The organism is Martinezella sp. CNPSo 3957, from assembly GCF_057784395.1.
Window position 1 is genome coordinate 113,740 of sequence record NZ_JBXSOU010000010.1, and the last position, 57,149, is coordinate 170,888.

A 57,149-nucleotide genomic window follows, 5' to 3' on the forward strand; every position below is an offset into this window, starting at 1 on the left:
CCTGATGATCCTGGTCATTCCGATCGCCTATCTGTGGTTCGGACTGCTGCCGCTGTATTTCACGGATATTGCTGACTATGTCTCATACCAGGTGCCGTTACTGACGGCCTATTTTCTTTTGATGCTTTGGATCACGCCAACACGATATTTGCCGATAATCTCAAGTGCCGTCGGAACCTTCGCCACGTTCCGAATGCTGCCGACCGTTGTGTCGAGCCTGATTAGACCATTCGGCAAGCCATTCAGGGTGACGCCGAAAGGCAGTAGTAACCAGGCCAATCAATTCGACAAATATACGTTCGCCTGGATCGCGACCTTGATCACGATCCAGGCAATTGGACTTATGATCGACATTGTCCCCGAGACCACACAGATTGATGCGCAATTTTCGCCAATCGCCGCTTTCTGGGCCGGCATCAACATTGTCGTCTTGGTCATCGCCTCCCTTATTTGTTTCGAGAAACCGCAACGATTGTTTCACGCGTTCAAATTGGACGAACCGGCTTCCGTAGATAACATCCCTGGTCGGTTAGTCAGTTTGGCGCTCGATAAGGCCGTTATCGCGGTTGCGGCGGATTCACGCTTCGAGTCAAAATCCGTCTTGCTGCACCTTCGGGGCTTTGCACCCTTTGAAGCTGAACTGAAGCAAGTCACTCAGCGGCGCAGGAGCGTGAGCCGAGGCGGCGATCGCCAAGCCTATTATCTCCACCTTCATTTCGACCTCGATGGCGCTATCCGAGACCAGATGATCGTAAAGCTCTATACGGGAGACTATTCGCGAGACATTCCTGAGCTCGACAAGGTCGCCGTATCAGTCAATCTTCTGCTGCGTTCCTTCGGCCGGACGCGTGCATTCTAGCCAAAACGCCGGACCGTCTGCTGCGTGGTTCGTTAAAGCGATCTTACTTTACACAGGATCGCCAAAGGTCGATCAGGTCCTCTCGGGCCTCATTGGGTTCGTTCTTGCGATTGTTGGAAAGATCAGATTGAGACTGGAAGTACAATCCCTGACCCGGCACAAGATCGAAGCGGCGGGCGGCGCTTGATCAAAGGACTTAGACGGCCACCGGGACAATCCTCGTCCGCTCGATGCGGCTGATCGCCCAACCGGTCGTCGGTCGCAAAATCATTTCGGGAATTCGATGCTGATGCCTGGTTGAAGCGACCGTTCCATTACGACCCGTTCGTTGATATGTGTCAGAAATCGGTCACCCGGCGAGTCACCGCCGGGTAGAAAAAGGTGAAAGCAGGGCTGAACTCAACAACCTGTTGGCAGCAGTGATAAGCTTCCCGCTGCCGCAGACTAAGTCATTCCACCGGCTTGATCGAAGCGACGATTGCCTTAACTTCAGCATCGTGCTTGTCTTCTTCCCCCTTGTCTCCCCAGTACGTCACCACGAGAGCGTTTTCGGCGCTCACCTGGACGATGAGCAAGCCGACGCTAATTGGACCGTTTTCATCTTTACCATCCCACTCAAGAGTGGCCATCTGCATACCGTTGACCTCGGTAGCGGGCGTCTCCTTTTGAGTTGAGGGGTCGATCGTCACTTTATTTTTTGCGAGAAAATCGACCGCGCCGGTAACAACTTTCTCCATGGATTTGTCGCTGGCGACCTCGGCTGAAAGATAGACGGCGGAATCGTCTGAGGTTCCCTGGACGCCGCCGTCGGTTTCCTCCGGCTTCCAGCTATCTGGAATGGTGATACTTGCGACGGGCTTGTCACCAGGAAATGTCAAGGTCGCGGCGTGTGCCGTAAGAGGAAACGTTAATGCAAGCAAAGCCGATACGATAATTTTCTTCATGATAGAATCCTTAGAGCTTAAAGCCGATATGCAGGACGGCATGAAGCTTCTAAAGAAAATATATTAAGATCGTGACCACACAGCGAACAAAGGAGCAATATTAAATAAAACAAGAACAACCTGCATATGCTGTTGTTACTGACACGCCGGTCAAACAATCAACTTTCAATGGCGCGCCACATCTTCATACTCGGAAACTGAGCAAAGATAGGTAGTTTGCATTTCGCGTCCTTATTGGGGAACCGGTTAGTCCGATCCAGTGCGGGAGGCATCCTCCTGCTGCCTGACTGTCGAGTTTCACGACGCTTTAACCCGAATTTTCATTTGACGTTGATCCATTCATCCGTAGGGAACCCGTTGATAAAACCGGTATATCGATATCGAAACAGGGTCACGACGAAATGCAAAACTGGATGAAATCGCGACGCAAATGAACACCGATGGGCACCAATCGGCGCCGACGCACGCGTAGCTGCAGTTTCGCGGCTCGCAAGCTCGACGAATGCGATTTCAGACAACGCTCATAGGAGACATTACAGGCCGTATATGAAGTTGTGCGCAAGCACGCGGTAGTTCAAGGCCGTTCTGTCCGCGCGTCATAGAGTGGCGTGTATTCAATACAACGCCGTCAATTTTCATGCATGCGACGTCTGAAAATGAGCAAACCTTGCCGCCCTCGTTTAGGGCGGCCTATCAACAGCCTCGAAAAAGTAGTTCCTTCGATGTCAGGTCGCGAGGGATTGATAATAGTTGATAAACGGCCTATCTTGCTCTGCATCACATCAGATGGAGGACCGCATGATTAGTGCCGATCTGGGAAAGCAGCTCGAAAGCTATATTCAGCAACTTGTGGAGACAGGTCGCTATGGGTCGAAAAGCGAAGTCCTGCGGGAAGGTGTGCGACTGGTCCAGGACCGCGAGACCCGGCTTGCCGCGCTGGATGCCTCAATCATGCGCGGCATTGCCGATGGGGATGCTGGCCGAATGAAGCCGGCCAGCGATGTCTTCGATCGGCTTGAGGCCAAATACGGCGCGATGGCTGACAAGGCCGAAAAATCGGCATGATCCTCGAGTTTTCCTATGAGGCGGAAAACGACCTTGAGCAGATCGCCGATTATATCGCGAGGGACAATCCCCAGCGCGCGCTGTCATTCATCCGAGAGCTGCGCAGCAAGTGCGAGGATCTTGTCGATAATGCGAAGGGCTATTCCCTCGTTCCCCGCTACGAGCACCACGGTATCCGCCGGCGCGTCTATGGCAACTATCTGATCTTTTATCGCGTCGAATCCACGAAGGTCGTCATCGTCCATCTTCTGCATGGCGCCACCGATTATGGTACCATGCTGTTCGGTGAATAGCTGCGCCGGTCGATCCGAGAGGCACGCCCTCTCAAAGTGATTTTAGCTCGACTTCGCGAACGCGTCGGGCGGGCCCGAGGGGGATTGGGCGTGGGCTTCTTCGGGACATTTGAGAGGCCGCATCACGGTTTCTAACGGCCGCCGGATTGTCGTCAATAGGTTGCGGGCCATCGCCCCCGCTGTTTATCGCTTGCCAGAGCGAACGATGTAACAATGCATGTGCTCTTTAAGAGTGATACGGTGATAGTCGTCTTAGACCTCGTACCCCGGTGATCGATGACAATATTTACCGTCCGACACATCACGTCCTATCGTTATAAGCGGCCGGTTGAGTTCGGAGAGCACAGACTTTTGTTCAGACCGAGAGACAGCTTCGACCAGACGCTGCTGAGCTCCCAGCTCCTCGTCGACCCGGAACCGGACTATCTTCGTTGGATCCATGATGTGTTCGGAAACTGCGTCGCAGTGATCGGCTTTGCTCAACCCTCACGTGAGCTCCGCTTCAAAACCGTCATTCGCCTTGACCATACACCCTATGTCGCAGTTGATCTGCAAATCGATAAGGCAGCTTTGACTTACCCCTTTTCATATGATCCAGACGAAGCGCTCGATCTGGAACGAACCGTCCAGCGGCATTACGCTGATCCAGATGATCAGGTCGGTAAATGGGCGCGCCAATTCGTGCGGATCGGGCACCCCACTGAAACCGGTCACCTGCTGATGACGATGTGCTATGCCATCCATGAAAGTTTCATCTATGCTCGACGACAAGAGCATGGAACGCAAGCGCCGACCGAGACGCTGCAGCTTCGAAAAGGGACCTGCCGCGACTTCGCGCTACTTATGATGGAGGCCGCACGATCACTTGGGTTCGCGGCTAGGTTCGTCACCGGCTATATCTACGTTCCAGACCGAGACGGATCCACCACCCTCGGTGGCGGTTCCACCCATGCGTGGTGCCAGATCTATTTGCCTGGCGCCGGTTGGGCGGAGTTCGACCCAACCAACGGTATCGTTGGCAACCGTGATCTTATCCGTGTTGGGGTGGCGCGGGATCCGAGGCAGGCAGTTCCTTTGTGGGGAAGTTACGACGGAACAGCCGCTGACTACGAGGGCATGTTCGTCCAAGTCAACGTCACAACGGATGATCGCATCGTATCTGTGCTCAACTGATCGGAACGCATTGCCTATCCCGGCGTTTGCCGTCCAAAGCTGGTCTCATGGCAATTCGCCGGCGCAAAGGAATTTTACCATGAAGATACGTGCTGGCTTTCATCTTGGATACGAATGCGAACAACCAACCCCGATGTTGCTTGTTCTCAATATTCATCCGTCCCGCCGCGCGGATCTTTTGACTGAGCAGACCTTGAGTTTCGACCGACCGATCGAGGCATGGGGCTATATCGACGGCTTCGGCAATGCCTGCAGTCGAATCGTCGCGCCAGCAGGGCTAACGACAATTTCGACCGAGTTCGAAATTTATGACAGCGGTCTGCCGGATCCCATTCCGCAAGACGCTTTTCAGCATGAGATCAAGGATTTGCCCGACGACGTGCTCGTCTATCTACTCGGTAGCCGCTATTGCGATACAGATCATATGGCTGACTTCGCCTGGAAACGATTTTCCTCCCCTCCCCTTGGCTGGCCACGGGTAAAGGCAATACTCGACTTCGCGCACAACCACATCAAGTTTGATTATAAAAAGGCGGATCCGCTTCGGACGGCGTTTGGTGGATACACAGACCGCGTGGGCGTATGCCGTGACTTCGCGCACCTCGCCATAACACTCTGTCGCTGCATGAACATACCAGCCCGTTACTGCACCGGCTATCTTGGGGATATCGGCGTGCCAAAGGACCCAAATCCGATGGATTTCAGTGCCTGGTTTGAAGTTTATCTGGGAGGACATTGGCATACAGTCGATGCTCGGCATAACACGCCGCGCATTGGCCGAATTCTGATGGCGACCGGTCGTGACGCAACCGACGTGGCACTCACCACCGCGTTCGGATCAGCGAAATTGTCCCGTTTCGAAGTCATAACCGAGGAGGCTCTCTAAAAGTGAGCAAACATAATGTCAGATCCTGGTTGACCGATATGGACGGCGTGCTCGTGCATGAAAACAAGGCGATTCCGGGCGCGGTCGAACCCATTCAGCACTGGCGAGCGAGCGATACACCATTCCTGGTCCTCACCGATAATTCGATCTATACGCCTCGCGATCTCAGTGCCCGGCTGCACAACAGTGGATTGGACGTGCCGGAGGAACGCATCTGGACCTCAGCGCTGGCAACAGCTGCTTTTCTCAAAGACCAGACCCCTGCCGGAAAAGCATTTGTCATTGGAGAAGCCGGGCTGACCACCGCCATCCATGAGGCGGGCTTCGTCATGACCGACATCGATCCTGATTATGGGGGCAGAACAAGATTAATGCGAAATCGTACGCTAACCCAATTCGAGCAGATTTTCCGTACGGTCTGTGCTGAAACATAAAGCTTTAGGGCGGAATCCTACTTTGGGCGCGGTTTAGCGAACGAATGTCGATCTCCAGGATCATTTTTCCGCCTAAACGTACGATTTCGCATTAATCTTGTTCTGACCCCCTCGCGGGCGACGCTAAAGCATACGCTCTTTGAGCGCACTGAGCAGGTGTTCGGCCAGAGGACCCGCCGACGCCGGATTCTGTCCGGTGATGAGCCGTCCGTCCACAACAACATTGGCCTGCCAGTTAGGCGCCGAGGAGTAGCTTGCCCCTTCAGCAATTAGCGCATCCTCAAGCTCATAAGGTACGTCTTCACGGGCGTAGTCATACTCCTCACTCTTTGAAAAGGAGGTCACACGCTTGCCTTCCAGGAATGGCTTGCCGTCTCCGACGTCCACCCCGAGCAGGGCGCAAGGTCCGTGACAAACTGCAGACACGAGCTTGTCGGTGGTCCAGGCCCGGACAATTGCCCTCTGTGCCTCGACGTTGCGGGCGATATCGACCATTGGACCAAGCCCTCCAGGGATCAGCACAGCGTCATAGTCTGCGGCATCGACCTGCGACAATTTGCGACTGCGGTTCAAGCGGCGGAACGCCTTACTTTCGAAAAAGGCCTTTTGCGCAGCATCACTTTCGTCATAGGCGTCATAAGGGGTCCAGCCGCCAGAGGGTGAGGCGAATTCGACAGCAATGCCGGCCCTGTCGAGTACCTCGAATGGATGAGCGACTTCGGCAAAGAAGAACCCGGTTCCGCGGTTCTTCGGACCGATAACGGCAGCATTCGTCACGATAAATAGCACATGTTGGGTCATTTGGTCGTCCTTTCTTTAAGTGGGGGGTGACAATCAGCTCAATCACGCCTTACCCCAAGAGCCGCAGCAGGCGGCCAGTGGCCAAGGACGCGAAATCGACGTGATATTCATATGCGTTTCGAAGCGGCAGTTATTCTCATATCCTGCTCTCCAACGAACAGATCTTGCGATAGGGCAGCCTCCTTACTGAAAGAGACGAGGCTCGGCGTCCCAACTCCTCTTGAAGAGGTCGGATACCACTGTTCCGCCATGTCCGCGGACAGGTAAGCCTAACCACACGCCCTGAGCCCCTCTCACGCTGGGCGTATTCGGATGTTCGCCAGGACCGCGCCGGACAATACCGCGCTCTTCGCAGGCTTAAGAGCAATACATTCTTGGTGCATGAGAATGGATGCTGCCCAACCATTGACGAGATTGCTTCAAAGCCGGCAATGCGGGCGATACCACAGCTCTTGGAACGCGGCTGGTTCAGTGACATAGTTGCACTCTGGGAACACTGACGGCGACAGCTCCACGTCTGGGATGCGGCTATTCGAACGGAACAGGAAACCGATGATCGGCTCGGGAGATCGAAAATTTATCGGTAGCGAGCACCTCGGCAGCATCGCCGAATGGCCTGATCTACTCATAGAGCGACGCAGGATCCAGGCCGGACCGCAAGCAGACTTTACCGCCGAGAGTGTGGAGGTGGTGATCATGCTGGCCGGGCGAGCAGGTTCACAGCGCAAAGGTAATGGTGAGACGCAAAGCGGAGCTGCCCTGCCGGGGATGGTCTGGATCTCGCCCATGGGAATCTATGAGCGCGACATCGAGCTGACCGGTCCGGCCGAATGTCTTCATATCTACCTGCCTCCGACCCTCGTGGAGGCGAGCGCGCTGCAGGACTACGATCTGGACCCAAGCCTGGTCGAGCTCGCCTACGCCGGCTTTGTTGCTGACCCGACGCTGCATCAGATCGCAACCGCCATGACCGGCTGCATAGGGCGGCAGTTCGACATCACGGACCGGTTGTTCATCGACGGGATGCGCACCTCATTAGCGGCCTGCCTGATGGGCAACTACACCGTTGACCGTTGGAAGAGACCAAAGATCGCCCAGACCTTGGATGCGAGGCGTCTGAAAAGGGTTCTCGACTACGTTGAGGCCCATCTCATAGACGAGATGACGCTTGAGCAGCTTGCTGCCGAGGCCTGCCTCAGTCCCTATCATTTCGCACGTCTGTTCAAGCAGGCGACCGGGCTTTCCCCCCACCGTTACGTCACCGACCGAAGGGTGCAAGTGGCACAACAAAAGCTGGCCGGCGCCACCTTGTCGCTGGTTGAGATTTCCCTCGATGTCGGGTTCGGTTCGCAAGCCAACTTCACGCGCGTGTTCAAGCGGTCGACTGGCTTGACGCCAGGACACTACCGCGCCCTCTGCCAGGGCAGGAGCGACGCGCTCTGATCTCACCATTCCTTGCGACGCTCAAGGTGCCGCTCCGCTCAAGCGCACGGTCTGATACATGCGTCCCAACATCTGGCGCGGCGATCAATCCGCTATGTCACGCAACGGATCAGATTAGCAAGATCGGTTCGTTGAACCGCAGCATATGAAAATACCGTCAGCCAGTTTGAACCGTATTCCTACGCCATCCGTCGAGAAAGGGAAGGAATCAAACCATGACACAACAATCACGCATTATCGCGGTTCTGACGGCCCTGCCTCACAGAGAAGCCGATCTTGCGGATCTGCTCAGGACAATGCGTCTGGCCAGCCGAGCCGAACCTGGCAATCTTCGTTACGATCTCTGGCAAGACCGCGGCGGCTCCGCTCGCTTCGTGCTAGACGAACTGTATGCTGACGATGCGGCGCTAAATGCGCATCGTGACAGCCCACATTTCCAGAACTATCGATCGCTGATCGGCACTCTCGCCGAACGCATGGTCATCGTCATCGACCCAGTTCAGGTCGGCTAACAAACCGTTCGCATAGTCATTAGCGGCCGCGCCATATCAGCCATTTCGGTCAAGATCGTTTGCAGAAGGTCTTTCCCATCGCGCGCACGTCGGCGCAACTATTGAGGAGAAGTACCGTGCGCATGGGAATTGAAGACAAAATCGTTTTCATGACTGGGGGTAGTAGCGGCTTCGGGTTCGCAAATATCCTTCACGTCGAAACTCAGCCTCCCCTCAACAAGACGCCATTGAATTCAACGCAACCAAAGGAACCATCAAATGTCCAAGATCTTCCAGGCAATCGCCGCCGCAACCATGCTGACTTCCTCCGCTATCCCTTTCAGCTCGGCGTCTGCCGCAGACGCTGCAGTCCGCAACGTCGTCCTTGTCCACGGCGCATTCGCCGATGGATCAGGATGGAAGGCGGTCGCCGATATCCTGTCTAAGGATGGCTTCAAGGTCAGCATCGTTCAGGAGCCGGAGACGTCGCTTCAGGACGATGCCCAAGCGACCGAGCGAATCCTTGATCAGCAGGACGGCCCGGTTGTTCTCGTCGGTCACAGCTACGGCGGCCAAGTCATCACGGAAGCAGGCGCCGATCCCAAGGTGAAATCGCTGGTCTACGCCGCCGCCTTTGTCCCAGAGGTCGGAGACAGCTTGTTGTCTCTCGCTAAAACGATGCCACTGCCAAGCGAAGATATCAAGGCGACCAAGGATGAATATCTCTATCTCGATCCTTCAAAGTTCGCTGCCGATTTTTCGGCCGATCTGCCGAAGTCAACATCCGACCTGATGGCCGTTTCGCAGGTCTTCGCTTCTGAAAAGGCTTTCTCGGCGCCCGTCACCAAGGCTCCGTGGCACGAAAAACCAACCTTCGCGATCGTCGCCACGCAGGATAAGGCAATCAACCCCGACCTGGAGCGTTGGATGTACAAGCGAGCTGGGGCTCAAACCATTGAACTCAGGTCGAGCCATGCCGTCTACATGTCGAAACCCAAGGAAGTTGCGGACGTAATCGAAAAGGCCGCCAAGGCCGGGAAGTGACAACACCGGGAGGTCTTCGGGCCTCCCTCCCTCTTTCATCACTCTGCCATCTCAATTACGTCAGGATATCTTCATGCCCACGCTACAAGAAACGCTCAACCTCCGCGATGGGATCGAGAGCCGACCTTCATCGACGCTGAGAAGGATGTCTACTCTTGGCGCGCGGGAGACATGACGCCGGCGAGGAGCCAGTCCGCTTCAGGTGCGCCCTTATGACCTCTACGACCGCAATGGGGCGCGAAGCAGTCGTCCCGCACTGCAACGCCACTTTTAAAGATCACGACCCATAGTCAACAAAATCAGATCTGTTGATGTGAAGGGATCAGAACCGGCGGCCCTCAAATGTATGCTCTTTTTGCGACAAGAATCAGATTCTTGCGAGTATCAAACGGCCATGTCGGAATGCCGGAAGTATGGATTTACCGACATTGAAGATATGCTCTACGGCAAGCTACAGATCGAGATTCTCAACACTGACCTTTACCGAGGTTTTGCCGGATTTTACGACGATGCTCTCAGCACCGGCAGCACACTTGTTTTCTATCCAAACGAAGCGACGGCCTATTAATTGCGCCGTTGGGTGTGCGATCGGAAAAGAGGTATGAACAAAAGGCCGACACTTTTCTCTTGGTGGGTAACGCCAATTTTAACCGCCATGATCATTTATGGCTTGCTAAGCCTAATCGCCGTCGACGCATATATCTATCGCTGGCCAGTATTGGTTATCGGTTTTTTGTCTTGGTGGGGAGCGGAACTTTTGGTGCGTGCCATCAACAAGATCCTTTCGGGGCATGACCGCTGACCGATTCCAAAATCTTCGGCTAAGAACGCTAAAACCAGGGATCTTGACTACATCGCCTCGATCTGTACTGGAGATCAATCTTCTAATCTCCGATTGGCGCCAGCAGGCTGAAGGACACTCGCCTCAACAAATAGGATGTTCCCGCTTCCGTGTTCGTAGTGAATCAAGCCTGCTTCAGTCGTTTTGACCATGATTCCGGAAGACAGTGTGCCACCGCCTATCATCTCCACGTCGGGGATGTCCCACCCGGAATAGCCAGCCAGAAAGGCGCGATTGTCGAAATCGCAGATAACGATACCCGCCATGCCATCCACCTTAACGTGATCGCCTACCATTATCGCCTGGCCGGTTGAATACCTCATCTGCTCATCCCGGATTAATTTCCTAGCTTACCAGTCTTGCCGCCCGCCCATTCTTCCGCTCGGCATTGTTGTAGTAGCTCGCCGCCTGCGCCACCGATCTATGCAGGGACTGCTGCATGGCCTCTTGCAGCGAGACACCGCGATTGGCCGCCTCGGTCAGATAGCCAGATCGCAGCCCATGGGCTGAGAACACGGCGGGATCCAGGCCGGCCTGTTTGCATCGGGTTTTCAGGACCAGATTGACCGACTGCGGCGTCAGTGCCCGTCGATCGATATTGCCCCATTGGTCGATGCGCCGGAACACGGGTCCGGTGTCGATCCTGGCCTCCGCAAGCCATTGCTTCAGCGCCTCGACGGGTCGACCGATCAAAACCACATGCACTCGGTCGTCGGCGGTTGTCGTCTTAGTGCGTCCGAGATTGATGGTGAGACACGGCAGGAGAGGGGAGGCGGAGTTTGCCGGATCGGCATGCACCGGCTCCTCGTCGACGAGATCCTCGACCCGCAGGTCGGCGACTTCGGAGCGCCGGCGGCCGCCGGAGGCGAAGGCGGTCAGCAGCAAGGCGCGATCGCGCAGGTCGACCAGGCGCTTGCCGTCACAGGTGGAAAGCAGCTTGGCCAGGATATCGCCGGTGACAGCTCGTTTGCTCTTGCGGCGGCGTTGCCTCGGCGCGGCGCGGACTGCGAGCCGCAATGCACTCTTTAGAGACGGAGCAGCAAAAGATCCCGTCAATCCGCGCCAGCGAGTGAGAATCGACCAGGAGGTCAGCCGCCGGCGGACAGTATCGGGCGCGTGCGGGCCCTCGACACGCAGCAGGCCTTTGGCGCGCAATCCGATCTCGACCGCGGCCGGCATGCCGTGACTCGGATCCTCGGCCCGTTCGACCGGGTCCCAGAGATGATGAGCGACAAATTTCAACAGCAGGCTCTCCGGCGCCGGCCAGGGGAGGGGAGCGCTGGTCGACAGCTCGCACCAGGCTTCGAGGTAGCCGAGATCGGAGGCAAGTGCGCGCAGCGTATTGGCACCCATGCCTTCCTTGGCCAGATGTTTGAGGGTGGCGACATCGTCGTCCGTCAGCAGCGTTGCCAGCTGATCGCGGCGGGCAAAGGGTAGAATAGCGTCGAGCGCATCGAGTTCTTCGGCGCGGGCCAGCACCGTATCGGCGGAGGAGGGGAGGGCTTTCGGCTTCGGCAAGATCGTCTCCGGCGCTGTGAGTTGCCCCGACTTTAATGGTGTCGATCAGCTTGATTAGGCGGAATCAATTTCCTTGTAACGATACAGTTTTTACCCGCCAGGATCATTGGAATCTTCTGAATTAGCCGCAACCCGGACATTGCGGCTGCCGCAAACTCCCTATTCGGCGACATCGCAAAAGTCAGGAAACAAGTGTCGCTTAATGGGGACTTTTGCGAGAGCGACGGAGAAGGCGAACTTTGGAGATCCCGGAGCGTTTTCATATCACCAAAACAAGTGGATGGCTAATTTGCCACCGGATGAACTCTGCTCTCCCTGGCTATCTGATAGTCAGTTCGAAAACGGACACTCCGCCGGAGGTCTGTGTCGATCGAGCCAGACTAACTTGAAGGCAGTTGACTTTGGATCACCTGCAATTACGGTCAATTTTGTGCAACCGGACGGTCCCATGAGGATGTTCAGCACGCTGTCATGGCCATCAAGCGCTACGGGCGCCCTGAAGATGTATGGGGAATGGTTGCGTGGCGGGCTGCACCGGAGGCCAGCTTCGTTAAATGACGGTTTCGCCGCCGTCGACGACGAGGATTTGCCCCGTCATGTAGGACGAGCGGTCTGAGGCCAGGAAAAGGATAGGTTCGGCTATCTCCGAAACATCCGCCCAACGGCCAAGCGGCACCTTCTCGGCGATGTAGCCTTCAATGGCGTTGCGTCCACCCATCTGTGCGATGAACGGTTCGTTGAATGGCGTGTCAACCCATCCGGGACAAAGAGCATTCACGCGAATCCCGAATTTCGCATAGTCTCCTGCCATTTGCCGGGTCATAGCGATGACAGCATGTTTGGTCGTCGTGTAGGCGATCATCTCGCGGTCATAGAGAACACCTGATGATGATGACGTGTTCAGGATCACGCCTTTGCCGGCTTTCTTCATGATCGGCATGACGAGACGTGCCGCCATAAAATGTGCCCGCACATTGAGGCTCCAGGACTTGTCGAAGCCTTCGACGGCAACTTGCTCCAGATCTCCGGCGACCTGCGCGCCTGCGTGATTGTGCAGAATATCGATGCGGCCATGGCGCGCGGCGGTAGCGGTTATGCCAGCTTCAAGCGCCCTGTCGTCGGTCACATCGACGACCAAGCTCTCGGCACTGCCGCCGGCCTCGGCAATCATTTCGGCCGTCTCTTCGGCATTCGCGAAGCTGATGTCGGCGACAACGACATGGGCGCCTTCGCGCGCCATGATTTGTGCGCCGGCCCGACCGATGCCCGAGCCTGCGCCCGTGACGATTGCAACGCGATCTCTCAATATCATGGCATTTCCCCAGTCAATCGGTTGTTGTCTTTTCGCGCATCAGGAAGCGCGCGATGAAAATAAGGATGAGCGAGGCGACCAGCACCATCGTCGCGATCGCATTGATTTCAGGTGTCACGCCGCGGCGAATGGAGGCGAAGACATAGATCGGCAGCGTCGTATTCGATCCGGCCACAAAGAACGCGATGATGAAATCGTCAAAGGAAAAGGTGAAGGCTAGCAGGAAGCCTGCCACGATGGACGGCATGATCTGAGGCAACACGATCTGCCGGAACGTTGTGAGTGGCGTCGCATAGAGATCGCTGGACGCCTCGACGATATCGCGTCCCAGGCTGGCGATACGTGCTTTCACGATCATTGTCACCAGCGCCATCGTGAAGAGGCCGTGCGCGGCAATGATAGACCCGTAACCCAGCGCGAGCTTGGGCGGCTGATCGCCTGGCCAGACGGCCGCGATGAGAGGGTTGATGAGGCCAAAGACCTCAACGAGTGCGACGAGCGTCGCGATGCCGATGACGACGCCTGGCACGACGATCGCCGCCGCAAAAAGCCCGTCGAATATGGCGCGCATTCGGGCGCCGAGTCGCTCCATGCCGATGGCGGCCATGGTGCCGAAGACCGCTGCCAGCGCGGCACTTGTGATGGCAATGATCAGGCTGTTGCGCAACGCTTCCATCAGAAACGTATTCGACAGCGCCCGGCCATACCATTGCGTCGAGAAACCGGTGAATTCGCTGGCATTGCGGCCCGCATTGAACGAGAAGAGGACGACCAGCGCAATCGGTGTGTAGAGGAAGAGATAGACGAAAGTGACGAGTGCGCGCATCAGACGAGGTCCACCTGCCGAGTACCGGCAACGCGCCAGGCAATGCGCATGGCGACAAGCAGCACGATGACAACGACGGCAACCAGTGTGACGGCAATCGCCGATCCGAATGGCCAGTTGCGCGATTGCAGGAAGAGATCGACTAGTGCATTGCCGATGAAGAAGACTTTGCCGCCGCCAAGAAGCTGCGGGATTAGATATTCACCAAGAAGCAGGATCGTGACCAGCGCAACGCCCGTCATCACGCCCGGAAGCGATAGCGGCAGGGTGATGCCGAAGAAGGTCGAGATCGGCTTAGCGCCGAGATCAGCCGAGGCTTCGAGCAACCGGCGATCCAGCTTTTCCAGGCTGACATAGATCGGCATGATCATCAGCGGTAGGTAGCCGTAGACGATGCCGAGCAGCACGGCGCCGGGCGTATTGATCAGCCTCACATTTTCAATGCCGACGAATTCGAGCAGGTGCGGAATTCCGCGCGCGCCGAGCAGGTACATCCAGGCATAGGTGCGCACCAGTAGGCTGGTCCAGAAGGGCACGACAACAAGTGAGACGAGCAGCAGCCGGCGCTGCGGGTTCGCCTTGACCGCCAGAAAATAGGCGACCGGATAGGCGACGATGAGGCAGGCAGCCGCCCCGATGGGCGCCAGGATCAGCGTATTGACGAAGGCTGCTGAGCGTGCGCCGAGATTGGCGAACTGTTCGAAGGTGAAAGCCGCCTGATAGCCGCCTTCGGGCGCCCGTTCGCCGAAGGCAAAGACGACGATTGCGATGAAGGGCAGCACCAGAAAGACGAGCAGCCAGATGCTGGCTGGGCCGACAAGGGCCGCGGTGATCAGGCGCCGTTTGGTGACGTGGGGCAGGGGCATGGCTCGGTCTTCATCCATCGGATCTGGAAGCAGAACCGGCTTCCCCGCTGCGGGGCGGGGGAAGCCGGGATGCAGGCAAGACTTACGCCGACTTGAATCGCGCCATCAGTTCGGCGCGGCCCGGATCGGTGAGCGTCACGGCAGCGCCGAATTCCAGCGGTGTCAGCGCCGCTTCGTCCGGATAGACGATCTTGTTCGAGGTGACCTCCTTGGGCAGCAGCCCGATTACGCGGCTGTCGGTGGTTGGTGCGCCGTTGGCAATATGCTCCTTCACCGCGTTCTGTGGGTCCATCAGGTAGTTAAGCAACGCGTAACCTGCGGCCTTGTTGGGCGCGTCCTTCGGGATCGCATAGTAATCCGTCCAGATTTCACCCCCGTCGGTGCCGAGGACATAGGCAAGTTCCGGCATGTCGCGGTTGAGCTGCGCCCCATCATTGGTCCAGCACATCGTGAGCCATGCATCGGTGGAACGCATCGATGGCTGATAGTCGGAATTGATGGCGAAGAGATGCGGCTTGACCTTGATGAGCAGCTCTTCGGCCTTGGCAAGTTCATCAGCCTTGATCGAATTGAAGTCGTAGCCGAGCGAGACAAGCGCGCTGCCGATCGTCGTTAGCTGATAGTCGTGCACCATGGCGCGGCCATCGGCTTCGGTCTGGGCGATCTCGAAGAAGTCCTTCCAACTGGAAAGCTTGGTCTTGATCTTGGACGTATTGACGGAGAAACCGGTCGTGCCCCAATTCTTAGGCACAGCATAGGTCTTGCCGTCGATCTGGCCTTCCTTGGTGAAGCGCGGGCTTTCGGTTGCCTGGCTGAAATTCGGAATCTTGGAAAGGTCGAGCTCGTCGATCAGACCAAGCTTATGATGGGTCGAGATCGTGTAGTTGGTCGGCACGAAGAGCGACCAGCCAGAGGCACCGGCCTGCAGCTTGGCGAGCATTTCCTCGTTCGAGCCAAAGACATTAACTTCGACGGCAACGCCGGTCGCCGCCTTGAAATTCTCGAAGGTTGCCGGATCATGATAGTTCGGCCATGTGGCGATCGACATCTGCTTACCCAGATCTTCGGCCGCATAAGCAGGCGTCGACAGCGCACCCGGGAAGCGCGACAGTACGGCGGTCGCAAGACCGAGGCCGGTGACGCTGAGGAAGTGCCGGCGATTGACGGAACCGCGCTTCAGGCGCATGAACTCGTCCATGAAGCCTTCGGCGGAGATGGGCAGATTGTCCTTATAATCCTTGCTCATGATGCTGTTCCCTTGTCTTGGTTTATGCATTCGATGCTGGAAAGACATGGATGGCGGCGGGGTCGAAGCCGAGGAAAACCTCCTCGCCGGGCTCCACGAGGTCGCTCTCATTCATGCTGCGCCGGTCTGCCGTGATCAGGAAATCGCCGAGGCCCGGCACGCTGACCGCATATTCGGCAGATGAGCCGAGGAAGATGCGATGCGTCACGGTTCCCTTGAATGACGCGCCTAAAGGCGCAGCCCTGCGCGTCAGATGGATTGCCTCGGGGCGCAAGGCAGCGATGACTTCGCCCGACACGAGCTGCTTGCCGGAGGCGATCGCTGAGCCATCCGCCAGCCTGAGCGTCGTACCATCGGCCTCCATTGCCGCGGCGATACGGTTCGTCTTGCCGACAAAATCGGCGACGAAGAGGTCTGCAGGGCGGTCGTAAACTTCCTGCGGGCTGCCGAGTTGACGGATGCGCCCGGCACTCATGACGCAGACGACGTCGGCCATCGAAAGCGCCTCTTCCTGGTCATGGGTGACGAGGACGAAGGTGATGCCGAGCTCGCGCTGCAGGGTCTGCAGCTCGATCTGCATGGCCGACCGCAGCTTTTTGTCGAGTGCCGCCAGAGGTTCGTCGAGCAACAATACGGAAGGGCGGTTGACGATGGCGCGGGCAAGCGCCACACGCTGTTGTTGCCCACCCGACATTTCATGGATGCGCCGCTTGGCAAAGCCGTCGAGCCGGACCATTTCGAGCGCCTCAGTGACGCGCCGGTCGATCTCTTTTGTCGTGATCTTGGGGCGCATCTGCTTGAGCCCATAGGCGACGTTCTGCTCGACATTGAAGTGCGGGAACAGCGCGTAGTGCTGAAAGACCATGTTGACGGGGCGGCGATAGGCCGGAACTCCGTTCATCTCGCGTCCGTCGATCAGCACGGTGCCTTCGCTCGGTTGTTCGAAGCCGCCGATCATGCGCAGGCAGGTTGTCTTGCCGCAGCCGGACGGCCCGAGCAATGCCAGGAAGGCACCCTTGGGCACTGTGAGATTAATGTCTGTCACAGCGGTCACAACGCCATAGCTCTTTGTGACCGAACGGAATTCGATATCGTTCGTCGAAGCGGATGCCACGTCTGTTCCCTGCGGTTGGTTTGGAATGGCAGTCTATCGCCGCCTTATTGCCACCGTCGTTAAGGAAAGAGTAAGCCTGCGCTTCCTCCATGGTATATACCCCGAGAGAGGTATTTAGGCGCACATTGTTTCGTGGAAGGTGTATACCCGGCTTCCGCGAATTTTGCGGAACGGCGGGAAGGAGGAGCTAGTGAGTATCGACCTGGAGACGCTGTTTACGGCCTTCAATGCGACGGTCGGCAAGCCTGCCATGACCGATGCCGGTTTTGGCGATACTTTCCGGCAGATGATGACAGCACTCGTGCGCTTCGACTATGTCGTCGTCTTCGCCTATCGGGCAAAAGAGCGGCCGATCGATCTCTACAACACCTTCGATCGCGACGAGCACATCGTCTTCGTCACACTCTATCAGGCAGGTCCATATCTGCTCGACCCCTTCTACCATACCGCTCGCGAACGCCGTGAAGGTGTCTTCAGGATGCGCGAATTGGCGCCTGACAGGTTCTTCTCCAGCGAATATTACCGCACCTATTACGTCCAGACCGGACTTGCCGAGGAAATCGGCTTCTTTGTGCCTATCGATGGCGATATTACCGTCGTGCTTTCGCTGATGCGGCAGGAACAGACCGGTGTTTTTCCACCCGCCGAGTTTACAACGCTGAGAAGGGTTGAGCCGCTCGTGGCCAGCATGGTGAAGCATTATTGGTCCGGGCTCGCGCCGCGCTTCGATGCCCAGCTCGCAGCAAGGGGCAAAAGCCGCCGCAAAAACGAAGTCCTCCCTCGCGCCGATACCGTATGGCACGATCTAAACCTCACAGGCCGCGAAACGGCAATCGTTGAACTAGTGCTCCAGGGGCACTCGTCGGAATCAATCGGCCTGAAGCTCAACATCGCGACGGGGACGGTGAAGGTCCATCGTCGCAATGTCTATCGTAAGCTTGGCATCTCCTCGCAGACCCAGCTCCTCTCGCTTTACCTGAAGAATTTCAGCTGAGTGGCGGCTGGTTCAAGCGACGGCGTGGTCGTCGAAGGCTCGGCGCCTGGAGAGGTCCGAGCAGTGACCGGCCTAGGCGGTGATGGCGTACTCGACCCCGATCAGCGAGGTCATGACCACTCGGCGGAAAACGATCCGCTCAAACCGCGCCAGCGAGTAAGGATCGACCAGGAGGTCAGTCGCCGGCGTACGGTGTCGGGTGCATGCGGGCCTTCTGAGCGTAGCAGCCCTTGGAGACGCAGCTCGGCCTCGATGTCGGCCGGCATGCCGTGGCTGGGATCCTCTGCACGCTCCACCGGACCCCAGAGATGGTGGGCGACGAATTTCAACAGCAGCTTTCCGGCGCCGGCCAGGGAGGGGGAACCGGTCGCCAGATCGCACCAAGCCTCGAGATAGACAAGATCGAAAGCGAGAGCCCGTAACGTATTGGCGCCCGCACCTTCCTTTGCCAGATGCTTGAGCGTGGCGACATCGTCGTCCGTCAGTAGGGTCGCGAGCTGATGGCGGCGGGCAAAGGGCAGAATGGCATCGAGCGTATCGAGTTCCTCGGCGCGCCTTTCAACCGAAATTGATGACGCGCCGCTCATTTCGGCAGTCCGTTCTCGTCATAGAAATCGTCATGGTTTGACGTCTGATCACCGCTTGCCGGGCGACCCTCGGCTGCCAGCGCCAGAAAATCATCCATCTTGCCCTGGCCCGGCTTCGGGGCCGCCGTGAGGACGGCGATAGGCTGCCCAGCACGGCAGATGACGATCTCGTCGTTGCGCCGGGCGAGATCCACCAGCTCTTCGAATCGTTCGGCCGCTTCGGGAATATCCGCAAAAATCTTCATTGCTATTACTCCTTACCAGACCCGTTCGTGCAGCACTGTGTCGAAAGCCACGTCCAGCGATACGAAAGCGCAATGTTCCAGCCGCGTTTGGGCGGCGAGAATGCGATCCCAGGGATCGCGGTGATCCCAGTCGAAGCTTGCCGCCAGCTCCGCATGCAGATCGCTGATGGCGAGCGTCTGTAGGCCGCTGGCGGTGACGGCGGCGCGCAATTCCTGCGGCTTCAGGTCGAGCTTCTTCAGCCGCATCTTGTTGTCGAGCTCGTAGAAGGAGACGGCGCTGACCAGAACGGTGTTGGCCTTATCCTCGATCAGGCCTCGGGCCGTGTCGGAGAGCCGATTGCTGCCGGTCGTCCACCAGTAGACGGCGTGGCTGTCGAGCAGCACCTTCATGGCTCGCGCTCGGCTGGTCGGCCCTGCCAGATGCCGACATCGTCGTTGAAATCGCCTGCGTCGATCGTCGCCTGCTCGGTGTCGACATCGTCGAACAGGTTGTCGGGCAGGCCGCGCTGGCGCAGCAGGCCGAACGGTCGTTTGCCACCGTCGGCCGGGCCGATGCGGGCGTAGACTTCATTGCCGCGCATGATAACAATTTCTTCACCCTGGTTGGCTCGTTCGAGCACCTCCGCGAAATTCTTGCGCGCTTCGCTGATCTTGTAGCTGGTCTGGGGCATTGTGCGCTCCGATAGTGGCTTTTGACGCTACTGTAGCAGCGTGAACGCTCGCGTACAAGACGTTTGTACTTATCACTATCGATACTTGATCACTATCGATGGTTAGGCGTGGCCTAGCGCAGTCTATCCAGTAGCGAACTCAAACATCGAGATAGATTTCCTTTAGCAAATCATTTACCATAATTTCAATGGTTTACGATCTCGCAAAAATCAGTACGACAGCCCTGATGCGGCCGGCTTTCGACGCCAGCGTCGCGCTTGCCCGCCTCGACGAGCGCATCGCCCGCTCGCTGGTCGGGCCGGGCTTCCTTGAACGCCAAAGTTTCGCTGATGCCTGTGCTTCCCTCTGGATCGACGGCGAACTCGTTCATCTCGAAGACCTCGTCCTCCACGACGCGACTCGCGACATCCGCACCCCCACCCACGAACTCACCATCGCCCGCGACGTTCTTCGCACCCGCCGACGCGTCGCCGCGCAGGCGCCCGACTGGGCCTTGTCCGCAGAGGGTATCCGAATTTTGCGAAAAACGTCGGATATCATGTCGGCAGATACTGATCAGGCGGCGACTGCCGGCGCTATCCGCCGCGCCGTCGCGATTGATCGGGAAGGGAAGGGGGATGACGTTGAGGAAAGCGAAGCTCTCCCCGGCGTCGACTACGCCGCGATCGACACGGTGTTGGCCCGATCGGAGGCGGCGATCGAACAAGCAAGAAAGCCCGGACGGGCTTCCGGCGATGCCCGGGAACGAGACCCCCTCGTCTATGATCTTGATTGGGATGAGGACACGCGGCTTGAGGAGTGGCGCGGCGTCTTGCGCCAGGCCGAACATCTGCCGGCAGTGCTGCAGGCGATCATCGCCCTCGATGCCTGGAACGAGCTTTCCGTCTTGCAGCATGCGCCCTGGCTTGGCCGGCTGCTTGCCGCGTCGATCCTGCGCCAGGCCGGCATCACCACCGGCGCCCATTTGGCTGCCATCAATCTCGGCCTTAAAACCATTCCCGTCGATCGGCGTCGGCATCGCGATCGCGAGACTCGGTTGCTTTCCATCGCCCATGGCCTCCTTGCGGCGGCTGAGATTGGCTTGAAAGAGCATGACCGGCTGGCGCTGGCAAAAACGATGATGGACGGAAAACTGGAGGGGAGGCGGACATCTTCAAAACTGCCGGAGTTGATCGAGCTGGTGATGGCGAGACCGCTCGTGTCCGCCGGGATGGTGGCCAAGATGCTGGAGGTCACGCCGCAGGCGGCGCGGCGGATCGTTTTGGAGCTCGGCCTCAGGGAGATGACGGGGAGGGGGAGGTTTCGGGCGTGGGGGGTAATGTAGAACTGCCATCGCTCGAGCATTCGCTCCTCAAATTCATTCCGGATCTTCTCCAGCGCTGCTAGTGCAGTGTATAGACTGCATGAGATTCGCGTTAACCTTGTGAAATTTTATCTGATGTAATTTTTCAAATCACCGGATCAAAGGACCCAGCCGTGACAGCAAAACTAAATTCTGTTGGCGATGTTCTTCGGAACCTTTCGAAGAAAGATGGCGCATCGGATGGCAGGCCGCGCCTGAGAAGTATAGCAGGGCGGCAGAAATTTGATTTTGGCCTCCTCGATCCCACCACTCTGATGGACGCCAAATATGGCCACTCTAAAACGACGCCGTGGATTGTTAGCAACGACGACGCGTTGTCCGGTGTAGGGCGCCTACCCGATAACTTTGTCGACTGTATCGTGACAAGCCCGCCCTATTACTGGCAGCGTGACTATGGGATCGAAGGTCAGACCGGTCAGGAAGATTCGGTCGAGGATTATGTCGAGGCGTTGAGAGCGGTTTTCAGCGAGGCCCTGCGCGTTCTTAAGCCCTCCGGGACTGCTTTTGTCGTGCTCGGTGACACTTATTATTCTGGCAAGGGCCAGCCGCGCGGTGGTGACCCGAAGCAGACGTGGCGCGGAGTCGCGCGTCAGAAGTATCGGGCTGTGGATCGTCCGGGCTTCGGTGTCCCGAAGAAGTCTCTCCTGGGTATTCCGTGGAGGGTCGCGCTTGCCCTGCAAAATTCCGGCTGGGTGCTCAGGTCATGCGTGATCTGGCGGAAGACCAAACCTCTCGCCGAGCCAAGCGTGCGCGACCGTCCGTGGACGACCACTGAGACAATTTTCATACTGACAAAGACAGGTCGCTATTATTTCGATCGGGAGGGGCTAGCTGGTCAGGAAGACGTCTGGGACATTCCCGCCCGCAACGCTCTCAAACGTTATCGCCATGCCGCGCCTTTTCCAGAGGCGCTCGCTGAACGATGCCTTGCTGCTGGATGCCCGAATGGGGGTGTCGTGCTCGATCCTTATGCGGGTTCAGGAACGACTTTAGCTGTGGCAGCCAGCCAGGGACTACCGTCCATCGGCATCGAGCTGAACCCCAAGTATGTCACGCTCGCCCGCCAACGCCTTACCCATCTGGATTCGCGGTAGGGGTGCCATGGATCTGAAGGACGAGCTCAACGAAATCCACGAGCGGATGCGTGCGGGCCGGCCGACAGCGTCGCGCGACCTCTATGTGGCAGCACTGAAACCGCTCAAGGGCTTTCTCAAGGCACGATTTACCGCTCTCACCGAGGATGAGCTCTATGATCTCGCCTCGGATGCCATCATGATCTATGTGACCCATCCGGAGGGCTGCGATACTGAGAAGAGTTCTCTTTGGTCTTATCTCTGCCGTATCGCGCAGGCCGATGCCATCGATTTGCTGCGCAAGTCCGGCAAGCGCCGGATGCTTCTGAAAAAAAACACGCAGACCGATGTCGAGTTTTGGGCCGCCCGCGCGAAAGACGTCTTCAGAGACGAGGATGCGATCGACGCAAGGCACATCATGAAGCTTTACGGCCGCAGGCTCGCGACGAACGACGTGGAGGCGAAGGTCCTGGCGTTGATTCTCAACGGAGAAAATCAGACGAGCGCTTTTGCCCAAGCAATGGAACTTAATCCGTCCGCTGCTGACATTGAGCGGATGGTGAAGCAAGCAAAAGATCGCATGCTCTTGCGAATGAAGAGGTTGCGCGATGAACTCTGACGAACGTTTTCTGGAGCGCGCCGCGCGCCGCGCGGCCAGCGGGCCTGCTCCGCTTCTGTCTTCTCTGGTCGAGCGGTGGCGCAAGACGTTTCCGAACCAGGATGTCGGGGCCACCCTCGGCAGTTCTCCCGAACAACTGATCGAACTTAGCCTTTGCCGGCGCCCGCGCGATGAGCACTGGATCGAGGACGTAACGGAAATCGCATCGGCACTGATGATCGATATGGACCGGTTGATATCGTTTCTTCGCACGGCAGAAGCCGTCGAGCAGTTTGCGACCGCCCATCCGAACGACCTTGCCCAGCAGGGCCGCCTCCTTGCGGCGCGCGATCGTATTGGAGACGACGACGATGGCCAGACGGAACATTGAGGCCATCGCTGACACCTTCTGGCGCTCGGCCGGCGGTAGAGCACGGTTTGGTTGCCCTGTCGATATTGGCAAAGCGGCGCCACGGGTCCTTCCCGTAGCGATCTTGCGGATCAACGGCCTCGACACCTCGGTTATGTCACAGCTTCTCACCGACACCGGCGCCGATCCCTGGACAAGCAACCTGCGCCGTCCACTGCGGGGCTGCGTGATCGCTGATGTCGGAAAGGCACTGATTCTGGTCGACGGGGACGATCCAGAAGATCAGCAGCGCATGACCATCGCGCATGAGGTCGCGCACTTTCTGCTCCATTACCTTAAACCGCGCGAAGATGCGGTAACGGCTTTCGGTCCCAATGTCATCGCGGTTCTCGATCGTACTCGTCCTCCAACGCCTGGTGAACGATTTTCGGCGGCCCTCCGCAATGTCCCGATCGACCCTTTCCGCCATGCGATGGATCGCGAGCCTCTTAACAGACGATCGGTCGCGGCCATCGAGGACGATGCAGACGACCTCGCCATCGAGCTCATTGCTCCATGGAAGGACCTCAAGGCGCTGGCAAACGCGACACCGGGCGCCTTGAGGGAACGCTACGGCCTACCGTCCGAAATCGCATCGAAGATTGCCGGTTTTCTACGTCCATCCGGAATCAGCAGAGGCGTGCTCGGTCTCTTCGGCAAAAAATAAATGTCGAGGTTCTCAATGGTCACGCGAAGGATAGGGCATGATCACGAGAAATACTTTGGAGGCCACCATGGCGCTCGATGAGATCAAGGATGTGCCACAGGGGGACGGTAGGGGTGAAGCAAGCTTGTTTGCCTCCGGGCCATCGATCGACCCTATCGAAGATGTCGAGGTCGCCCAATCGCTGGAAACGGAGTTCAAGGAGGCATTGAACCTCGACAGCTGGACGTCAGGCGAACGGATGGATCAGCTCACGGCGCGCCTTGAGCGCGAAGTCGAAATGGCCGCCAAATACGAAGACGATATGGGGCCGCGGGTTCTGCGGAAACTGGAACAGGCCTTGCCGACTGCTCCCGACCGATCGACCGAAAGCGGGATCTACAATCTCACCATCGATGATATCGCTGCCGCCATCCGTAATGTCTTGTTCAACGGTTTGGTCGAAGCCTGCGACGGAACGCGAGTATCCGTGACGACGTTGCCTGTTACGGTTGTCCAACTGGGCATCTGTCTGACGTCCTATATCGGCACTGGAGATGGTGGCACCATTGGCCATCGCCTTTATCGCCACGACATCATGCGCAAGAACGGTGATGCGGAACAGGAGGTGCTGGATTTCCTGTCTCGCCGTGCTCGTCTCAAAGCAAGCGAGCGTGCGCAGGCTGAATATGGTGACGACGGTCAATTGGTCAGCATCAGCGACATGCTCTGCAGGGCCCTCATGATCTACGCGGAACGGGCAATGCTGAGCGAACGGTCTGTTCGACCTTGGCGTCTCGGGCACGGGGGCCCGATGCCGCATGAGCTGATTGTCGGCTCCGGTCGCAACGAGATGGCCTTTGCTAGCCTGACAATGCTCCGCCAACTTCTGCTCGGACATAAGAAGTTCATTTTCGTGCCGAGCGAAATTAGCGACGCTGCTGTCGTGACGATCGCCAATGCCCTTCAGCCGCTACAATATGCGGTGCTGCGCAATACCAAGGACATTATCGAAGGCTATGTCGCCGGTAGCAGTTACGAGCGGCCGCATTACAAGGCTTCCGGTCTCTATCAGGCGGTGCGCAGTTTCCAGGAAGACGTCGGATCCAAGGTCGTGCTCGGTGTCTATCGGGCGTCGGCCCTTTGCCCCGGACGTGTCTTCTATGCCCATGAAGATCATGTGCACGAGGCAGCGCAGATCGTTATGGCCGACAGCGCCCTCCAGGAGGCACGAGGCTTTCCGAACCTGATCGATATCGCTGATCGCACCTGCAAGAGCATGTTCGAGCCGGGCGGCCTGTCCGCGCAGGTCCATGCTGCCCTTGCCCGCAGTGGCTCGCCGTTCCGCTTCCTAGCCGAACGCAATACGCGGACATGACCTCCAACTTCACTGAAGGATTTTAATTCATGAACGCCGCCGACAAAATCACCGACGCTTCCGAACGCCTGGAACGAACCGCCAACGAAAACGGCGGAGCCTATCAGGAGCCCGAGGGATATCGCGGATCGGTTGCCCGCACGATGTTCGACCGGCCGGGATCGGAGGATGGGACTATCACGATCCTGGTGCCCGAGCATCAGATAGGCAATGTGAGCCGAGAGGCCTATGTTCGTATCGACAGCATGCACCCGCGCACGAATACAGTGGAAGCTCAATATCTGGGCGTCGTCGGTTCCGGCCCTTTTGCCGAGCCAGACGCACTTGGCGCCAATGCGCCGACGCTCGTTGTCGCTGCCGCCCACGGTGCCGTGCTGACACCCAAATATCACGGTATCGCGCATGTGGAGGTCTTCGGCGAGAAAGTCGACGGGGTGGTTATTCCACCTCTCAAGCGCCCATGCCCGAATAGCCCGGTTTTCCTGCTTGGTCAGGAGGACACCAAGGCGGTGCTCGGGCTTGACGTCGCCGCCGAAGACAAGCCCGTTCGCCTCGGCCTTTTGGAGAGCGTCAGCTCGATTTCGGTGGAAGTGCCGGCAGCCAAGAAGTCCGTTCTCTATAAACATGTCGCCATCCTGGGGACGACCGGCGGCGGCAAGAGTACCACCGTCTCCGGCAGTATCATGAATTTTGCAAGTGCCGGTAATGCGGTGGTCGTCTTCGATATCGAGGGCGAATACACGACGATGAACGAGCCTACGCAAAATCCGCACATGCTGGCGGCGCTGAAAAAGCGTGGTTTATCGGCGGCTGGCGCGCCGAAGAGCCAGCTACTTTATCTTTCTGGTCGCACACCTGCCAACCCCCGGCATCCCGACAAGCGGGAATTCAAGATCGCCTTCGACGATCTGTCTCCTTACGTGCTTGCCGAAGTCCTGGACTTGAGCGAACCGCAGGAGCGCCGCTTGCTGGAAGCCTACGACATCTGCCGCATCACGATGGAGCGCGAAAAGATTTATCCGGCAACACCTGAGGAGCACGCCGAGGCGCTGGAAATCGACGAGCTTCAGCGCGGCTGGCCGAAAATGTCCATCGAGAAGATGATCGATGTTGTCGCAGCAGCGATCGACTTGATCGAGGGCGGGGCCAACGGCTTCAGGGGCAGGCCGAACGGTTTTCGCGGCCATGAAACCGTTTTGTTGCAGACGCTGAATGCGCGGAAAATTGAAAAGGATTCACGCTCATGGAAGGCAATTGCCAAGCGATTGTGGCGGATGAAATCAGCTGGCGTCTTCGCCAACAGCCAACAGGAGAGGATCAGAGTAGACGACATGCTGGAACCCGGCCGCATCTCAATCGTCGATCTCAGCGACATGGATGCGCCCTATCTGCGCAATCTCGTCATCGCGCAGATCCTACGGTTGCTCCAGTCGCGCCAGGATGACCGCTATGCGGAGCGCGAAGAACAGGTGCGGAAAGGAGCGGAGGCAAAGCCGCTGACCCGCGTTAACATCTTCATAGAGGAGGCCCATGAGTTTCTCTCGGCGCAGCGCATCAAGCAGATGCCTAATCTCTTCGATCAGGTGGCGCGCATCGCGCGCCGCGGCCGCAAACGCTATCTCGGGCTGGTCTTCGTAACGCAGCTTCCTAGTCATTTGCCAGATGAGGTGCTCGGCCTCGTCAACAACTGGGTTCTGCACAAGCTGACCGACGGCGGCGTGGTCAATCGACTGAAAAAAGTCATCCCCGGTGTTAACGAAGCGACGTGGAGATCGCTTCCCAATCTCGCCCCAGGCCAGGCCCTTTGCTCGCTGACGCATCTAACGCGGCCGGTGATGGTAGCCATCGACCCGTCGCCTTGCCAACTGCGCATGGTCGACTAGGCCCTTGCTGCTGAAGGGTGAGCGCCGGTTGACGACCGGCTTACAACAGTAACTCGATGGAGATCGACGTGGCCACGAACTACGAAGCGTTACGAGTAGAGAACGAAATCGAGTACGGAAAGGGGATCAAACGCATCGGCAAGATGCTGCTCGAGGACCGCTACGACAAGCGCACGCATTTCATCTACGAGCTCTTGCAGAACGCCGAAGACGCTTTGCGGCGCAGAGGCGACTGGGACGGTTCGAAGGCCGTGACCTTTCATCTCAGCCCTCAGTCTCTTCGGGTGTCGCATTTCGGCGCGCCGTTCAGTGCGGACGATGTCCGAGGTGTTTGCGGGATCAATGCGAGCACCAAGGATTATACGGCGATTGGCCGTTTCGGCATTGGCTTCAAGTCGGTCTACGCATTTACGGAAAGCCCCGAGATCCACTCCGGCCCGGAAAGCTTCTCGATTGGCGACTATGTGTTTCCGGAAGCTGTGCCCCCGTATGCGCATGCGCCGGAGGAGACTCTCATCATCCTTCCCTTGACTGGCGATGTTGAAAAAGCCTTCGACGAAATCGCCGAAGGGCTTGCCGGCCTCGGTGCGGAAGCGCTGTTGTTCCTGAAACACGTCGAGGAAATCTCCTGGACGATCGAGGGAGGAGGAAGTGGAAGATATAGGCGTGACTCGGTTATCGAAGGTTTCATGCAGGCGGTGAAGCTTCTGACCTCCGGCGATGCAGGTGACCAGGAAGAGACCTACCTTCTGTTCTCAAGGGCGGTGGAAAACGATGGGCAATATGTAGGTCTGGCCGAGATTGCATTCCTCGTTGCGGACCAGGACGGCAAATGGGTTGTCCAGCCGATCGACGACGCGCGCCTTGTCGTATTCTTCCCGACCGTCCTTCCGACCTATACCGGTTTTCTGATCCAGGGACCCTACCAGACCACGCCAAGCCGTGACAATATTCCAATCGATCGGGCCTGGAACGCAGAGGTGGCGGCACTGACTGGCGACCTCTTGGTCGAGGTTCTGGTCCGGCTGCGCGATATGGGACTGCTCGATGCCGCAGCGCTGAGGTCTCTGCCACTGGAGCGGCATAAACTCTCAGGAACGCTTTTCTCTCCACTCTTCGACAAGATGGTTCAGGCATTGAAGGACGAGGCGCTTCTGCCGACCGCCGCCGGTGGTTTTGCGAGTGCGACGGCGGTCCGGCTTGCCCGCGCCCAAGACGTGCGCGATCTCTTCGATGCCGGCCAGCTTGGCAAGCTGCTTGCGACCGAGAGCGACATTGACTGGATGACGCCGGAGGTTACCGCGGACCGGGCGCCGCAACTTCGGTCATTTCTGATGCAGGAGCTCAAGATAGGCGAGCTCACGATCGAGGCGGTTCTGGCGCGTGTCAGCGACGAATTTCTTTCAGAGCAATCCGATGAATGGATGCGCCAGCTTTACGGGGTACTCGCCGGCCAACCAGCGCTTTGGCGGGGAAAGGCAAGGGAAATAGCGTTATTTCGTTTGGAGGATGGCCGTCAAGTTCCCTTCATGAAGCACGGCGTTATCCAGGCGTTCTTGCCGGACAAGGAGAAGACAGATTTTCCGACGGTACGTGCAAGCCTTGTCACCGAGGAGACCTTGAAGTTTCTGCAGGGTTTCGGATTGACGCGGCCCGATCCCGTCGAGGACGTGATCCGCAATCTCCTGCCGAAATATCAAGGCAAGACCGTTGATCTGTCCCAATATGGCGACGACATCGCTCGCATGGTGCGGGCCTTTGATACCGATTCTGCGGCGCAACGCGCCAAATTGGTGGAGGCGATGAAGGGTGCGTTGATTGTCGCTGCCATCCAGGGCGAAACTGGCAAGAAATATGTCTGCTATCCGACGAGCGTCTATCTCAGCTCGAAGCGGATTTCGAGCCTGTTCGGTGACGTCAGCGGGGTCTATCTGGTCGACCAGAGCTATGAATGCCTTCATGGGGAAAAGGTCAGAGAGATGCTGGAGGCTTGCGGATCCACCCGGTATCTGCGGACGGTGCGATGCGAATGCAATCTCTCGGCAGAGGATCGGCACGCCCTTCGGCGTGCGGCCGGATGGGAGGGATTTTCGAGCGAGAACCTGATCCAGGATGTCGATATTGCCGGTCTCGACGGCCTTCTTAAGCTCATTCCTTCCTTGTCCGAGGATGAGCGCCGCGATCGCGCCCGTCAGCTGTGGGAGGCGCTGATAGAGCTGGTTGAAAGGCGCGGACAGTCGGTGCTTGGCGTCAACTACAGCTGGAACTATCATTATCTGCGGTCCACGACGCTCGACGCTGCTTTCGTTCGCAAACTGAACCGGATCGCGTGGATCTGCGATCGGCAGGGTGTACTGCGTCGACCCTGCGAGATCCTCTTCGAAGATCTCGATTGGCCGAGGAGCCCCATTCTTGAGAGCAGACTGACGTTCAAGCCACCAGCGATCGCAGCGCTTGCGCGCGAAGTTGGGATCGATCCCGACGTGCTCGATGAGCTGAAACGCCTCGGTGTCACCGATCTGGAGCAGCTCAGAATGCGCCTGAAGATTGATAGGCCCGAGGAGAAAGCGCCGCAAGCCGATGAAGGGCAACAAACGCCGAAGAACGACACCGGGCGCGATGACGACGACGCTCGAAATTCCACCGGTCCAGGGCCTAGTGTTGGTGGACGCTCGTCCGGTGAAGCGGGAGCTCATAAAGACAGCGCCGGCCACGAAACGAGCAACAGCGGACGATCGGACGGCGACGAAGGCAGTGGCGGACCGGCCGCCTCTGATGGACAGCAGGCAGAGCGCCGCGAATTTATTTCCTATGTCGCGCTCCAGGCCAATGACAGTCTGCCGGATCCGGACGGGATGACACTTGAAGAGCGGATGGCACTTGAAGAAAAAGGCATCGAGAAAATCTTGGCTCAGGAACCTCGGCTTCGTCGAACGGAACCCGGCAATGAGGGTTTCGATCTTTTCGAGGAGGGTGACGGCAGCAAGGTCGAACGATGGATTGAGGTAAAGGCGATGTCGGCATCCTTGTCAGACCGGCCGGTCGCGCTCTCCAAGATGCAGATCGAATATGCCCGCCGCTACGCAAATCGCTATTGGCTCTACATCGTCGAACATGCTGCCGACGATCAAAGGGCACGTCTACTCAAGATTCGTGATCCGTTCGGCGCGGCTCGCATGTTCACCTTCGATCGAGGCTGGGTCAATGCGGCCGACATCGTCAATCTCGAAGGCGATCCGGAGAGCTCCAAAACGATCTTCGCCGACGCCTCCTGATGTTGCCGGGGCCCGTTCGTCATGGCAATTCAGACCGAGAACAGCGATGCATCTTTTTCCTGAACTCCTCAATAGTTCCCGCGCTGAGGCTGAGGCAGGAACTTATCATGCGACCTTGCAGGCAAACGGCCTTTACAACACGTTCCAGTTTGTTCTCAGGCTCTCACCTGCAATCCACCGCAAGCTGGGTGAAGCTCCAGCTGGAATTACGACCAGTGAACAGGCCGGATCGGAAAGGGTCCAGGCGTTCTCGACGTTCCTTCATGAGACGGTTCATTGGTGGCAGCATGTCGGTTCGACCTACGGGCTGATGCTCTCTCTTACCTATCCGTCGCAGGCCCATGCCAATTATCTCCATCTGAAGGACCTGATCGAACGGAACGGATTTACGAAGTCGGTGCGCGAACTTGCCATGACGTTGCCGGCGCCGAGCAGTCCCGAAACGCTGTCGGGTCTGGCAAACCGGATCATCAACAATCACTTTGATTTGGGGGCATTTCGCAATCTCACTTTCAATCTCGATCTTGCAAAAGCAACGGCAAGCGATCCCATGTTTGAATCGGTTGGCCATGCTCATGAGATCGCCTACGGCAATAATCTGCTCGTGCTTGCCGCGACCGTCGATCCTGAATTCAATGTCATCAAGCATCCAAAAGACTGGGAAGGGGGCTTTGAAGCGCTGAGGCGGGATAAGGTCGAGGGCTACTACTACGGGTCGCCCGTAGTCCTCTGGGGCATCGGCGCAAGGGAGTTGTTTGAGGGGCAGGCTTGCTTCTCGCAAATGCAGTATCTTGCGGTCGCGTCCGGAGGCAGTTTCGACCTTGAGGACTTCAAGAAATCCGGGCTGCTGCACGGTGTCTATCAGACGGCGTTCGAGGTGTTCCTCAAGATCACGGAACTCGACCGTCCCGCCAGCGTGATGCACCCGACCGTCGGTTTGTTTCTGCTCGTCTGCGATATGGCGATCAACCCCGGAACGGGATTTCCTAACGACATCGGGCATGATTATAAGTCGTTTATTGCTGATACCGATCCAGGCGCGCGATTTCTAACACTAGCGACAGTGATAAAGCTGAAATGCCGTACGATGGGGCAGGCAATCCACCATTACGACCGCGAAGAATATGTCGAGCTAACAGCAGAGCTTGCCTTCCGTGCGATGATGGATGCTCCCATGGTCATCGCCGAGACCGCAGCCGAATGGGCCAACGGGCAATTCAAAGACCTGATGGAGGAACACCGGACGTTCGATTTTCGGCCGGGGAATGTCGCGATCCGTGTTCTCTTTTCGCACTTTCTTGCCTTTGTGCAAGATAAGTTCGTTAGGCCGGAATTCTTCTGTTGGCCCGGCGCATGGATGGCGGGCGACAAAGCGTCTCAAGAGACATCCATTCTTTTCGAGCGGCACGGAGCGCTCTTTGTCGATAAGGAGGACAATGACGGCATTTTTCCGCGGCTCGTGCCCGGTCGTGATACGACGCGCGTCCAACAGACGTTCGACGCCTTTTATGCGGGCAACGTCACCTACGACATGACCGATCAGTGGATCCGTCGGCCAGGCCCGTTCAAGTACAATTTTCGGTGGCTTAGCCAAGATGGGAGCAAGAGTGAGATGAAGGCCTATTGTCGGCGCCATTTCGAAATGATTTACGGTGTAGATCCTGAAGCCGCGAAAGCGTTCACCGCATGATGTGGCGCCGCCAAGAATCTAACGTGGTCAATCTGGATTTTGACTGGGTGCCATTGGCGGAATGCCGCTGATATAGCCAGTGCACCCGGGCGAAGACGCGCGTAGTGTTTTCCTGTCCAGTCACGACCGATTCTCAAACTGTCGGCTTGTGGAAGAGAGGGATACCCTTATGCCTCACCTTGAACGTCCTTCCAGTGCCTTCGTGGACGTGTGTCGAACGCCGCACGAGAGCGCCTTGCTCGGCTTGCTCGAAAGCAACATCGGAGCGCGCTTTTTCGAGCCGGCTCTGGTATTCGTCCATGACGTTGTCCAAGCGAGCGGTGAAACAATAAATGAGCATCTCGCCTGACTCCTGACCCGGGAGTCCGGTGCTGTAGCGACGGTCAAGCTGCTCGAAGCCGCTCAGCAGCCATTCGTAGCCGCCGTGCTTCTTGGCTTCTGCCAGCCAAAGGAACTCGTCTTTACCCTCGACAACGACGTCGCAGTGCCCACCATACTGCGTATCATGACTCGCTTGGATGCCCATGGTCTTGAGGTGACTGACGATATCAATCGTCAAGGCGTCCTCGCTCTTGCCTTGGTGCACATGACGGTTCTTGACCATCTCCTGTGCAATGTAGTCGATAGCGCGCTCCACTACCGCCAGGCGTTCCCGATGGGTCTCAGCAAATGCCATGTCGAGCATGATGCCAACTGGTGTCGGATTGGCGGTCGCGGCCTTAATCTCGGCAAGCGTGAACTTCCGATCATTCATGCGATAGCTCGCGGTACAGCTCTTCGGTCGGAGCGAAGAAGGGCACAATGTGGGATTCAAAGTCGGAGACCAGATCGCCCGTCTCTGGGTGGATCAACATTCCGGTTTTCTTGGCCTCTGCGAATTCTTCCGGAGAGAGTTCATGCTCCCTTTCGTCCTCATCAATCAGCACCGCGTGAGCTTCGAAGATCGCCAATCGAGATGATGAAAGGAAATTTGCGGCCGCGATAAGGTCATAGTCTACTGTGTCTTTCCCCGCGACCTGGGAGAGAGTTCTGAAGGTGAGAAATTGGAGCTGCTGGGGAGGTGTCCTGGCAACGTAGTCGATGATGCAAAGACAAACTGAGCCGACTGCCAAGTCGCCCCAGTACCTTCGATATTCCTCCTTCAGTTCGTTCAGCGTCACCGATCGCTCCAAAGGTTATCGTCCCAGGTGATGTGCGATGCGCGAGAGGACGTACTCGTAATCATCATTTCCCATGCATCGCCGAATTACAACTCTATCAAGAATAGGATTTGCTGATCCTGCCGCTCTGGAATTGCTGCTGAGCGAAAGCTCGGGTTCGGAAGCAAGCTTCTTCTCGATAGGACGACTCCACAATATGCTGACCTTAAAAGGCTCGATCGGCGTAACTAGGGCAGCCTTACCCCCTTGATGGTATGCTTCGTCCCTCAAGTCGAGCTTCCGCCGTCTCATTTTTTCATGCTTCAATGACGCGGTAGTCGTCCCAAAGGCTAATTCGACGACTGTCCCTTCGTTTTTGTCATTATACATTTTGTCAATCAGCGGGAACAGATTGGTAGGCTCAGGTGCTTTCAACCCAGTCATCCGCTCGAATTGCGTAACGAGGACCTTCCGCGCAGCGATTGCGACTTCGGACAGGCTTCCATCGGGAAAGTCTACGCGGATATCAATCGTATTACCGTCAGCCGGTACCCAAATTACGTCGAATGCTTGGAACCGAACAGTCTTCACGCCGATAATTTCTTCGTATTCGTCGAGTTCTGCTGCGACTTCCTTGTTCATTGCATCAATGTTGATAGGCTCGCGCACTGTCGTCACACGAGCGGATGCGAAGACGGCCGCGATTCCCCCGACTTCTTCCTCTACAGCTACAAGAGTTAGCCCCGGCGTGGCGGCTTTCAAATCTCGTTCTGATACGGCTATTGGATAATTTTCAAGGAAAACGCTTTTGGGGGGCGTAGTCGCCCCCAGCTTCTCGCGTATCGAGGTCATCTCCCTGTCGTTGAATTCATAGAAGCTGGACAGTTTTTCGCCGCATAGCTGGTGATCCTTCAACGCCTCGACGATCTCGTCGGCTTTTTCTTCGGTCTTTTTTATATCATTGTTGAATTTTTCGAGGGTCTTGTTCCAGCCCATCCCCGGGACCAGCTTTATCTGCTTTAGTATTCGCCGCGCGACAGGCCACGGCGTCCGCTTGCGCAGACTTTCAAGCGCTTCCTTCACATCCATAGTAGACCCCAATACAGCTATTGATTTCGGAAGGTATATCCGTATCCACCAGTTCGCTAGCCACGCCGCTGTGTTTTAACAACTTCTATTTGGCGGCTGGCCTCTGAAGCGGTTGCGAAGTGGAAGACAGGTGTGCCCTTGGGATCGATGAAGATTGGAAATCACAATATTAATTGTTAGTCGGTAGAAAATACCCTTGCCAAGCACCACCGGTGGCTGCATTTTGCCGTTTTCGCCATTGATTTGCGAGAAGGCTGAAGTCCCATGCGTTTCACCGTGCTTCCTTATTCGGACCGCGCCAAAAAATACCAGAGCATTGCCGGTGAGAGTGAGGCGTTTCTTGTCCGCGATAACTGGGACGACTACGGTTTTAAAACCACATTCTCACTAATCTACTTCAACGACGACGGTGAACGTTTCGACGTTGGCGAAGTGAAAATCATGCAAGCTGGCATGACCGGCGGCTACACGCCAATGGAGGAGACCTTTGAGACGCTCGACCTTGACTATGCTGCGCTTGGTCAGGCTCAGGACTTTTATGAAAATTTGCTCGCGCTGGACGATGGTATCAGGTTCGACATCCTAATTGCCCTTCGGGACGTCATATGGAGTCAGGTTATCCGCGACACGGTCGATGATGAACAGGCTTACGGCACCTCGTTGATGAGAAGTGTAGGAGAGGCACGCTTTAAAAAGCTCGTTTCAATTCTCCATCACGATCCGATTCTCACCCCCTTCAACTTCACCTACACGTTCCCTGACGCACCAGAGGAAATTACCTTCGAGGTCACGCCACATAGTCTGCCGCCATCAAATATCCATGTCGTGATCGGTCGAAACGGTGTTGGCAAAACGCGGCTACTGACTTCTCTGAGTTCGTTACTACGAAATGGTCGCGACAAACGCCTCGGCCGTCTCCGTTTTCATGATGACGAGGACACGGCCGCAAAGGATCAATTTGCGAACCTGATCACCGTAGCGTTCAGTGCGTTCGACAGCTTCGATCCCCCGTCACGCTCAGCTGCCGGTCGGCTGCGTAGTATGAAGGCGGGAACGAGGAGCGGAATTGACTACACCTATGTTGGCCTGAAGAAGCGTATTCGCAAAGGTGACGAGCGAGCTACCGGAAATAAGAATGAGGCGGATCTACAAAAGGACTTCGTCGAAAGCACATTGCGCTGCCTGCGCAGTGCGAGCCGTCCACGTTGGCAGGCGGCTATGCGGATCTTGGAACTCGATCCCCTATTTGCGGCACTCCAGCTTTCAGATCTTGCGAACCTCCCACCAAACGAGGTCGAAGGCCGGGCCGGAGAGCTTTTTGGTAGTGCCAGTTCCGGCCATAAGATCGTTCTGTTGACGCTTACTCAGCTGGCAGAACTGGTCAGTGAGCGAACTCTGGTTCTTATCGATGAACCCGAGGCGCATCTTCACCCGCCCCTGGTGATGGCGTTCGTGCGAGCACTCTCGGATCTCCTCATCAAACGAAATGGCGTCGCGATTCTGGCGACGCATTCACCAGTCGTTGCACAGGAAGTCCCCTCCGACTGCGTGTCATTGATGTTCCGTCCTGGAGGAAAAGTTCAGATTGAACGGCCGGAGATTGAAACCTTCGCCGAGAATCTTGGTGCGCTCACTAGAGAGATTTTCCGAGTGCAAGTGACGGAAAGCGGCCACCACAATTTGATTGCAGACGCCGCAGCGGACTCCGGGGATATCGACGAGGTCCTGGAAAAGTTCGACAATAAGGTGGGGGCAGAAGGCAGGGCGCTCGCTCGGACAATGCTTCGGACAGGCCGCTGATGCTGAACATCGCTATCCCTGAAGATGATGCCGGGATTGTGTTCTCGGCCTGCGCCACCCGCACCCGACCGGTTGAAAAGAAGAACGCCTTGCTGGCTCAACGCCCTTGGGTCGAGGCTCGGGCGGCCCTTTACCTCGAGCATGCTCAACAGAACTCACTTCACACGTTCGATCCCCAGGACCCGGATAACATAGAGGCTGCTGAGCTCAGCGGCGTTTATGGACGAGTATTGGTAAAGGGTGGGGAGCGCCCGACCTATCTCAGATTGAAGGGATTAGCGCGCTACGGGCGCTGCCCTCTTTGTGCGCAGCGCGACGTCAAGACACTCGATCACTACTTGTCGAAGGACGACTATCCTGAGCTGGCGGTTTTTCCGGCAAATCTCGTTCCATGCTGTTTCGACTGTAACCATGACAAGGGGACATATCGGGCGCAGAACGCCAACCAGCGACTGTTCCATCCGTATTTCGACAATTGGAGCCAGCATCGACTCATCAAGGCTTCGCTCAATATCGAAGAAGGCATCACAGTCACCTACACTGTCCGAGAGCCGGGAGGCGTTGACCCCGAGATTGTCAGCCGAGCTCGACGCCACTTTAGAAAATTGAACCTCGGCTTGCTCTACAGCGATAATGCTGCCGTCGAGCTGGTGGAACGCAAGCTGTCGTTCCAGGAAACTTTCGATGCCGACGGTCCCGACGGCCTGCGGGACGAGATGGAGCGAGAATCGCGCAGTCGCCGGCGTCGAAACCGTAACAGCTGGCAATCGGCTCTATACCGCGCACTCTCGCTTAGCGATGCTTTCTGTGAAGGAGGCTTCGAACAGATTGACGATCCGTGAGTCGATACCGAACATCGATGGTGAGATGGGAGCGGGCGGCGCTGATCGAACGGGACGTCCTGCATGATCGGATATCGCAGGAAATCATTCTTCCATGCCCACGATCTCTTAACGCGTCTCCGAGCGAACCTGGATGACCTCAAGATCCTGCGGGAATTGCAAATTCATCTGGCACGCGAGATTGTCCGAACTGAGCGCGCGGTGCGCAAGCTCAAGGCCGAGATGAAGGTCGCTGAGATAAGCGAGAAACGTCGAAATTTCTTGGAAACAAGGATCGAGGGGCATCGGTTCTCCGCCTATATTTGGCGATCGTTCGGTGATGCGACCGCCTTCACCTACCTCGACAAGTTCGCCTTGAAGCACACCTACTATCAAACCGGTAAGAAGCGTCCGAAGGCTGATGCGGGTTTTCTAAGCGATAAGGTTGGTCTGGAGCACGAGCTGGCTCTTCTGTTCAGCGCTCTTGATCACAACGTGCCGGCTATCTTGACCGACATAACCAACACGATCCGACACGGTGATATTTGTCTCCTTGGGGCGAGCGACCCCTACCTTATGGAAGTAAAGGCCGCGCGGTCGCGGAATCCACGCGCCCGCAAGCAGAAAGACAGCCTTGAAATCCTCCAGAGCTTTTATGAGACCGATGCATCGACCAGGCTTTGGGGAAATCCTGATCTGCGACGGGAGGTGTTGACAGATCCTGAGGTCGGTTATTCTGCTCAGTTGAACGACTGCATCGATACTGCCTTGGCGAAAGGCGTTGGATCCATAAGCCCGGAAAGCGGCCTGTCTTACTATGTGATGAGGTCTGACGCGAAAGTGCCTGAAGCTGTTTCGAAATTTCGGGACGCAAGAGCGCCTTGGGTGTTTATCTGGAATGATCCGCTCGGGCGCCGCAGTTGGATGCCATATCTTCCGCCTATTTTGTCGATCTCGAACGCCGATCACTTATGGGCGTTCGTGCGCAGCAAGATCACTATCGCGATCGTTGTGGATATGATCGCCCTTGAGGAAATAGTCGCTGAACTTGGCTTCGAAGGTCGCTTCGGTCCCGAAGAGACGAGCCATCCGCTTCTTATCCGATTCGGACCTGACGGCGGTTGCATGTGGATCTCTGAGGATATGTTGGGGCGTATCGGGATGGAATGCGTTTCACCGCGGTGGCTCATCAAAAATAGCGTCGAAACCTTTCGCCGGGCGAGTTCCAAAATTCCAGCGGTTCTGGAAGGCGACCTAGCATCCCACGGCCTTCAAATAATGGATGAAGATCACAGACACGACTTGTCCGGATGGGACTGCCCGAGAGCATGCAGGTTGCCATACGGAAACAGGATATTCGGAACACGTCCGCGGAGCCTCCTGCGGCCGAATGATACCGATGCCACGGCGCCGCCAGGAACGAGGCGTCAGCGGACATGAATAATTTTAAGTGGCCAAGCTCGCCTGGCGAGCATGCGAGGATCCACGGTATTCGGTGTTCACGAGGGCAGGGAACTGCCTGATTTGCCATGCACTATGCACTCCATCTTCCCACACGCGCTAACTGATAGAGCGAATGTTATCGATATGATCAACAATTTAAGCGTTTCCTCGACGGGACCACGGTTCGATTCCGTTCAAGGCGAGCTATTTTTCTCGGCGTTGTCGGCCCTCTATCCTGCTATTTGCAGAGTTCCTATAACTTCAGACCTAACTTTCGATAGAGCGTTGCCACCCGCCGATGTGATCTGCGACTGAACACATCGCTACCTATCGCTTGAGTGTCGTTCTCCGTACTCTGGAGCGCAAAACGATGGTTGGAACTGCACTCCTCCCCACTGCCTCGGAAAGCAGCTTTGCGCCGACCTTCAATCCTCCTTAAACGCAGCATAACCGCAAAGAAATCTTTGCAAAGATTTCTTTGTAATGTAAGCTTCTCTGCTACGGGGAGAACTTCATGACAGAACGTCGTTCCATCAGCCTCATAAAACCGGATGCCACCGCTTTGCGCGCGCTGGCCCACCCGCAACGGCTACGCATGCTCGGCATGCTGCGAGTGAATGGCCCGGCAACAGCGACCAGTCTTGCGGCTCGGTTGAGTATGAATACCGGCGCTACCAGCTACCATTTGCGGCAGCTCGCAAAGCATGGCTTCATTGAGGAGGATGAGGATAGGGGGAATGCCAGGGATCGGTGGTGGCGCGCGCGGCACGAATTAACGTCATTTCCTCCAGCCGACGAAAATGAGAAGGCATTGGATGCAGGTATTGCCTTTGCGCAGGCCGCATTAACCGCCCAAATTATACAGATGAAGAGCGCCTTGGCGCGCCATGCCGAATTACCGCGAGAATGGCGTCTGGCGTCGACTGTCAGTGACTACTGCATTCCGCTGACGGCAGCTCAGACCGAGGCATTGGTCAAAAGGCTTCATGCCGTCCTGGACGAAGCTATGGAAACGGCGCCGAAACTGGGCGGCCCGTACGAACCTGACGTTCAGCCTGTCACATTTATCTTGCACGCGTTTCCGCATCCCCCCGAGGACGGAAAAAATGAGTGACAAGAAACCGGTCGTCACTTTAGCTGCGGCCACCGTTGTATCTGTCGGCGGCACGCGACTTTCGGCAATCGCCATCCCGTGGTTGGTATTGACGTTAACTGGCGACCCGGTGCTGACCGGTGTGGTAGGGATGGCGGAATTGCTGCCATATGTGACGGCAAAGGCGTTTTGCGGGCCGCTCATCGATCGTATTGGGGCACGGCGGGTCGCAATCTGGAGTGACGGTTTGTCAGCGATTGCCGTTGCTTTCGTGCCTTTGCTGTTTTGGATTGGACTGTTGTCAGTTTGGCTGTTGCTGCCGGCGGTGGCCCTTATCGGAATATTGCGCGCCCCGTCTGACGCCGCCAAACAAGCGTTGGTTCCCAGCGTTGCGTCCATGGGCAAGATGCCGCTTGAGCGAGCGACAGGCATCCTGGGAGCCAGTGATCGGCTTGCCGGCACATTGGGAGCGGCTGGAGGAGGGGCGTTGATCGCCTTGATCGAAGCAGCGCCGGCGTTGGTGGCCAATGCGGTTGCATTTCTCTTATCCTCGCTTTTGGTTGGGCTCGGCATTCCGCGACCAACGGTGGCGGAGACAGCGAAGCCGAACACTTCTGCAACCTACCTAAATGATCTGGCTGCGGGATGGTCGGCTTTGCGCGGTGAGCCTATCTTGGTCACGCTAGTCCTGATGCTCGCAATCACAAATCTCTTCGACCAGGCCTATGCCATGGTGTTGCTGCCTGTCTGGGTGCGATCGTCGGGATTGGACGTAACATGGGTTGGTATATTCCTCGCGACTTTTTCAGGCGCAGCAGTCGCCGGTGCGGCAATGGCCGCAGCTTTTGCGGAGCGTCTTCCCCGGATGCTTGTTTATACGACTGGTTTTCTTTGTGCCGGGCCTGCGCCGATGGCAGCGCTCGCCGTGGATCCCGGTCTTCAAAGTATCCTCTTGGTTTTGTTGACCGGTGGATTTGCCGCCGGGTTCATCAATCCGATTATCGGGGCCATTCTGTTCGAGCGCATTCCCGCAGCATTGGTGGGGCGAGTGATCGCGCTCGTGGGAGCGCTAGCCTGGGCGCTAATGCCATTTGGCGGCATCTATGCCGGCCTGTTGGTCGACACTTTCGGCATTACATTGGCATTGGGCATAACGATGCTGCTCTATTTGATCGCAACGCTCGCTCCGCTGGCGATGCCGAGCTTTCGTCAAATGAACCGAAGGCCGATCGAAAAGGTGCCGTCTACGTAAGCCACCGATGGAATTAGGCTGACAGGATGTTCGCTCGCGCCGTCGCTAGAAGCGAGAATTTGGAGCGCGCCGGAATCCTCTACGACGCCACTTTTCGCGACATTGATGGGTAATCCCTGTGAATGGACGCAGGCGGCTTTCGGTGAAGTTTATCAAATCCACTCGCGAGTTCTGGAGATCGCGAGCGGTTGGTGGCTTATCTGAGATCCGCAGCCGGCCGGAATTCGGAATTTACATCGACGTCTCGATCTCTGCTTCTCCGACCATCTAAGCACCCGGCAATATAAGCACCTGCCGTCGAGGATATTGGGCCTGGATGCTGGCGCGTCACATCGCCGCGCCAGCCAACCACAATAGATCAAGCAGACGTCTACCGACCCTGTGCACCTGAACCTTATGCGGCCTCCCAGACCTGATTCAGTATCTTGGCTGCCAGCGCTGCCTTGTCTTGCGGCAGGAACCGCCCATAGTGCTGTTGGATCATGTCAGGGGTGTCCTGGATCGCATAAGCTCGCCTGCTCATAGGATCCCGTCAGCTTGAGAATATGGGTGGCCAAAACATCCCGGACGTTATGGGGACCGTGCGGCAGCAAGCCCTTGATCGCGCCGCGGCCGGTATAGGGATTGTAGATCCCGTACCGCTGAATGGTTAGCCGCCACGCCTCATAGAAGGTGGTCTGGTTGTACGAAGCCTCCGTGCTCGATTGCTTTACCGTCTTTATAAAGAAGGTTCCCGGATCATTGGCATTCGCCAGCAGGACGCGCCGATGCCGATCGATGTAGGCATTGATGTAGTAATAGAGGTCAAGCAGATCCGGCAGGATAAGCCGGAACGGCTTGGAGCCGAAGAAGGATGAGTTCGAATTCTTGAAGGCATTGGCCGGTATCAGGACCTCCCAGCCATTGTCCCGATCACTCCAGCGGATTTCGCCGCGTTTCAGTTCTTCAAGCCGGCGCTCCGAGGTTGGAATATGGCCGCGCGGGCAAAGCAGGAGCTGCCGGAGGTTCTTCTGGCGAAGTCCCAGGTGAAGACCGAGCCGCAGCATCAGAAACGATCTCACGGATTCGGCTGCTGCTCTCGGATATCGATCCTTGTCCGGCATCCTGAGAAGGATCTCGTCTGTGATCTTTCGATACTCCGCCAGTGGACTTGGCGCCTCGAGCACGCACATGATCGGTTCGAATGGATCGCGATGTATGCGCATCACACGCTGGATTTCCTTGATGCGATTGCGCGCATGGGCATGAAACGCGTCACAGCAGGCATGCCAGTCACGCTTGGCAAAGGCGATCTGCTCCGCCGAGACAAGGCCTTCGATCGGAATGACCCTCTCGATCAGTTCCGGATGCTGTCTGAGCCAGCCGGTTTCTTCGCGCGTGAGCGACAAGGCGATGCTCAGCATGTCGGCTTCCCAGGCCGTGTAGAATCCACGCCGGCGCTCGCGCCATTGCAAATACCAGTCCCAGATACCGGGAAATACAAGCAGACCGAAGGTGAGGGCACCGAGCGGAATCCCTCGTCCCGCCACCTCACCATCAGGAGATGCGGCAAGGGCTCCGAACATGAGACCAAGGTGTTCCAGCTTCTGCGAGGCCGTTTCTTCGCCCCAGACGCTGTTGCGCTGAAACCCGACCGCCGTAAGCGTCGATGTCTTGAACGAAATCAGATTTGCCATCTCGAGCGCAAGGCGGGGAGGGGCATCGATAACGCCTGACAGCAAGTCCGGATCATCAAGGTCTCCAATGGGATTGCCCTGGTTCGAAGCGCCGCGTCCGATTGGGACCGCCGACGCCCGTCCACCATAAGCCATTGCCGGGAAGCGGATTGCATATCGTTGTCTGATTGCCGCCGCCTGGAAACGGCGGTAGTCGGTTGCGCCGGTGATGATGACCCTGCGAACCCATTCGAGGATCTCCTGGCGCTTTGCTTTCGGCAGCCTGTTGAAATTGTCAGGAAGATGCCAGGCCAGCCGGCGGCGCTCCGCGGGAGAAATATCTTCGTCGACGTCGTGGCCGGTGCCGGCGCGAGACTGATGCGGAAGCTTTGCCTTGAAGTAGCCAGACGGCAACCGATACCGTTGCTCGACTCGATCCAGGATCTCGAAGCTTTCGACGCTGCGCGGCACCTTTGTGCCCTTCAGCCAACTGAGAAGAGTCTTCGCATCAAAATTGTCGCCGGGCCGCATAACAGCACGATGAAGATGGTAATAGGTCTCGCCAAAGCGTCTGATGTGCAATTCCAATGCCGCCTGAAACGAGACGGGCTCTGGATAGTCATCGAACAGCGCAACGGGGAATTCCTCAATCGGCTTGGGCTCTACTCCCGGTTTTGAATTCCTATTGGCAGAGCGACGACTGTCGGCTGTTCGAGCTTTCGAGATCCGCACGGAGCCCGATGGTGAACTCGTGCGGTTGCGAGGTGTCGCGGTGTTCGTGTTAACCCAGCGGATAATGGCATCGAACCCATGCTGTCCCACGCGCATCAGTTTTGTGCTTGGTTTGGCTGCCAGCCGGCATGCAGCGGCGATTTCGGTCCAATCGACTGCCTTGCCCTTCATGGGAGGAAGGGCTTGATCGCTGACCAGCGCCAACATGTAAGCGGTCAGACGCTCGAGCTCAGCCCGACTTACCAGTGATGCCAGCCGTATCTCGCAAAAGCCTTCGATCTTGTGTTGAAAGGATCTCGCCATCGGATTCATGATCATTCAGGTTTCCCTTACAGATAAGATTCCAGCCCCGGGGCACGGCCTGCTAAGGAATGAACGTTAGCGAAGGGTTAAGATCGGGCGTTCTGGGACGTGGCGGAGATTGCGCGTCAATTCGTCGATAGGACCGAGACCAGCCGTCGCAAAGGCCGAAGTCAACGGCAATCGACCGTGTCGCCGTTGTCCCGGAGCGCCATAAGGCGTTCCCGCTAAAAACGTGCAATTCCGGTAATTTTGTCTTCGAGCAAGGGACAGACTTCATATCCGAAGCCGATCTTCTCATGCTAAGCACTGAGGATGGGATTCGGAGTTTTCATTCACCGTTCGGACTCGATCTATGACGACAGTCCGGCTGAACAATATCAGTTTCCAAGCCAGTACCTCGGTCGCGTTCAAAACTGCGTCGGGGATTGGATTATCTATTATGAACCGCGCAAGGTTGCCGCCACGCGCGGCTATTTTGCCGTTGCCAAGGTCGCCCAAGTCATCCCGGATCCCAAGATGGCGGGCATGTATCTGGCGCTGATCGAACCTGGCAGTTATCTTGATTTCATCAATCCTGTTCCGTTCAATGGCCCGGATGGTGTCATCGAGCGCGGCGTATTGAACCATGACGGACGGATCTCGGGGCGAGCGCAATCGGCGGTGCGGCCTATTTCCGCTGCGGATTTCAATCGCATCCTATCGGTCGGCCTCAATGAGCCTGAACCGGAGCTGCCGCGGCTGGATGGAGTTGAAACGGCTGATCTTACAAATGGATTTGAAGACACAGCTCAAACGCCGTTCATCTTTGAACAAGAACGCGACCGCGTGATGCAGCTTACCTCCCGTGCTGTTCGCAATCGGCTGTTTCGACGGCTCGTTTTGCAGGCCTACGACAAACGATGCGCGATCACTGGCCTGAAACTCATCAATGGTGGCGGGCGGGCTGAAGTGGACGCTGCCCATATCCGCCCCGTGGAGGCGAATGGACCTGACATCCTCAGCAATGGCATCGCTTTATCGGGTACGGCGCATTGGATGTTTGATCGCGGCCTTATCAGCCTTTCTGATGACCTCGATATTTTGGTTTCGCGGCAGGCGAATGACCCGGAGCGCATAAGAGGATTGGTCAACAAGACCGGTACAGCGATTGTGCCTTTGCGGCCGTCAGCGCGGCCACATCCGCATTTCCTGCAGTGGCATCGTGAAAATTGCTTCAAGAAGTAGCGTGGAATTTCTGTTGCTTATTTCGCCAATTATCCTCCACAACTGAGGCGTGAATGTGAACCAACCGATTAAATCTGCGGCTAGAGTTTAATACAGCATATTTCCTCGATCTGTTTCTTGGTCAGCCCGTAGGCAAGGCGCCATGTCGAACGGTACCTCGAGGCTTACGTGATGACGGACGGTATAAGAAGATTGATCACAGTCGGCCGACAAAGAAGGCGATTTTACAACGTTGAAGAATATATTTGAGGAAATATAATGGATTACGCGGCCAAGACCATCCTTGATCAGTTGCTGAGTGCCACACCGCGCCTGACATCAGAGATGCCCCGCGATTCGCGCGGCATCTACGGGCTTATCGATCATACTGGCATCCTTCGCTACATCGGCTCAACTAGCTCCGCGGACGAAACGTTTTATAAGCGCATACATCAGCGGCACCGGACGGGTTCGGAGAGTGCGAGCCATTATTTTTCGCGGATGTACAACACGGGCCGCATGTGGCGCGATCGCGCTGATAAGATGACGGTTCGTGACGGTTCGATCGCCAAGGAACTTCGCAACGCGTTCGTTGCAGACCATTGCCGGGCGGTTTGTGTTGCTGTGCCAGACCATCTCGATATCGGCGGCCTGGAGCGCGCTGTTCTTGCTCTGGCACCCGCCGACGCCATCTCATGGAACCGTCGCGCGACCGAGATCTACGGCGAACCAGGTGAGCTTGTCGATGCAACACTTGAGCGGCTGCGTTGGGGCAAGGACAAGCTGGAGGCGATTGAACGGCAACGCCTTCGTCACCTCAGTGGCAAAATCATCTCGTCCCCCCGTGCGCCAACGATGAGTCCGATCACGATAAACCCGTTCCCCGCAGGCCCGTTCCGCTTCTTTGCTCTCGACGTCGAAACTGCGAACTCTAATCGGGCCAGCATCTGTCAGATCGGTGTGGCATGTGTCCGCGAGGACAGCTCGATCGAGACCTGGGTCACCTACATCGACCCCAAGACTAACGACTGGTCCAACACGAGAATACACGGGATCACGGCACGAACCGTTTCTGGGGCCCCAAGCTTCGATAAGGTATTTCCCGACCTACAAAAGGTTCTGGGCACATGTGTAGTTTATCAGCACTCCAGCTTTGACCAGTCCGCTGTTGCTGCGGCCTGTCAACACAGCCGTTTGACGCAACCAACGTGGGAGTGGCGAGACAGTGTGCGGGTTGCCAGAGCCGCGTGGCCAGAGCTCAAGGGAAGCGGCGGACACGGGCTTTCCTCATTGAAGCAGCATCTCGGCCTCGAGTTTAGCCACCACGACGCTGGTGAGGATGCGAGGGCCTCCGCCGAAGTGGTGCTTTGTGCTGAGAGGCGGGGAGTCACAAGGAACGTCGCAATCTTTCCCGTGCGAGCGACTGCGGTCGAGATGCATCGGTCCGCACGTGGTGCGATCGTCGTTGAAGATGCGGCCGGTAGCGAGTGTCCTGAGCTCTACACCGAGTCGACCCAAGCTCAAATTTCTGGGAGTTATTCTATGTTGGTCACGCCAAATTCGACGAACCCGACGCGGGACGCGATGCTGGCGAGGATCGAAGCGCGCCCCGATGTACACCCTCACGAGTCCCAAAAAGATGCGAAAGGCACGAAGTACCTATCTGCATTTACTACCGGGGGCGTGACATTTGCCATTGATAAGATGAGCACTGGGAAACAACCGATCTGGGTGCTCGACCGGGCAGACCTTCGCGCCTACCTGGACGCGGAGAAGATGGCCTATGATGTCTACACACCGAACATGGGGCGAAACAGTAATTTGCACAAACTCCCAAACTTTAAGACAGGACAACTTCTCCGTATCTATCCGGCTACCGTGGAGCAAGGAGTGGCCGTTATAGCCAAGTTGGGATAATGGATATTTCGATTAGTGGCAGATGAGGGGTCTTCTTGCCTGCCCCATTTTTTCCTCGACCGATCGATAGCTTGTAAAAGACGTATTGTATTGAATCAACGACTTAATGCTGTTCGGATCTACCGGGCCTCAAGTTCGTATCCCTTCACATCAACGGATCCGATTTTGTTGACGGGGGTCGTGATCTTCAAATGTGGCATTGCAGCCAAGCGCGGGACGACTTTCAGACACTGTGGTCAGTGTCCCCAAGTAGCTGAGCGCCATAAAACTCGAAGACGACGCGAACGCCAGCCTGAGGTTACCTAAAGGTAGGAAGCCGAGATATTTCGACCCCGTGGAGAAATCGGCCATCGCATCGAAAAATTGAAGCGCGACAAGTTGCATCTTTCACGACGCACCAAGCAACTTACGACTATCGAAAGCACAGTTCGGGAACGCTCCACGTACCAGCACCAACAGCTGTCACCGGGCAGTGCCGGGTGACAGATCCTCCGTCCGACGTTGATGACAGCCGCGGTCCGGTGGATGTCATCAAGATCTGATGAACGAGAGCAGATCGGGGTTGAGGACATCCGCATGCGTGGTCAGCATGCCATGCGGGTAGCCGAGGTAGGGTTTCAGCGACCCGTTCTTGAGCAGATCGACCGCACGCGGCACGGAACTTGCGAAGGGGACGATCTGATCGGCCTCGCCAATCACCAGCACCGGCACGGTGATCTTCTTGAGGTCTTCAGTATAATCCTCGAGCCAGGAGTCGACAGTTGCGTAGTGTGCCAAGGCGCCGCCGGCCATGCCTTGGCGCCACCATTTCGCAATCACTGCCTGTTTAAGGGCGATCAAGCTATTCCATACTTACATACTTGTTGAACGGATAGGGCAGGCCGTAGCGTTCGCGCATTGTTTTCTCCTGGTAGGCCATTCTGTAGACACCGCGATCCTGAAGGATCGGGATGACGTTGGTGACGAATTCCTCGATATCGTCGGGAGCGCGTGGCGGCTGCAATGTGTAGCCATCCACCGTGCCATCGGCCCAGAGATCTATGATGGCATCGGCGACTTCTTCCGGTGTGCCGAGTACGAGGCGATGGTGGCCTTCGGAGCGGCGGACTGCCTGACGTGCGGTGAGTTGCTCGTGGGACAGAAGGTCCGAGAGACCGAGCCCCATGCCGACGGCCTGAATACGGTTGGGATCGGGGATGAAACGTTCCGGATCCAGAACAGCATCCGGATCGAAACCATCCAGATCGATGCCGTTGTCCTTGATAAAGCGGGCAATCAGCCCATCCTCGGAGCCGGCACCGCTAAAGAGTTCATGTTTGCGCAAGGCCTCTTCGCGGCTCTTTCCCAGAATGGCCACTAGGCCGGGCACGATGCGTATTCCGGAAGGGTCACGGCCCAAAGCTACGGCCCGCTCCCTGACCTTTCTGCCGAAGGCTCGGCCTGCCGGTCGGGACAGAATATTGCAGTAGATGATCTCGCCGTGGCGGGCTGCAAGATCGATCCCGCCCTCCGAGGCGCCCGCCTGAGCGATCACCGGATGGCCCTGCGGTCCGACGGGTACGTTCAACGGACCTTGCACGGTAAAATACTTGCCGGAATGATCGATCGCCTGCGCGCTTGCCGCATCCCAGAAGCGATTTTCGGGAATATCGCCTTCGCGCCTCGGATCCCAGCTCGACCAGAGCCGCTTGGCGACATCGAGGAATTCGGATGCCTTCGCGTAGCGCTCGCTGCGCGGCGGCAAGGGTTCCGCGCCGAAATTCGCGGCGACATTCGGATTGAAGGAGGACACGATGTTGATGATCATGCGCCCACCCGAAATGATATCGGCGGACTGTGTGCGTCTGGCAAGATTATAGGGCGAGTTGTAGGTGGACGACATGGTCGCGACAAAGCCGATGTCAGGCACTTGCGCCGCCAGCGCGGTGCACAGGATCAGCGGGTCGATCGTATGGAAGGGGCGGCCATTCGGATCGGTCATCAAGGCGGGGTGATCGGAGAAGAACACGGCATCGAACAGCCCTTTATGTGCCAGCTCCGTCAGCCTGCGATAGTAGTCGGGGTTGTTGATATCATGGCGGTCACCGGTGCGGTAGCGCCAGGCATTGGCGAGATAACCTGTCGTGTTGATGCCGACATTGAGATGGAGCTGTCGTCTGGTGGTCGTCATGCGGCTGCGCCTTTGTTCCGGGAGGGCGATGCACGCTAGTTCGCACTGCTAATTCTCTACAGAATTTATAGACTAATATTCCTCAGCTCCGGGAAAATAATTTCCGTCGATCATAAGCCCAGAGGGTGCCTGCATCGTTCCACGCGGCAAATGGACGAATATCTGAGTGCGGGAAGGATTGCTTTCGCAGCGAGCTAGAAAAACTGACTTTGGATCTCATGCTTTCGTAACGATGATTTTCGCAATGGGTCATCGGGCCTGTAACGCCAAATTTCGGAGCGAGCAAATGTCGATCAATCGCCGTCACTTCAATCAATTGCTGCTCCTAGGTAGTGCAGGCCTCGCCTTCGGCGGCATTCCGTTAGGGGCCGGCGCTGCTGAAACACCGGTGAGCGGCGGAACCCTGAACTGGGCTTACTATCCCGATCCGACGGCGCTGATCGCGATCAATACGTCCTCCGGCACAGGACAGGCCATCGGACCGAAGATCAATGAAGGATTGCTCGATTTCGACTACAATCTCAATCCCGCTCCATTGCTGGCGACGTCGTGGTCGGCCAGCGATGATGGTCTGCGCTACACCTTCGCGCTCCGCAAGGGCGTGAAATGGCATGACGGCAAGGATTTCACCTCCGAGGATGTCAAGTTCACCATCTTTCGCCTGAAGGAGGCCCATCCGCGCGGGCGCATCACCTTTCAGAACGTGACATCGGTCGAAACGCCCGATCCGCTGACGGCTGTCATCGTTCTGTCCAAGCCGGCACCCTACCTGATTTCCGCGCTCGGCAGTTCGGAATCGCCGATCGTGCCGAAACATATCTACGAGACCTTCAAGCCGACAGAGCAGCCGACCCTTGCCCAGACGATCGGCACCGGTCCCTTCATCCTCAAGGAGTGGGTGCCTGGAAGCCATCTGATCTTCGACCGCAACCCCAATTATTGGGACGCCCCGAAACCCTATCTCGACCGAGTGGTCCTGCGCGTCATCCTCGATCCCGCAGCAAGGGCCGCAGCACTTGAGACGGGAGAGATCGACATTGGCGCGAACCCGGTGCCGCTTTCCGACATCGAGCGATTGAAGGCGAATGCCAATCTTGTCGTCGATACCACGACCTATGCATATTCCGGGCCGCAGCAGCAGCTGTTCTTCAACTATGAGAACGAGATTCTCAAGAAGAAGGATGTGCGGCTGGCGATCGCTCATGCCATCGATCTGCAGAAGCTCGTGGACATCGCCCTGTTCGGCTATGCAAAGGTCTCTCCAAGCCCGATCAGCACGGCATTGCCGAAATGGTATGATCCGAGCATCAAGGCGCGTGAACATGATCCCAAGCTTGCCAACAAGCTGCTCGACGATGCCGGCTATCCGCGCGGTGCCAACGGCACGCGCTTCAAGCTGCGGCTTGCCTATAATTCATTTCTGCAGCCATCCTATGCCGACTTCATCAAGCAGTCACTCGTTGCCGTCGGCATCGATGCCGAAATCCTCAAGCTCGATCTCGCCACCTTCCTGAAGACCGTCTACACGGATCGTGCCTGGGATTTGGTCATCGAATCCCTGTCCAATACGTTCGACCCGACGCTTGGCGTGCAGCGCGCCTATTGGTCGAAGAACTTCAAGATCGGCCTGGTATTCTCCAATGCCAGTCACTACTCCAACCCTGAGGTCGATGCCGTTCTTGAAGCCGCTGCCGTCGAGCCGGACGAGGGCAAGCGCCGGCAGCTCTGGTACAAGTTCCAGCACATCATCCATGATGATGTCGTCTCCGTCGATCTGGTGGCGGCAGGCGCGCAGATCGTTGCCAATAAGCGGGTGAAGAATTTCGCGCCCGGAGCACAGGGCATCAACAACAGTTTCGGCCAGATATGGCTGAGCCCAAACGCCTGAGCCGGGTAGGCAGGGCTTTTGCGAACGGGAGCCGGCTTATCCAAGCCGGCTCAATGCATTCCGCGCTGCGATCGTTCGGATCATATGGCTTTGCGGTGCGTGCGAGCGGGCGGTGATCGCGTCGCGATGATGGCGCTCGAGCTGGAAGTCACGGTTGAGGCCGGGATTGCCGGCGAGCTCCAGCGCAAGGCTGGTGACGGCGACGGCATTGTCGATGACGACGTGGCGTACATGCATGCCATCCATCCCGACCGGTCGGCCCGCATCGACATCCTCTCCGAGCGAGCGCAGTAGCCGGGCGTTCGTTGCAAGTCGGACCTCTATCTCGCCCAGGCCATCCTGGATGCGTGGGACCGTCGCGATCGGTGTGCCGAGGCTTGCGGGCGTGTGGCTGCTGGCGAAGGCGAGAATGCGGTCGCGGGCAGCGCTGGCGACGCCGTGATAGACCGCACCGAGCAGGCCAAAGAAAAAGGCGGCGGCATGTTCGTTGCGGCGGATCGGTTCCGTCGCGGGCTGCGCCTCGATGACATCGTCAATCGGGATCGATACGCCCTCGAGAATGATGTCGTCGCTCGCCGTCGCGTGCATGCCGGCCGCGTTCCAGCTCTTCTCGATACGAAAGCCGGGGGCATCCGTCGGCACCAGAAACGAGGCAAGGCGCGGTTCTTCCTCGTCCGTGACGGCCAGAAGCGATACCCATTTCAGGATGGGGATGCCGGTCACATAGCTCTTATGGCCTGTGATGCGCCAGCGATCGCCGTCACGGCGTGCGATCGTCTCGGGCAGGGCGCCATGGGCGGGTGAGCCGATGCGCGGTTCGGCCTGCGCATTGTTGATCAGTGCCACTCCCTGCCTGTTTGCCGACAGCACGCGCTCGGCCAGATGCCGGGGCCATTTGCCGAGGCGGCGGATAGTAAAATGCGAGGTGTAGTGCATAGCGAGCACCAGCGCGGTCGAGGGTTCACCACGGGCGATCTCGCTGATGACGGCCTGTGCCGATGTCAGGCCCTCGCCGTGACCGCCATGGTCTCGGTCGCTGACGAGGCCGAGCAGGCCGGCATCGAAAAGCCGGTCGAAATTTTCGAAAGGGAAGGCACCCGTTGCATCGTGATGCGCGGCTGTTCTGGAAAAATCCTCGGCAAGGTTTTTCGCCTTGCCGATCAGATCATCAGTGGTCTCTATCATGTCGTTACAACGCGGTTCAGGCGACGGCGCGTTGGGCCAAACCGTCGAGATGGCGGCGGTCGACCCACTCGCCAATATCGAAATCGCCGGCCAGGAAACCGAAGTCGCGCAGGAAGTTCTTGTAGTGCTCGACGGCGTCAACCAGGTCTGGCTCCAGTCCCAGGCCAAGGTGGCGATGGATATCCGGACCGTTGGCGGCAAGAACCTGTTCTTCGGTCGCTCCGGATTCACGCGCCACGAAGCGGCGGGTTTCTTCCGGATGGGCCTCCGCCCAGGCGCTCGCCTTGAAGATTGCCTCGATCAGTTTTCGCACGAGATCTGGTCGCTGGTCGGCCAGCAGGTCATCGACCGTCAGCACCCGCGGCGAGCCGGAATTGATGCGGATTTTCGGATCGGGATGAAAACCGAATTCGGCAACCTGCACCGCACCGATGAGATTGGCAACGTTGATCCCGGCGGTTCCCTTGACGTAAATCGCGTCCACCTCGCCACGCAGGAGAGCCGCGACCTCCTCGCCATAGGCCTGCCTGCGCTTGAGGCCGAAGAGGGATGGTCCTTCCTGGCTCGCGAGCACGGAATCGGTAAGCGCAATCTCGACGATCTCGACATCGTCTTTGGAAAGGCCCTCGAGCGAGAGGGCCGAAATCAACCCCTTGAGTGCAGTGGCACGCATGAAGTCGACGATCCCTTCGGGGCGGCGGGCAATGCCGAAACGCCGGCCCTTCAGATCCCTGGTCGCCCTGATGCCGGTTCCCGGCAGCGTGATGATTGCTTGAAATTCGTCCGTCCATGTAATGCCGACAAGGCGCGTGCGGCGGCCTTCCGAGCGGGCGCGAATGGGCGGCACATTGCCGCCATGGCGAAAGGACCAATCGAGCGTGTGGTTGAAATGGCTCTGCCGGATATTCCTGTCCGGCGAGTCGATGATGGATTTCAGCGTGACGCCTTCGCTTCGAAAGCCGTCTTCGAGATAACCGAGCTGTGCTGCAAGGCCGACCGGGGTCGGAACGGGGCAGCGTGTGTACCAGATTTCGGAAATGGCATTGCTGGTCATGGTCGTTCCCTTCAGTTGCGCAGGCCGGCTTGTTTCATCAGCGGCAGGACTTCCTCGCCGAAGAATTCCAGATCGTCGCGGAAGTCGAAGAAGCTGAGCTGGAGCCCGTCGACGCCAGCCGCTTTGAGCTTGAGGAACTGGTCAACCACCTGTTCCGGTGAGCCTATGACGCGGATATTGCCGCCGATGAAGCGGTAGGGATCCTGCGGGTCGCGGCCTTTCCATGCCTGGGCATCGGAATTCAGCGACTGGAAGCCCTGCGGGGAGCGCTGATCGGCATGGGCAACAATCCGGTCCGCCAGCTCCCATGCCTCCTTCTCGGTCGGCCGGCAAATGACCATTGGATTTAGGAGAGTACGCACGGTGCGTCCGACATCGGCTGCGGCATCCTTTACCCTCTTCGTATGCGCGGGTAGGGATGCGAGTGCGCTATCGATATCGGCACCTGTCGGACTGGTGATGAAGACGATATCGGAATAGCGGCCGGCAAAGGCGATGCCTGCATCGGATCCGGTGGCGTTCACGAGGATCGGCCGACCAAAATTCGGTTTCGGTGTCACATAGCCACCGCCGAGCTTCCAGCTGCTTTCACCTTCGAAGGAATAATTCTCGTCGTCGCTCCATAGACGCTGGACGACTTCGAGAAATTCCGCTGCGAGCTCATAGCGCCTGTCATGCTCGATGCGCTGCCAGCCGAACATTTCGTGCTCGACGGCCCTGTGGCCGGTGACGACATTGATGCCCCAGCGGCCGCCGGTGATGTGATCGAGCGTGGCGCCGAACTTGGCAAGGTGCAGCGGATGCCAAGGTCCGTAGAGAACATGCATCGTCGAGATGAGCATGATCTTCTTGGTGAGGCCCGCAAGAGCTGCGGTCGAAACGAAACTGTCGAGTGCGTGGCCGTCGAAGACGCCGCCATAGCCACCCTTGGGAAGCCATTGCGATAGCGCAAACACCAGATCGAAACCCAGTTCCTCCGCGCGCAGCGTCAGCGCCTTGTTATAGTCGAAGCGCCAGTCGGTCGAGCGCTCCAGCGTCGATTGCGTCCAGCCTCCGGCCTGGATCGGCAGGAAGAGGCCGAGCAGAACGGGCTGTTTCAACGCCTGAGATAGCGGGCTGTCCGGAAAATCGGTCGGCGCGGCGAATTTCGGCAGGCCAACGATGGAGCCGGGTGCGTGCTGGATGGACATGGCGTTCTTCGCTTTCGATGCCTCAGGCGGTTGCGACATAGGCGTAGGCAAGGCTGCCAGCTATGCCTTCGCCGCCGAGCGTGTGATCTGCGATACGCTTGTTGTAGATGGTGAGTTCCGGCTGGCTGACGATGTCGAGCGCCGGCAGGTCCTCGACGAGTATCTGCTGTATCTCGCGCCATTGTTCGACGCGCTTTTTGGGATCGACTTCGATGGCGGCGGCCTCAAGAAGGGCATCGACCTTGGGGTTGCTATAGGCGGAACCATTAGAGAAGGGCACGCCGGGCTTGAAGTTCTTGCTCCAGTAAAGCCGCTGCACGCCGACCGTGGGATCAAAGAGATTGCTCATTCCTTCATAGGCGAAATCGAAATCGCGATCCGTATAGATGCGTTTGGTATAGGTGGCGAAATCCTGGCTGCGCACGCTTACCTCGACGCCGATCTTGGCGAGCGCCTGGCGGATATATTCCGAGCCTCGAATATAGGGCTCGCCGCTCGGCACATAATCGAGATTGAGGCGAAAGCGTATGCCGTCCGAGCCACGCGGGTGACCGGCCTCATCCAACAACTTTTCCGCCGCGGCAATGTCGATCGGATAGGTCTTCAGATCGGCAACATACCATTTCGTGAGGTTGGGATTGATCGGCCCGGGGATCGGTTCGCCATAGCCATAATTGATCGTATTGCGGATCACCTTCCGGTCGATGACATGTGCGAAGGCCCGCCGCACGCGGACATCCTTGAAAACCGGTTTCTCAAGATTGAATTCGATGCGGCTGACGCCGTTCGCATATTGATAGCCGCGCGTTTCGAAAGCGAGGCTCTCCACGGTCTTGAAACGCTCGAGATCGCTCAAGGGGACGGGCGTCGATGGCGCCAGATCGATCTCGCCTGTTTCGATTGCGATGGAGCGGGCAGCGGCGTCGGGAATGAAGCGGACGATCAATTGGTCGAGATAGGGACGGGGCTGATCCCAATAATCGGGATTACGTTCATAGACGATGTGGCTGCCGCGCACCCATTCCTTGAATTTGAAGGGGCCTGTGCCGATTGGGGCAAGGTTGACCGGATTCTCGGCAACCTTCGTGCCTTCATAGAGATGGCGCGGAACGATCGGAGACTCCGATGCGGCAAGCGCCGTGATCAGGTAGGGGGCAGGCTTGGACAACACCAGAGTCACGGTCAGAGGATCTGGCGTTTCTACGTCGACGAGGTTGAGAAACGTATTGCGCCCGCGTGGGTGAACGTCCTTGAGGGTCCTGATCGAAAAGGCAACATCGTCGGCGGTAAACGGCTTGCCGTCGTGCCATTTGACGCCATCGCGCAGCTTGAAAGTGTAACGCAGGCCGTCGTCGCTAACGGTCCATTGCCTGGCGAGCAGCGGCTGCGGGTTGAGATCGAAATCATAGGTCAGCAGGCCCTCCGTCACTTTCGGCGACACATAGACCGAATTGTAGGCCGTGTGAGCGATCGTCGTCAGAACCGGCGGTTCGGCGGCGAGCAGGAGGGTCGCCGAGCCGCCGCGGGAGGGGGCCGCATATGTGGCGGTTCCTGTCATGGCGGATGCGCCGAGCGCTGCCGAGGAGAGTAGAAAACTGCGACGGGTGATAGCCGGAAGTTTGATCATTTAGGATTGCCTCGCATGTCGGTGGCCGTGCTGCGACTTGCCAGCGGCGGCTGGTTTTATCTTCCCGAGGAGCCCGCTCTTGTGGGTTTTGTTTGTTCCGACAATCCGATTATTGGGAAAAATAACCACAAAATATCATTATTAAGCGATTAAGTTCCAAATAGAGCGGCGCTTTCGAGAAATTCTGGAAATATCTACCAGTACTGATTTGACAAAACCTACAGATTTAGTCAACTAATATTGCGACGCGATGATGAGAAATTCGATGACGCTGCCGAGGAGTTTCAATGTCGGCTTACATGCGGATAGGGCGAACACTACGCCGGACGGCTATTCAGGCGGTGCCGACGGTGCTTGGCATCGTCATCCTGAATTTCTTCCTGCTGAAGCTGGCGCCGGGTGATGCAGCCGACGTCATGGCAGCCGAAGCCGGCTCGGCCACGGTCGAAACCATGGCGGCCCTGCGCGAGCGCTTTGGTCTGGACAATCCGGTTCTCGTGCAGCTGGCGAACTACCTTAACAATCTCGCGCATTTCAGTCTCGGCTTCTCGCCGCGCTACGGCATGCCGGTGGCCGATCTGATCGGCCAGCGCTTGCCTGGAACGCTTAGCCTGATGTTGGCCGCGCTCGTCTTTGCGATCGTGATCGGTCTGACGCTTGGGTCATTGATGGCAAGCTTTGCCGGACGGTTGCCGGATCGGCTGATCTCGATTATCTCGCTGCTCTTCTATTCGATCCCGGGTTTCTGGATCGGCCTCATGCTGATCCTCTTGTTTTCCGTCAAGCTCGGATGGCTGCCAAGCGGTGGCGATGGCACCATCGGCTCGCGGCTCACCGGCCTGCCGGCGCTGCTGGACCGGGCGCGCTACATGGTCCTGCCGGCCATATCGCTCGCCCTTTTCTATCTCGCCATCTATGCGAGGCTGACGCGGGCCGCCATGCTTGAGGTCAAATCGCAGGATTTTGTCCGCACCGCGCGGGCGAAGGGCGTGTCGCCCTTCGTGCTGACGACGCGGCATGTGCTGCGCAATGCACTGATCCCGATCACGACCATGGCCGGCATGCATTTCGGCGGCATGCTCGGCGGTGCCGTCGTCGTCGAGACAGTCTATAGCTGGCCCGGCCTCGGAAGACTGGCCTTCGAAGCTGTCATGGCCCGCGATTTCAGCGTGCTGCTCGGCATCCTGCTTCTCTCGTCACTTCTCGTCATCATCGCCAACGCTGCAGTCGATCTTCTGCAAGCCTGGCTCGACCCCAGGATCGGAGCAAGCCGGTGAAAGCTCAGGAGCTGAAGGTCTATACGGCCACGGCGCGTGATTTCAGTGCCAAAGCATCTGAAACGCCGACAAAGCCCGCGCCTGTTCCGGAACGCCGCTGGACCCATGTTCACGCGCCCGACGCGCGCACCACGGCTGCGTCAGGCGGGCGGTGGCAGGGGCGTCGGCGCGAACTCAAGATCTTTCTGGCTAACCCCAATGCGCTCTTCGGCATGGCTGTTCTTGTCGGCATCATACTTGCGGCGCTGCTGGCACCGCTGCTTTATCCCGGTGATCCGCTGGAGATGGTGGCGCGACCGTTCCTGTGGCCCGGCCAGAATCCCGCCTATCCGCTGGGCACGGATT

The 57,149-nt window shown here is 57.4% G+C and carries 52 protein-coding genes and 4 pseudogenes (2 of these 56 only partly in view); 33 read left to right on the forward strand and 23 right to left on the reverse strand.

Annotated elements, in window-relative coordinates; translation table 11 throughout:
• Positions 1 to 859, forward strand: partial view of a glycosyltransferase family 2 protein gene (locus tag AC13QE_RS22390; RefSeq protein ID WP_488485297.1) — the 3' portion only. The gene continues 1,136 nt to the left of window position 1, outside the view; the window shows 859 of its 1,995 coding nt (coding positions 1,137-1,995); its start codon lies beyond the left edge, outside the window; its stop codon occupies positions 857 to 859.
• Between the two features lie 449 nt (positions 860 to 1,308).
• Here the strand turns inward: AC13QE_RS22390 and AC13QE_RS22395 are convergent, their stop codons facing one another.
• The gene (locus AC13QE_RS22395) at positions 1,309 to 1,803 is read right to left on the reverse strand and encodes a histidine kinase (RefSeq protein WP_488485298.1); all 495 of its coding nucleotides are present in this window, start codon (positions 1,801 to 1,803) and stop codon (positions 1,309 to 1,311) included.
• A gap of 798 nt (positions 1,804 to 2,601) precedes the next feature.
• Here AC13QE_RS22395 and AC13QE_RS22400 point away from each other — a divergent pair.
• From AC13QE_RS22400 to AC13QE_RS22420, 5 genes are all read left to right on the forward strand, one after another.
• Positions 2,602 to 2,868, forward strand: a complete 267-nt coding sequence (locus AC13QE_RS22400; protein WP_488485299.1) for a type II toxin-antitoxin system ParD family antitoxin — start codon at positions 2,602 to 2,604, stop codon at positions 2,866 to 2,868.
• Entirely contained in the window at positions 2,865 to 3,161 is a 297-nt protein-coding gene (locus AC13QE_RS22405; protein ID WP_488485300.1) for a type II toxin-antitoxin system RelE/ParE family toxin, read from the forward strand. The genes AC13QE_RS22400 and AC13QE_RS22405 overlap by 4 nt, the downstream gene beginning before the upstream one ends.
• A 276-nt stretch (positions 3,162 to 3,437) precedes the next feature.
• Positions 3,438 to 4,334: a transglutaminase family protein gene (locus AC13QE_RS22410; RefSeq protein ID WP_488485301.1), complete on the forward strand. Its 897-nt coding sequence runs from the start codon at positions 3,438 to 3,440 to the stop codon at positions 4,332 to 4,334.
• Between the two features lie 79 nt (positions 4,335 to 4,413).
• Positions 4,414 to 5,220, forward strand: coding sequence for a transglutaminase-like domain-containing protein (locus AC13QE_RS22415; RefSeq protein WP_488485302.1), 807 nt, complete (start codon positions 4,414 to 4,416; stop codon positions 5,218 to 5,220).
• A 2-nt stretch (positions 5,221 to 5,222) separates the two neighbouring features.
• Positions 5,223 to 5,654, forward strand: a complete 432-nt coding sequence (locus AC13QE_RS22420; protein ID WP_488485303.1) for an HAD family hydrolase — start codon at positions 5,223 to 5,225, stop codon at positions 5,652 to 5,654.
• Between the two features lie 123 nt (positions 5,655 to 5,777).
• Here AC13QE_RS22420 and AC13QE_RS22425 read toward each other — a convergent pair whose 3' ends face one another.
• Complete coding sequence (locus AC13QE_RS22425; protein ID WP_488485304.1) at positions 5,778 to 6,455, reverse strand: type 1 glutamine amidotransferase domain-containing protein; 678 nt, start codon at positions 6,453 to 6,455, stop codon at positions 5,778 to 5,780.
• A gap of 552 nt (positions 6,456 to 7,007) precedes the next feature.
• Between AC13QE_RS22425 and AC13QE_RS22430 the strand changes: the two genes are divergently transcribed.
• From AC13QE_RS22430 to AC13QE_RS22450, 5 genes are all read left to right on the forward strand, one after another.
• Positions 7,008 to 7,898 carry a helix-turn-helix domain-containing protein gene (locus tag AC13QE_RS22430; protein WP_488485305.1) on the forward strand — a complete coding sequence of 297 codons (891 nt, stop codon included), beginning with the start codon at positions 7,008 to 7,010 and terminating at the stop codon, positions 7,896 to 7,898.
• Positions 7,899 to 8,113: 215 nt separating this feature from the next.
• On the forward strand, positions 8,114 to 8,410 hold the full coding sequence (locus tag AC13QE_RS22435; RefSeq protein ID WP_488485306.1) for a putative quinol monooxygenase: 297 nt from the start codon (positions 8,114 to 8,116) through the stop codon (positions 8,408 to 8,410).
• Positions 8,411 to 8,668: 258 nt separating this feature from the next.
• Entirely contained in the window at positions 8,669 to 9,433 is a 765-nt protein-coding gene (locus AC13QE_RS22440; protein WP_488485307.1) for an alpha/beta fold hydrolase, read from the forward strand.
• Positions 9,434 to 9,746: 313 nt separating this feature from the next.
• Positions 9,747 to 10,001: a hypothetical protein gene (locus AC13QE_RS22445; protein ID WP_488485308.1), complete on the forward strand. Its 255-nt coding sequence runs from the start codon at positions 9,747 to 9,749 to the stop codon at positions 9,999 to 10,001.
• Positions 10,002 to 10,034: 33 nt separating this feature from the next.
• Positions 10,035 to 10,235 (forward strand): hypothetical protein, encoded by a 201-nt coding sequence (locus AC13QE_RS22450; RefSeq protein WP_488485309.1) that lies wholly within the window; start codon positions 10,035 to 10,037, stop codon positions 10,233 to 10,235.
• A gap of 74 nt (positions 10,236 to 10,309) precedes the next feature.
• Here AC13QE_RS22450 and AC13QE_RS22455 read toward each other — a convergent pair whose 3' ends face one another.
• Both AC13QE_RS22455 and AC13QE_RS22460 read right to left on the reverse strand, forming a co-directional pair.
• Positions 10,310 to 10,597, reverse strand: a complete 288-nt coding sequence (locus AC13QE_RS22455; RefSeq protein ID WP_488485310.1) for a hypothetical protein — start codon at positions 10,595 to 10,597, stop codon at positions 10,310 to 10,312.
• A gap of 22 nt (positions 10,598 to 10,619) precedes the next feature.
• A complete protein-coding gene (locus AC13QE_RS22460) occupies positions 10,620 to 11,792 on the reverse strand; it encodes a site-specific integrase (protein WP_488485311.1) in 1,173 nt (390 codons plus the stop codon).
• Positions 11,793 to 12,031: 239 nt separating this feature from the next.
• Between AC13QE_RS22460 and AC13QE_RS22465 the strand changes: the two are divergent.
• A pseudogene (locus AC13QE_RS22465) lies at positions 12,032 to 12,142 on the forward strand (HIT family protein); the annotation flags it as partial.
• Positions 12,143 to 12,342: 200 nt separating this feature from the next.
• Here AC13QE_RS22465 and AC13QE_RS22470 read toward each other — a convergent pair.
• The 5 genes from AC13QE_RS22470 to AC13QE_RS22490 all read right to left on the reverse strand — a co-directional run bounded on the left by AC13QE_RS22470 (position 12,343) and on the right by AC13QE_RS22490 (position 17,156).
• Positions 12,343 to 13,104 (reverse strand): SDR family NAD(P)-dependent oxidoreductase, encoded by a 762-nt coding sequence (locus tag AC13QE_RS22470; protein WP_488485312.1) that lies wholly within the window; start codon positions 13,102 to 13,104, stop codon positions 12,343 to 12,345.
• Positions 13,105 to 13,117: 13 nt separating this feature from the next.
• On the reverse strand, positions 13,118 to 13,930 hold the full coding sequence (locus AC13QE_RS22475; protein ID WP_488485313.1) for an ABC transporter permease: 813 nt from the start codon (positions 13,928 to 13,930) through the stop codon (positions 13,118 to 13,120).
• Positions 13,930 to 14,796 carry an ABC transporter permease gene (locus AC13QE_RS22480; RefSeq protein WP_488485314.1) on the reverse strand — a complete coding sequence of 289 codons (867 nt, stop codon included), beginning with the start codon at positions 14,794 to 14,796 and terminating at the stop codon, positions 13,930 to 13,932. Before AC13QE_RS22480 ends, AC13QE_RS22475 begins: the two co-directional genes overlap by 1 nt.
• 82 nt (positions 14,797 to 14,878) lie before the next feature.
• A complete protein-coding gene (locus tag AC13QE_RS22485; protein ID WP_488485315.1) occupies positions 14,879 to 16,042 on the reverse strand; it encodes a polyamine ABC transporter substrate-binding protein in 1,164 nt (387 codons plus the stop codon).
• Between the two features lie 22 nt (positions 16,043 to 16,064).
• Positions 16,065 to 17,156 (reverse strand): ABC transporter ATP-binding protein, encoded by a 1,092-nt coding sequence (locus AC13QE_RS22490; protein ID WP_488485316.1) that lies wholly within the window; start codon positions 17,154 to 17,156, stop codon positions 16,065 to 16,067.
• A 190-nt stretch (positions 17,157 to 17,346) separates the two neighbouring features.
• Between AC13QE_RS22490 and AC13QE_RS22495 the strand changes: the two genes are divergently transcribed.
• Complete coding sequence (locus AC13QE_RS22495; protein WP_488485317.1) at positions 17,347 to 18,150, forward strand: helix-turn-helix transcriptional regulator; 804 nt, start codon at positions 17,347 to 17,349, stop codon at positions 18,148 to 18,150.
• 122 nt (positions 18,151 to 18,272) lie between these two features.
• On the opposite strand, the pseudogene AC13QE_RS22500 reads toward AC13QE_RS22495, so the two are convergent.
• The 4 genes and pseudogenes from AC13QE_RS22500 to AC13QE_RS22515 all read right to left on the reverse strand — a co-directional run.
• Positions 18,273 to 18,737: pseudogene (locus AC13QE_RS22500) on the reverse strand (integrase); the annotation flags it as partial.
• Entirely contained in the window at positions 18,734 to 18,982 is a 249-nt protein-coding gene (locus AC13QE_RS22505) for a type II toxin-antitoxin system Phd/YefM family antitoxin (protein WP_488485318.1), read from the reverse strand. The gene AC13QE_RS22505 and the pseudogene AC13QE_RS22500, both read right to left, overlap by 4 nt.
• A 12-nt stretch (positions 18,983 to 18,994) precedes the next feature.
• On the reverse strand, positions 18,995 to 19,372 hold the full coding sequence (locus tag AC13QE_RS22510; protein ID WP_488485319.1) for a type II toxin-antitoxin system VapC family toxin: 378 nt from the start codon (positions 19,370 to 19,372) through the stop codon (positions 18,995 to 18,997).
• Positions 19,369 to 19,653, reverse strand: coding sequence for a type II toxin-antitoxin system Phd/YefM family antitoxin (locus tag AC13QE_RS22515; protein ID WP_488485320.1), 285 nt, complete (start codon positions 19,651 to 19,653; stop codon positions 19,369 to 19,371). Before AC13QE_RS22515 ends, AC13QE_RS22510 begins: the two co-directional genes overlap by 4 nt.
• A gap of 179 nt (positions 19,654 to 19,832) precedes the next feature.
• Here AC13QE_RS22515 and AC13QE_RS22520 point away from each other — a divergent pair, with 179 nt between their 5' ends.
• From AC13QE_RS22520 to AC13QE_RS22560, 9 genes are all read left to right on the forward strand, one after another.
• Positions 19,833 to 20,978 carry an RHE_PE00001 family protein gene (locus AC13QE_RS22520; RefSeq protein ID WP_488485391.1) on the forward strand — a complete coding sequence of 382 codons (1,146 nt, stop codon included), beginning with the start codon at positions 19,833 to 19,835 and terminating at the stop codon, positions 20,976 to 20,978.
• 152 nt (positions 20,979 to 21,130) lie between these two features.
• Positions 21,131 to 22,111 carry a DNA-methyltransferase gene (locus tag AC13QE_RS22525; RefSeq protein WP_488485321.1) on the forward strand — a complete coding sequence of 327 codons (981 nt, stop codon included), beginning with the start codon at positions 21,131 to 21,133 and terminating at the stop codon, positions 22,109 to 22,111.
• A 178-nt stretch (positions 22,112 to 22,289) separates the two neighbouring features.
• On the forward strand, positions 22,290 to 22,709 hold the full coding sequence (locus AC13QE_RS22530) for a hypothetical protein (RefSeq protein ID WP_488485322.1): 420 nt from the start codon (positions 22,290 to 22,292) through the stop codon (positions 22,707 to 22,709).
• Positions 22,699 to 23,079, forward strand: a complete 381-nt coding sequence (locus tag AC13QE_RS22535) for a hypothetical protein (protein ID WP_488485323.1) — start codon at positions 22,699 to 22,701, stop codon at positions 23,077 to 23,079. The genes AC13QE_RS22530 and AC13QE_RS22535 overlap by 11 nt, the downstream gene beginning before the upstream one ends.
• Positions 23,060 to 23,764, forward strand: a complete 705-nt coding sequence (locus AC13QE_RS22540) for an ImmA/IrrE family metallo-endopeptidase (RefSeq protein WP_488485324.1) — start codon at positions 23,060 to 23,062, stop codon at positions 23,762 to 23,764. Before AC13QE_RS22535 ends, AC13QE_RS22540 begins: the two co-directional genes overlap by 20 nt.
• 37 nt (positions 23,765 to 23,801) lie before the next feature.
• Positions 23,802 to 25,118, forward strand: coding sequence for a hypothetical protein (locus tag AC13QE_RS22545; RefSeq protein WP_488485325.1), 1,317 nt, complete (start codon positions 23,802 to 23,804; stop codon positions 25,116 to 25,118).
• Positions 25,119 to 25,147: 29 nt separating this feature from the next.
• Positions 25,148 to 27,001, forward strand: a complete 1,854-nt coding sequence (locus tag AC13QE_RS22550; protein ID WP_488485326.1) for an ATP-binding protein — start codon at positions 25,148 to 25,150, stop codon at positions 26,999 to 27,001.
• Positions 27,002 to 27,069: 68 nt separating this feature from the next.
• A complete protein-coding gene (locus AC13QE_RS22555) occupies positions 27,070 to 30,276 on the forward strand; it encodes a protein NO VEIN domain-containing protein (protein WP_488485327.1) in 3,207 nt (1,068 codons plus the stop codon).
• Between the two features lie 46 nt (positions 30,277 to 30,322).
• Positions 30,323 to 31,966: a hypothetical protein gene (locus AC13QE_RS22560; protein WP_488485328.1), complete on the forward strand. Its 1,644-nt coding sequence runs from the start codon at positions 30,323 to 30,325 to the stop codon at positions 31,964 to 31,966.
• 133 nt (positions 31,967 to 32,099) lie between these two features.
• Here AC13QE_RS22560 and AC13QE_RS22565 read toward each other — a convergent pair whose 3' ends face one another.
• From AC13QE_RS22565 to AC13QE_RS22575, 3 genes are read right to left on the reverse strand one after another with little or no spacing between them, the layout of a single operon-like run.
• Positions 32,100 to 32,720, reverse strand: coding sequence for a hypothetical protein (locus AC13QE_RS22565; protein ID WP_488485329.1), 621 nt, complete (start codon positions 32,718 to 32,720; stop codon positions 32,100 to 32,102).
• Positions 32,713 to 33,126 carry a hypothetical protein gene (locus AC13QE_RS22570; protein WP_488485330.1) on the reverse strand — a complete coding sequence of 138 codons (414 nt, stop codon included), beginning with the start codon at positions 33,124 to 33,126 and terminating at the stop codon, positions 32,713 to 32,715. The genes AC13QE_RS22565 and AC13QE_RS22570 overlap by 8 nt, the downstream gene beginning before the upstream one ends.
• A 15-nt stretch (positions 33,127 to 33,141) precedes the next feature.
• Entirely contained in the window at positions 33,142 to 34,194 is a 1,053-nt protein-coding gene (locus tag AC13QE_RS22575; protein ID WP_488485331.1) for a hypothetical protein, read from the reverse strand.
• Positions 34,195 to 34,458: 264 nt separating this feature from the next.
• On the opposite strand from AC13QE_RS22575, the gene AC13QE_RS22580 reads away from it, so the two are divergent.
• The 5 genes from AC13QE_RS22580 to AC13QE_RS22600 all read left to right on the forward strand — a co-directional run bounded on the left by AC13QE_RS22580 (position 34,459) and on the right by AC13QE_RS22600 (position 40,603).
• Positions 34,459 to 35,994, forward strand: a complete 1,536-nt coding sequence (locus AC13QE_RS22580) for an AAA family ATPase (protein WP_488485332.1) — start codon at positions 34,459 to 34,461, stop codon at positions 35,992 to 35,994.
• A complete protein-coding gene (locus tag AC13QE_RS22585; protein WP_488485333.1) occupies positions 35,994 to 36,836 on the forward strand; it encodes an HNH endonuclease in 843 nt (280 codons plus the stop codon). Before AC13QE_RS22580 ends, AC13QE_RS22585 begins: the two co-directional genes overlap by 1 nt.
• A gap of 63 nt (positions 36,837 to 36,899) precedes the next feature.
• Positions 36,900 to 38,255, forward strand: coding sequence for a hypothetical protein (locus AC13QE_RS22590; RefSeq protein ID WP_488485334.1), 1,356 nt, complete (start codon positions 36,900 to 36,902; stop codon positions 38,253 to 38,255).
• Between the two features lie 517 nt (positions 38,256 to 38,772).
• Positions 38,773 to 39,372, forward strand: coding sequence for an ArsR/SmtB family transcription factor (locus AC13QE_RS22595; protein WP_488485335.1), 600 nt, complete (start codon positions 38,773 to 38,775; stop codon positions 39,370 to 39,372).
• Complete coding sequence (locus AC13QE_RS22600) at positions 39,365 to 40,603, forward strand: MFS transporter (RefSeq protein ID WP_488485336.1); 1,239 nt, start codon at positions 39,365 to 39,367, stop codon at positions 40,601 to 40,603. The genes AC13QE_RS22595 and AC13QE_RS22600 overlap by 8 nt, the downstream gene beginning before the upstream one ends.
• A 394-nt stretch (positions 40,604 to 40,997) precedes the next feature.
• On the opposite strand, the pseudogene AC13QE_RS22605 reads toward AC13QE_RS22600, so the two are convergent.
• Positions 40,998 to 43,308: pseudogene (locus AC13QE_RS22605) on the reverse strand (hypothetical protein).
• Positions 43,309 to 43,605: 297 nt separating this feature from the next.
• On the opposite strand from AC13QE_RS22605, the gene AC13QE_RS22610 reads away from it, so the two are divergent.
• Both AC13QE_RS22610 and AC13QE_RS22615 read left to right on the forward strand, forming a co-directional pair.
• Positions 43,606 to 44,517: an HNH endonuclease gene (locus AC13QE_RS22610; RefSeq protein WP_488485337.1), complete on the forward strand. Its 912-nt coding sequence runs from the start codon at positions 43,606 to 43,608 to the stop codon at positions 44,515 to 44,517.
• 258 nt (positions 44,518 to 44,775) lie between these two features.
• Positions 44,776 to 46,413, forward strand: a complete 1,638-nt coding sequence (locus AC13QE_RS22615) for a 3'-5' exonuclease (protein ID WP_488485338.1) — start codon at positions 44,776 to 44,778, stop codon at positions 46,411 to 46,413.
• A gap of 531 nt (positions 46,414 to 46,944) precedes the next feature.
• Here the strand turns inward: AC13QE_RS22615 and AC13QE_RS22620 are convergent.
• Positions 46,945 to 47,238, reverse strand: a pseudogene (locus tag AC13QE_RS22620) (alpha/beta fold hydrolase); the annotation flags it as partial.
• Between the two features lie 16 nt (positions 47,239 to 47,254).
• Positions 47,255 to 48,583: an NtaA/DmoA family FMN-dependent monooxygenase gene (locus AC13QE_RS22625; protein ID WP_488485339.1), complete on the reverse strand. Its 1,329-nt coding sequence runs from the start codon at positions 48,581 to 48,583 to the stop codon at positions 47,255 to 47,257.
• Between the two features lie 286 nt (positions 48,584 to 48,869).
• On the opposite strand from AC13QE_RS22625, the gene AC13QE_RS22630 reads away from it, so the two are divergent.
• Entirely contained in the window at positions 48,870 to 50,471 is a 1,602-nt protein-coding gene (locus tag AC13QE_RS22630; protein WP_488485340.1) for an ABC transporter substrate-binding protein, read from the forward strand.
• 36 nt (positions 50,472 to 50,507) lie between these two features.
• Here the strand turns inward: AC13QE_RS22630 and AC13QE_RS22635 are convergent, their stop codons facing one another.
• Genes AC13QE_RS22635 through AC13QE_RS22650 form a run of 4 tightly spaced genes read right to left on the reverse strand, consistent with a single transcriptional unit; the run spans position 50,508 to position 55,527 of the window.
• Positions 50,508 to 51,656 carry an acyl-CoA dehydrogenase family protein gene (locus tag AC13QE_RS22635; RefSeq protein ID WP_488485341.1) on the reverse strand — a complete coding sequence of 383 codons (1,149 nt, stop codon included), beginning with the start codon at positions 51,654 to 51,656 and terminating at the stop codon, positions 50,508 to 50,510.
• A 16-nt stretch (positions 51,657 to 51,672) separates the two neighbouring features.
• A complete protein-coding gene (locus tag AC13QE_RS22640) occupies positions 51,673 to 52,710 on the reverse strand; it encodes an ABC transporter substrate-binding protein (protein WP_488485342.1) in 1,038 nt (345 codons plus the stop codon).
• Positions 52,711 to 52,721: 11 nt separating this feature from the next.
• Entirely contained in the window at positions 52,722 to 53,900 is a 1,179-nt protein-coding gene (locus AC13QE_RS22645; protein ID WP_488485343.1) for an LLM class flavin-dependent oxidoreductase, read from the reverse strand.
• 22 nt (positions 53,901 to 53,922) lie between these two features.
• Positions 53,923 to 55,527 carry an ABC transporter substrate-binding protein gene (locus tag AC13QE_RS22650; RefSeq protein WP_488485344.1) on the reverse strand — a complete coding sequence of 535 codons (1,605 nt, stop codon included), beginning with the start codon at positions 55,525 to 55,527 and terminating at the stop codon, positions 53,923 to 53,925.
• A gap of 15 nt (positions 55,528 to 55,542) precedes the next feature.
• On the opposite strand from AC13QE_RS22650, the gene AC13QE_RS22655 reads away from it, so the two are divergent.
• The 3 genes from AC13QE_RS22655 to AC13QE_RS22665 form a co-directional block, all read left to right on the forward strand.
• Positions 55,543 to 55,680, forward strand: a complete 138-nt coding sequence (locus tag AC13QE_RS22655) for a hypothetical protein (RefSeq protein WP_188112691.1) — start codon at positions 55,543 to 55,545, stop codon at positions 55,678 to 55,680.
• 134 nt (positions 55,681 to 55,814) lie between these two features.
• A complete protein-coding gene (locus tag AC13QE_RS22660) occupies positions 55,815 to 56,804 on the forward strand; it encodes an ABC transporter permease (RefSeq protein WP_488485345.1) in 990 nt (329 codons plus the stop codon).
• 11 nt (positions 56,805 to 56,815) lie between these two features.
• Positions 56,816 to 57,149, forward strand: partial view of an ABC transporter permease gene (locus AC13QE_RS22665; RefSeq protein WP_488485392.1) — the start only. Its footprint extends 653 nt past the window's final position; only the first 334 of its 987 coding nucleotides appear in the window; the start codon lies at positions 56,816 to 56,818; its stop codon lies off the right edge, out of view.

Excerpts from the sequence above, each read along its gene's own strand:
- AC13QE_RS22395 (WP_488485298.1), bottom strand. The coding sequence starts at position 1,803 with ATGAAGAAAATTATCGTATCGGCTTTGCTTGCATTAACGTTTCCTCTT.
- AC13QE_RS22400 (WP_488485299.1), top strand. The coding sequence starts at position 2,602 with ATGATTAGTGCCGATCTGGGAAAGCAGCTCGAAAGCTATATTCAGCAA.
- AC13QE_RS22405 (WP_488485300.1), top strand. The coding sequence starts at position 2,865 with ATGATCCTCGAGTTTTCCTATGAGGCGGAAAACGACCTTGAGCAGATC.
- AC13QE_RS22410 (WP_488485301.1), top strand. The coding sequence starts at position 3,438 with ATGACAATATTTACCGTCCGACACATCACGTCCTATCGTTATAAGCGG.
- AC13QE_RS22415 (WP_488485302.1), top strand. The coding sequence starts at position 4,414 with ATGAAGATACGTGCTGGCTTTCATCTTGGATACGAATGCGAACAACCA.
- AC13QE_RS22425 (WP_488485304.1), bottom strand. The coding sequence starts at position 6,455 with ATGACCCAACATGTGCTATTTATCGTGACGAATGCTGCCGTTATCGGT.
- AC13QE_RS22430 (WP_488485305.1), top strand. The coding sequence starts at position 7,008 with ATGATCGGCTCGGGAGATCGAAAATTTATCGGTAGCGAGCACCTCGGC.
- AC13QE_RS22435 (WP_488485306.1), top strand. The coding sequence starts at position 8,114 with ATGACACAACAATCACGCATTATCGCGGTTCTGACGGCCCTGCCTCAC.
- AC13QE_RS22440 (WP_488485307.1), top strand. The coding sequence starts at position 8,669 with ATGTCCAAGATCTTCCAGGCAATCGCCGCCGCAACCATGCTGACTTCC.
- AC13QE_RS22450 (WP_488485309.1), top strand. The coding sequence starts at position 10,035 with ATGAACAAAAGGCCGACACTTTTCTCTTGGTGGGTAACGCCAATTTTA.
- AC13QE_RS22455 (WP_488485310.1), bottom strand. The coding sequence starts at position 10,597 with ATGAGGTATTCAACCGGCCAGGCGATAATGGTAGGCGATCACGTTAAG.
- AC13QE_RS22470 (WP_488485312.1), bottom strand. The coding sequence starts at position 13,104 with ATGATATTGAGAGATCGCGTTGCAATCGTCACGGGCGCAGGCTCGGGC.
- AC13QE_RS22475 (WP_488485313.1), bottom strand. The coding sequence starts at position 13,930 with ATGCGCGCACTCGTCACTTTCGTCTATCTCTTCCTCTACACACCGATT.
- AC13QE_RS22480 (WP_488485314.1), bottom strand. The coding sequence starts at position 14,796 with ATGCCCCTGCCCCACGTCACCAAACGGCGCCTGATCACCGCGGCCCTT.
- AC13QE_RS22485 (WP_488485315.1), bottom strand. The coding sequence starts at position 16,042 with ATGAGCAAGGATTATAAGGACAATCTGCCCATCTCCGCCGAAGGCTTC.
- AC13QE_RS22505 (WP_488485318.1), bottom strand. The coding sequence starts at position 18,982 with ATGAAGATTTTTGCGGATATTCCCGAAGCGGCCGAACGATTCGAAGAG.
- AC13QE_RS22510 (WP_488485319.1), bottom strand. The coding sequence starts at position 19,372 with ATGAAGGTGCTGCTCGACAGCCACGCCGTCTACTGGTGGACGACCGGC.
- AC13QE_RS22515 (WP_488485320.1), bottom strand. The coding sequence starts at position 19,653 with ATGCCCCAGACCAGCTACAAGATCAGCGAAGCGCGCAAGAATTTCGCG.
- AC13QE_RS22530 (WP_488485322.1), top strand. The coding sequence starts at position 22,290 with ATGATCTATGTGACCCATCCGGAGGGCTGCGATACTGAGAAGAGTTCT.
- AC13QE_RS22535 (WP_488485323.1), top strand. The coding sequence starts at position 22,699 with ATGAACTCTGACGAACGTTTTCTGGAGCGCGCCGCGCGCCGCGCGGCC.
- AC13QE_RS22540 (WP_488485324.1), top strand. The coding sequence starts at position 23,060 with ATGGCCAGACGGAACATTGAGGCCATCGCTGACACCTTCTGGCGCTCG.
- AC13QE_RS22545 (WP_488485325.1), top strand. The coding sequence starts at position 23,802 with ATGATCACGAGAAATACTTTGGAGGCCACCATGGCGCTCGATGAGATC.
- AC13QE_RS22550 (WP_488485326.1), top strand. The coding sequence starts at position 25,148 with ATGAACGCCGCCGACAAAATCACCGACGCTTCCGAACGCCTGGAACGA.
- AC13QE_RS22560 (WP_488485328.1), top strand. The coding sequence starts at position 30,323 with ATGCATCTTTTTCCTGAACTCCTCAATAGTTCCCGCGCTGAGGCTGAG.
- AC13QE_RS22565 (WP_488485329.1), bottom strand. The coding sequence starts at position 32,720 with ATGAATGATCGGAAGTTCACGCTTGCCGAGATTAAGGCCGCGACCGCC.
- AC13QE_RS22575 (WP_488485331.1), bottom strand. The coding sequence starts at position 34,194 with ATGGATGTGAAGGAAGCGCTTGAAAGTCTGCGCAAGCGGACGCCGTGG.
- AC13QE_RS22580 (WP_488485332.1), top strand. The coding sequence starts at position 34,459 with ATGCGTTTCACCGTGCTTCCTTATTCGGACCGCGCCAAAAAATACCAG.
- AC13QE_RS22585 (WP_488485333.1), top strand. The coding sequence starts at position 35,994 with ATGCTGAACATCGCTATCCCTGAAGATGATGCCGGGATTGTGTTCTCG.
- AC13QE_RS22590 (WP_488485334.1), top strand. The coding sequence starts at position 36,900 with ATGATCGGATATCGCAGGAAATCATTCTTCCATGCCCACGATCTCTTA.
- AC13QE_RS22595 (WP_488485335.1), top strand. The coding sequence starts at position 38,773 with ATGACAGAACGTCGTTCCATCAGCCTCATAAAACCGGATGCCACCGCT.
- AC13QE_RS22600 (WP_488485336.1), top strand. The coding sequence starts at position 39,365 with ATGAGTGACAAGAAACCGGTCGTCACTTTAGCTGCGGCCACCGTTGTA.
- AC13QE_RS22610 (WP_488485337.1), top strand. The coding sequence starts at position 43,606 with ATGGGATTCGGAGTTTTCATTCACCGTTCGGACTCGATCTATGACGAC.
- AC13QE_RS22615 (WP_488485338.1), top strand. The coding sequence starts at position 44,776 with ATGGATTACGCGGCCAAGACCATCCTTGATCAGTTGCTGAGTGCCACA.
- AC13QE_RS22625 (WP_488485339.1), bottom strand. The coding sequence starts at position 48,583 with ATGACGACCACCAGACGACAGCTCCATCTCAATGTCGGCATCAACACG.
- AC13QE_RS22630 (WP_488485340.1), top strand. The coding sequence starts at position 48,870 with ATGTCGATCAATCGCCGTCACTTCAATCAATTGCTGCTCCTAGGTAGT.
- AC13QE_RS22635 (WP_488485341.1), bottom strand. The coding sequence starts at position 51,656 with ATGATAGAGACCACTGATGATCTGATCGGCAAGGCGAAAAACCTTGCC.
- AC13QE_RS22640 (WP_488485342.1), bottom strand. The coding sequence starts at position 52,710 with ATGACCAGCAATGCCATTTCCGAAATCTGGTACACACGCTGCCCCGTT.
- AC13QE_RS22645 (WP_488485343.1), bottom strand. The coding sequence starts at position 53,900 with ATGTCCATCCAGCACGCACCCGGCTCCATCGTTGGCCTGCCGAAATTC.
- AC13QE_RS22650 (WP_488485344.1), bottom strand. The coding sequence starts at position 55,527 with ATGATCAAACTTCCGGCTATCACCCGTCGCAGTTTTCTACTCTCCTCG.
- AC13QE_RS22655 (WP_188112691.1), top strand. The coding sequence starts at position 55,543 with ATGTCGGTGGCCGTGCTGCGACTTGCCAGCGGCGGCTGGTTTTATCTT.
- AC13QE_RS22660 (WP_488485345.1), top strand. The coding sequence starts at position 55,815 with ATGTCGGCTTACATGCGGATAGGGCGAACACTACGCCGGACGGCTATT.